We start from the raw sequence: 56,778 nt of genomic DNA on the forward strand, positions 1-56,778 counted from the left end.
GCATTACCTGGCCGGCGCCGCGCCGACCGCGGCCGCGGCGCCCGGCCGTGCCGACGACCTGACCGGCGCGCCACCGGCTTTCATCAGTTGCTCGGAGCTGGACCCGCTGCGCGACGAGGCGCTCGACTATGCGGCGCGGCTGCTGCGCTGCGGTGTGCCCACCGAGCTGCATCTGTTTCCCGGCACCTGCCACGGCTTCGATTCGCTTCTGCCAGAATGGGAGCTCAGCCGGCAGCTGTTCGCACTGCAGGCCGCGGCGGTGCGCCGGGCGTTCACCACCGCCGAGTACCCGGCCGGTCAGGTCAACTGAGGCCCGGCAGTTCGGCGGTCATCTGCACCCGGGTGTCGTCGAAACTGAGATACCCCTTGATCGGCAGGCTCTCCGGCCGCGGATCCTCATAGCTCCACGCCACATCCTCGACCACGGTGTCGCCGATGACCGCGGCCCAGTACGTCGCATGACCCTTGTAGTTGCAGTACGACGAGGTGTCGGTCCGGCGCAGCAGGTCGGTGCGGACCAGTTCGGGCGCGACGTACAGGCGCGGGGCCAGGGACGTCTCGAACACGATCACGGTCTCGGTGGTGTCGACCAGCACGGTGCCCTCGACGGCCACCCGCAGCGCGCGTCGGGTCGGGTGGCAGTCCACCCGGTGGTACGGGTTGGGCGGGTAGTGCACCAACCGCCGTCCCTCCTCGACCCACGCCTCGACCGCATCCCACGGCACCTGGACGTATCCCGGGGCCGCGGGTTCGGGCCGTTGCGGCAGATCGCCCACCACGTCCGCCGGGAAGGCGTACGACAGCGGGCGGTCGCGGCGGTGCACCAGCAGCGCCCGCTCGGTGTCGATCACCGCGCGGCCGTCCCGGACGCCCTGGATGCGGCGCGGATGCGGTTCGACGAAGACCACCTCGTCAGGGATCGGCGGGGTGAACCAGCCGGCGGGATCCGCGCCGAGCGGACCGTGTCCGGCGGTCAGGCTCACGACGGTGCTCCGGTGGCGGTCGTCCCGGCCGGGGATGCGGGGTTGAGCATCGGGTTGCCGTCCTTCCGTGAGGCCTGCGGATCTCGACACCTACGTTACAGTCCCGGCGGCAAATGTAACGGGAATGCACAGCCGGACCCGCCGCGGGCGGGCGAAAACCGCACCGGGCCTTTGCAGATCGAGGCAAAAATGTCACGCTGTGATGTGAGTCGCGCCATAGCGATCGCGGCGGCACGTGATGATCCGCTCACGTGCCCGAGGACCCGAATGGAGCTGCATATGGCGACCCCGTCCCTGCGTGCCGATGACGTGCCTCAACGGGTGCTGCCGGACCCGCAGTCGATCCCGGCCGGGCGGGCGTTGAAGTACCGCCTCGACGTCCTGGCGATCGATTCCGCGGAGGTCGCCGGGACCATCGGCGGCTGGGTGTTCGACCGGGCGATGGCCGGCTGGGAGGTCAACGTCCTACTCGCCGAACCCGATTGCGGTCAACCGCTGCGCATCCTGGGGGCCCGGGCCGGTGTGCTGGCGGGCGGGGCGGATGCGGTGTTCGCCGAAGCGGCGGCCGGGTTGGCGGTCTCGGCGGCCCTGATGGCCGCGCATCCGCATCTGGTCGACGACGTGCGCCGGACCACCCGGGCCGGTCGCACCGAGGTCGTCGTATGGGGCGGCGCCGAGTTGGCCGGCCCCGTCGACCGGGTGCACTACCGGCCGAGCGCGGCGGCCCGGGTCTTCAAACGTCACGCCCTGACCGCCGCCGGGCGGCCGGACGCCGTGATCGGCGATGTGGAAGACATGTTCCGGGGCGGCCACCGGCCGGTGGACTCCGATCTTCTCCCGGTCGATTAGCGGCCACCGAAGGCGAACCCGGACCGGCCGGACGGCGGATCGGCCTACCGGCCGGCCGACGCGGGCCGGATCAGCGCAGCAGGCCGCGGCGACGCAGCCACCAGTCGCGGCCCACGAACAGCAGCACCAGCGCGGCGAAGCCGATCAGGTAGAGGTCCTCGACCCGGCCGTTGTGGTTGCCGTGCAACATCGCCAGCAGGAAGAGCGCGGCGAGCACCCCGCCGAACTGCAGCGCACGCGGGTTCTGCTTGGACCAGCCCCACTCCGCGGACGGCACTTCCTCGACGTCCACGTCGTTGCGTCGTTCGACCTCGGTTGTCGCCACAGCTTCTCCTCACAATGAGTCCCGGCAGCTGGCCTCATTCTGGCATACGACACCTTGTCGTATCCGTCCGGTCCACGCCGCCGACCCGCCGGCCGCACGCCCCGGCGCGGGCCGGGCGGCACGCGGCACAATGGTGCGGTGACTACTTCCGGTGGTGCTGCTGCCGAGGCGCTGCGAGGTCCCTTGCGAGGTGACGAGAAAACCGGCCGGCTGCGGGTGTTGATCCTGGGCAGCACCGGCTCGATCGGCACCCAGGCGCTGGAGGTCATCGCCGCCAATCCGGACCGCTTCGAGGTGGTGGGGCTGGCGGCCGGCGGCGGGAATCCGGAGCTGCTGGCCCGCCAGCGCGCCGAGACCGGGGTGCGCAACATCGCCGTGGCCGATCCGGCGGCCGCCGACCGACTCGACGACGTGACGTTCGCCGGTCCGGACGCGGCCACCCGGCTGGTGCACGCCGCGGCCGAGACCACCGGAGTGGACGTGGTGCTCAACGCGCTGGTCGGTGCGTTGGGCCTGGAACCCACGCTGGCGGCGCTGGACACCGGGGCCCGGCTCGCACTGGCCAACAAGGAGTCGCTGGTGGCAGGCGGTTCGCTGGTGCTCAAGGCCGCCGGGCCCGGGCAGATCGTCCCGGTGGACTCCGAACACTCGGCCATGGCGCAGTGCCTGCGCGGCGGCAGCCCCGACGAGGTCGCCCGGATCGTGCTCACCGCCTCCGGCGGGCCGTTCCGCGGCTGGACCGCCGAACAACTCGAGACCGTCACCCCGGAACAGGCCGGCGCCCACCCGACCTGGTCCATGGGGCCGATGAACACCCTCAACTCGGCGTCACTGGTCAACAAGGGGCTCGAACTCATCGAGACCCATCTGCTGTTCGGCATCGACTACGACCGCATCGACGTCGTCGTGCACCCGCAGTCGATCGTGCACTCGATGGTGACGTTCACCGACGGCTCCACCCTGGCGCAGGCCAGCCCACCCGATATGAAACTGCCCATCGCACTGGCGCTGAGCTGGCCGGACCGGGTGCCCGGCGCGGCGCCGGCCTGCGACTTCAGCACCGCCTCCACCTGGACGTTCGAACCCGTCGACAACGAGGTCTTCCCCGCCGTGGAACTGGCCCGGCAGGCCGGGGAGCGGGGCGGTTGCCTGACCGCGGTGTACAACGCCGCCAACGAGGAGGCCGCCGCGGCGTTCCTGGCCGGGCGGATCCGGTTCCCGGCGATCGTGCGGATCGTGGCCGAGGTGCTGCGCGCTGCCGACGCCTGGGCGGCCGAACCCGCTACCGTGGACGACGTACTCGAAGCGCAGCGCTGGGCCCGCACCGTGGCAAGACACGCGGTGGACCGGTCGCTCGACGGAAAAGGTCTGCTCACCACATGATGTTTGCTATCGGCGTCGCACTGTTCGCGCTGGCCATCCTGGTGTCGGTGGCGTTGCACGAATGCGGTCACATGTGGGTGGCGCGGGCCACCGGGATGAAGGTGCGCCGTTACTTCGTCGGGTTCGGGCCGACCCTGTGGTCGACCCACCGGCCCAACCGGCTGGGATCCACCGAATACGGGATCAAGGCGGTCCCGCTGGGCGGCTTCTGCGACATCGCCGGCATGACCGCGATCGACGAGTTGAAACCCGATGAGCAGCCGTACGCGATGTACCGGCAGAAGACCTGGAAACGGGTCGCGGTGCTGTTCGCCGGGCCGGGGATGAACTTCGTCATCGGGCTGGTGCTCATCTACGCCATCGCGGTGATCTGGGGGCTGCCCACCCTGAATCCGCCGACGACCGCCGTCGTCGGCGAGACCTCTTGTGTGGCAGCCGAAGTCCGTCAAGGCGAGCTGAGCGAGTGCAGCGGACCCGGACCGGCCGCGCTGGCCGGCATCCAGCCCGGCGACGTGATCGTGAAGGTCGGCGACGCCGAGGTCGCCGACTTCACCGAGATGGCCACCGCGGTACGGCAACACCGCGGCCCCACCGAACTGACCGTGCAGCGCACCGTCGACGGCGTGACCACGGAGTTCACCACCGTCGTCGACGTCACGCCCACACAGCGGTTCACCGCCGGCGAGGACGGCGAGCCGGTTCCCGCCGAGGTGGGCGCCATCGGTGTCACCGCCGCACAGTTCGGCCCCACCCAGTACAACGTGCTGTCCGCGGTGCCGGCCACCTTCACGTTCACCGGCGAGCTGGCCGTCGAACTGGGCAAGGCGCTGGCGAAGATCCCGACCAAGGTCGGCGCGCTGGTGGCGTCGATCACCGGTGACGAACGCGATCCGGAGACCCCGATCAGCGTGGTGGGCGCCAGCATCATCGGCGGCGACACCGTCAACCACGGGCTGTGGGTGGCGTTCTGGTTCTTCCTGGCCCAGCTCAACTTCGTGCTCGGCGCGATCAACCTGGTCCCGCTGCTGCCGTTCGACGGCGGGCACATCGCGATCGCCACCTACGAGAAGATCCGCAACATGATCCGCTCGGCCCGCGGCCTGACCGCGGCGGCGCCGGTCAACTATCTCAAGCTGATGCCCGCGACGTACGTAATCTTGGTGGTGGTGGCCGGCTACATGCTGCTGACCGTCACCGCCGACCTGGTCAATCCGATCAGGTTGTTCCAATAGGAGAGAAATGACTTCGATCGGCCTGGGGATGCCCGCAGTCGGGTCCGGGGGACCCGCGCCGGTGCTGGCACCCCGTCGGAAGACCCGGCAGTTGATGGTCTGCGACGTCGGCGTGGGCAGTGATCACCCGATCTCGGTGCAGTCGATGTGCACCACCAAGACCCACGACGTGAACGCGACCCTGCAGCAGATCGCCGAACTCACCGCCGCCGGCTGCGACATCGTCCGGGTGGCCTGCCCCCGGCAGGAGGACGCCGACGCCCTGCCCGCGATCGCCGCGAAGTCCAAGATCCCGGTGATCGCCGACATCCACTTCCAGCCCAAGTACATCTTCGCCGCGATCGACGCCGGTTGCGCGGCGGTGCGGGTCAACCCGGGCAACATCAAGGAGTTCGACGGCCGAGTCAAGGAGGTCGCCAAGGCCGCCGGGGACGCCGGCATCCCGATCCGCATCGGGGTGAACGCCGGATCGCTGGACAAGCGGTTCATGCAGAAGTACGGCAAGGCCACCCCGGAGGCGCTGGTCGAATCGGCGCTGTGGGAGGCGTCGCTGTTCGAGGAGCACGGCTTCGGCGACATCAAGATCAGCGTCAAGCACAGCGATCCCGTGGTGATGGTGCAGGCCTACGAGATGCTCGCCGAACAGTGCGACTATCCGCTGCACCTCGGCGTCACCGAGGCCGGGCCGGCGTTCCAGGGCACCATCAAGTCCGCGGTCGCATTCGGCGCGCTGCTGAGCAGGGGCATCGGGGACACCATCCGGGTGTCGCTGTCGGCGCCACCGGTGGAGGAGGTCAAGGTCGGCGTCCAGATCCTGGAGTCGCTGAACCTGCGGCCGCGCGGCCTGGAGATCGTGTCCTGCCCGTCCTGCGGGCGCGCCCAGGTCGATGTGTACACGCTGGCCAACGAGGTCACCGCGGGGCTGGAGGGCCTCGACGTCCCGCTGCGGGTCGCGGTGATGGGGTGCGTGGTGAACGGCCCGGGCGAGGCCCGCGAGGCCGACCTCGGGGTGGCCTCCGGCAACGGCAAGGGACAGATCTTCGTCAAGGGCGAGGTCATCAAGACCGTGCCGGAATCGCAGATCGTGGAGACCCTCATCGAGGAGGCGATGCGGATCGCCGCCGAGATGGGCTCCGGAGACGGGGAGTCCGGGCCAGAGTCCAGCGGTTCTCCGATTGTCACCGTAAGCTGAACATGACCCTGTGAGCGGGATCACGGTCGCGGGTCCGGCCGGCCGGCGGCAAGCCCCGGCCGTGTGCAGCCCGAGATCCCCCAGCAACCGGGAACCTCGCGGTTCCCCGAAGGAAGTGGCCATGTCGGCTCCGCCGGTGTTTCGTCTCGCCGACGAGCGGCGTGTTTCGCTGGTGCGTGACCCGGTCGCGGTGCGTGCCGTGCTCGACGAGGACCCGGTCGCGTCGTGCATGGTGGCCGCCCGGGTGGCCGAGCACGGCGTCGATCCCGCCGCGATCGGCGGCGAGTTGTGGACCCGACGCCGGGTCGATGAGGCGTTGTGCTTCGCCGGGGCCAACCTCATTCCGCTGCGTGGCCGGCTCGACGATCTGCACGCCTTCGCCGACAAGGCCGTGGGGCAGCCGCGGCGCTGCTCCTCACTGGTCGGCCGGGCCGAACTGGTGCTGCCGATGTGGCAGCGCCTGGAATCCGGCTGGGGGCCGGCCCGCGACGTCCGCGACGAGCAACCGCTGATGGCGCTGAGCACCGAGCCGTGTTGCCCGATCGACCCGGCGGTGCGGCCGGTGCGAATGGAGGAGCTCGACGCCTACCTGGTGGCCGCCATCGACATGTTCATCGGGGAGGTGGGCATCGACCCCCGCCTCGGTGACGGCGGCCGCGGATACCGGCGGCGGGTCGCCGGGCTGATCGCCGCCGGGCGGGCCTGGGCCAGGTTCGAACGCGGTGAGGTGGTGTTCAAGGCCGAGGTCGGTTCGCAGTCCCCGGCGGTCGGCCAGATCCAGGGGGTCTGGGTTCATCCGGACTGGCGTGGCCGTGGGCTGGGCTCCGCCGGGACCGCGACGCTGGCGTCCGCGGTGGTGCGCGGCGGCCGCATCGCCAGCCTGTATGTCAACAGCTTCAACACCGTCGCCCGCGCCACCTACGCGCGGGTCGGTTTCCAGACGGTCGGCACGTTCGCCACCGTGCTGCTGGATTGACGAGATTGATCCGCCCCGGTTTCGCCGGGGACACCCCTGCGGCCGGCAGACGTTCTAGGCTGGCGTCGTGACCGATCAGGATCAGCGGGTGGACCGTCGCGAGATCGCCGACGCGCTGGTGCGGGCCCTGGACCGCCGCCACGAAATCCTCGATGCCATCGTCGATTCCGACGACACCGCCAGTGCGCTCGGCAAGATCCGTGCGATGCTGGACACGTCGCAGGCCGCCGCCGAAGCGGTGCTGCGGCTCTCCTTCGACCGGTTGACCCGGGAGTCTCGCCGCCAGATCGCGCGTGAGCTCGACGATCTGAACTCCCAACTCAGCTTCGTACTGGGGGAGCGCCCGGACTCCTCCGGGGACAATCTGGCGTTGCGGCCGTTCCGGCCCGACCGCGACCGCGAGCTGTTCGCCGCGCGCACCTCGGATGTCGGTGCGGCCGGGGACGGTTCCGGCGCCCCGGCCGGCGACCTGGACGACGAGATCCGCGCCGCGAATCAGCGGATGGAGGCCGAGGAAGCGGTGTGGCTGGTGGCCGAGGTCGGATCGCAACCGGTGGGCATGGTGTTCGGTGAGCTCACCAGCGGTGAGGTCAACGTCCGGATCTGGATCCACCCCGAGCACCGCAAGAAGGGCTACGGCACCGCCGCCCTGCGCAAATCGCGCAGCGAGATGGCCGCCTATTTCCCGGCCGTCCCGCTGGTCGTCCGCGCTCCCGCCGCCCGCGGGTAGCCCGGAGGTCACCCGCCCGGCGCGGATCCGTCACAGATCGGCATCGGTGCGCCTCCCGGCGATCAGCCGTCACACCCATAACAATTGCCTCAATGGCAACATCGACCTCGAAAGTCTCATGGGCCACTCGGGTGCTCGCCGTGCTCGGCGCGGTCGGCACCGCCGTCGCGCTCAGTTCCTGCACCCCCCGGCCCGACGGTCCGGAGCTCGCGGCCGAACGGTTCTTCGCCGCGCTCGCCGAAGGTGACACCGGCGCGGCCGCCGACCTCAGCGACCGCCCGGACCTGGCCCGACAGGGGCTCAACGCGGCGTGGGCCGGTCTGCAGGCCGAGGGGCTGGACGCGCAGGTCGTCGGCTCCCGATACAGCGAGGACACCGGCGCCGTCAGCTACCGCTACACCTGGAAGCTGCCCAAGAACCGGACCTGGACCTACGACGGGCACCTCAACATGGTCCGCAACAACGGACAGTGGCAGGTGCGGTGGACGGCCACCAACCTGCACCCTCGGCTCGGCGAGAACCAGACGTTCGCGCTGCGCGCCGACCCGCCGCCCCGGGCCTCGGTGCACGAGCGCACCGGGACCAGCGTGCTGCGGCCGGGATTCCGCTACCACTACGCGCTGGACGCCCGCGCCGCCGGTGCACAGCTGATGACCACCGCCCACGCCGTCGTCGACGCGCTGCGGCCGTTCAACGACACCCTGGATCCGCAACGACTCGCCGAACAGGCCAGCGCGCAACGCGGCCCGATGAGTCTGATCACCCTGCGCCAGGCCGACCACGATCCGGTGGCCGCCGCGATCGGGGCCCTTCCCGGCGTGGTGATCACACCGCATCCGGATCTGGTGCCCACCGACGAGCGGTTCGCTCCGGCGCTGCTCAGCCGGGTCAAACAGGCGGTGTTCGACGACATCGACGGCACCGCGGGCTGGCGGGTGGTCACCGTCAACCAGAACGGCGTCGAGGTCGACATCCTGCACGAGGTGCCCGGCGAACCGGCGCCGGCGGTGACACTCACCCTCGACCGCCGGGTCCAGGAAGCCGCACAGGGTGCCGTGGACACCACCGGCAAACAGGCGATGATCGTCGCGATCCGGCCGTCGACGGGGGAGATCCTCGCCGTCGCTCAGAACGCCGCCGCCGACGCCGAGGGTCTGCTCGCCACCACCGGGCTGTTCCCGCCCGGCTCGACGTTCAAGATCGTCACCGCCGGCGCGGCGCTCGACCGGGACATGGCCACCCCCAACACCCTGTTGCCCTGCCCCGGCCACATGGACATCGGCCACCGGCGGGTGCCCAACTACGGCGGATTCGATCTGGGCACCGTGCCGCTGTCCCGGGCGTTCGCCAGTTCGTGCAACACCACCTTCGCCGAACTGGCCAGCCGGATGCCGCCGCGCGGACTGTCCACCGCCGCCGCCCAGTACGGGCTCGGCCCCGAATACTCGATCTCCGGGCTGCCCGCGGTGACCGGATCGGTGCCACCCACGGTCATCCTGGCCGAGCGCACCGAGGACGGCTTCGGGCAGGGCAAGGTGCTGGCCAGCCCGTTCGGGATGGCCATGGTCGCCGCGACCGTCGCCGCCGGCAAACCCCCGGTGCCGAGGCTGATCGACGGCCGGCTCACCGAGATCAACGGCGAGATCCCGCCCATCTCACCGGAGATGGTGGAGGGGCTGCGCCCGATGATGCGGCTGGTGGTGACCAACGGCACCGCCGAACACCTGCAGGGCGCAGGCGACGTGCGCGGCAAGACCGGTGAGGCGGAGTTCGCCGGCGGTTCGCACTCCTGGTTCGCCGGCTACCGCGGTGACCTGGCGTTCGCCGCGCTGATCGTCGGTGGTGGCAGCTCGGAGTACGCGGTGCGGATGACCAAGATGATGCTCGACGCACTGCCTCCGGACTACCTGGCGTGAGTAGCCTGTCGGCTATGGCGGGTATCGAACCCACCGCCGAGCCGGCGGAACTGCGGATCTCCGACGCGGACCGCAATGGCACGCTGCGTCGGTTGCACAACGCTGTCGCGTTGGGCCTGATCGACATCGAGGAGTTCGAGGAACGCTCGGCCGCGGTGTCGCAGGCGCGGCTGCGGTCGGACCTCGACGCGTTGGTGGGCGATCTGCCCGGTCCGGGCGCGATCGTCACCACCGCCACCGACCGCGTGGAGCTGCGCGGCATCCTGGGCTCCCTGAAGCGGCAGGGCGAGTGGATCGTGCCGACCCGGCTGGCGCTGGTGCGCCGGTTCGGATCGGTCGACCTCGACCTCACCCGCGCCCGGTTCGCCGGGCCGATCGTGGTGGTCGAACTCGACATGAAGTTCGGTTCGGTCGACGTGCGGCTGCCCGACGGGGCCAGCGCGTCCATCGACGATGTCGAGGTGATCGTCGGCAGCGCCCGGGACCACCGCCGCGACGCACCCGCCGAGGGGCGTCCGCACGTGGTGTTCACCGGCAAGGTCGTGTGGGGGTCGGTGGACATCCGCGGGCCGCGGCGCAAGGGCGTGTTCAGCCGCTTCGACCGCCGCTGACGGCTGACCGCGGCCGGTCAGCGGGGATCCAGCACGGCGAAGCTCAGCGTCGACCGCGCCGCCAGCCGGTCCCGGCCGACATCGGTCACGTCGACCGAGGTGACGATCAACCGCCTGCCGGCCCGCAGGATGGTGGCCTCCGCACGCGCCGGGCCGACCACCACCGGGGCCAGGAAGTGCACGGTCATGTCGGCGGTGGTGACGTCCTGACCGGGGCCGACGTGCCGGCCGGCCAACCGGCCCGCCGCGATGTCGATCAACGTGGCCAGCAGACCGCCCTGCAGCGCACCCCGGACGTTGGTCAGATCCGGCCGGTTGTCCATCTCCATGACCAACCGCTCGTCGTCCTCCACCAGGTCGCGGTAGCCGAGTTGGTTCAGGATGTGCACCCCGTCGCCGGTCGCCGCGGGCGGCTCGCTAAGCATGAAGACAGGCTAACATTCCCGCTCTCCGGAAAAGAGATCGGTGTTCTCCGACTACCCTTGGAACCATGTCCGTTCGCACCGCGCTTCGCCCCGGCGTCATCTCACCGACGCGGCCCGTCCCCAAGTCGATCGAACGTCCGGAGTACGTGTGGAAACCCACCGCGAACGAGGGCAACGAGCCGTGGGTGCAGACGCCCGAGGTGATCGACAAGATGCGGATCGCCGGGCGGATCGCCGCGGGCGCACTCGCCGAGGCCGGAAAGGCCGTCGAACCCGGCGTGACCACCGACGAACTCGACCGGATCGTCCACGAGTACCTGATCGACCACGGCGCGTACCCGTCCACACTCGGCTACAAGGGCTTCCCGAAGTCGTGCTGCACCTCGCTCAACGAGGTGATCTGCCACGGTATCCCGGACTCCACCGTCATCGAGGACGGCGACATCGTCAACATCGACGTCACCGCCTACATCCACGGTGTGCACGGCGACACCAACGCCACCTTCCTGGCCGGTGACGTCTCCGAGGAGCATCGGCTGCTGGTGGAGCGCACCCGCGAGGCGATGATGCGGGCGATCAAGGCGGTCAAGCCCGGCCGCGCGCTGTCGGTCGTCGGCCGCGTCATCGAGTCGTACGCGAACCGGTTCGGCTACAACGTCGTCCGCGACTTCACCGGCCACGGCATCGGCACCACGTTCCACAACGGCCTGGTGGTGCTGCACTACGACGAACCGTCGGTCACCACCGTGATGGAACCCGGCATGACCTTCACCATCGAGCCGATGATCAACCTCGGATCGCTGGAGTACGAGATCTGGGACGACGGCTGGACCGTCGTCACCAAGGACCGCAAGTGGACCGCGCAGTTCGAGCACACGCTGGTGGTGACCGAGGACGGCGCCGAGATCCTGACCCAGCTGTGACACCGGATTCGCCCGCGACATGACCGGGGGCGCCCTGCTGGTCGCCGGCACGACATCGGACGCCGGGAAGTCGGTGCTCGTCGCCGGGCTGTGCCGGTTGTTGGCGCGCAAGGGGATTCGCGTCGCCCCGTTCAAGGCGCAGAACATGTCCAACAACTCGGCGGTGACCGTGGAGGGTGGCGAGATCGGCCGCGCCCAGGCGATGCAGGCGCGCGCCGCCGGGCTGGAGCCCAGCGTGCGATTCAACCCGATCCTGCTCAAACCCGGCGGGGACCGCACCTCGCAGCTGGTGGTGCGCGGAGAAGTCAGCGGATCGGTGGCGGCCGGGGACTACATCCGGCACCGCGACCGGCTCCGCGCCGTCGTCGCCGAGGAATTGACCGCGCTGCGAACCGAATTCGACGTGGTGCTGTGCGAGGGTGCCGGGTCGCCCGCCGAGATCAACCTGCGCGCCACCGATCTGGCCAACCTGGGCCTGGCCCGCGCCGCCGATCTGCCGATCGTGCTGATCGGCGACATCGACCGCGGCGGGCTGCTGGCCCACTTCTTCGGCACGGTGGCCGTTCTGGAACCCGCCGACCAGCGGCTGATCGCCGGATTCGTGGTCAACAAGTTCCGCGGCGACCCGGCGCTGCTCACCCCGGGACTCGACGAACTGCACCGGCGCACCGGCCGGCCCACCTACGGGATCATCCCGTTCTCCGACGATCTGTGGCTCGACGCCGAGGACTCGGTGTCGGTGGTGTCCGGGCGGGTGGTCGGCACACCGCAGCCGCCACGCGGTGAGCAGAGCCTGACCGTCGCCGCGGTCCGGCTGCCGCGCATCTCCAACTCCACCGATGTCGAGGCACTGGCCTGTGAACCGGGGGTGGTGGTGCGCTGGGTCGCCGATCCGACCGAACTCACCGACGCCGACGCGGTGGTGCTGCCGGGCAGCAAAGCGACGGTGGCGGATCTGACCTGGCTGCGGGACCGCGGGTTGGCCGACGCGATCGTCGCGCACGCCGCGGCGGGCCGGGCGGTGCTGGGCGTCTGCGGCGGTTTCCAGATGCTGTGCCGGCGCATCGACGACCGCGTCGAATCCGGCGTCGGCCGGGTCGACGGTCTCGGCCTGCTCGACGCCGACATCGAGTTCGCCGCCGACAAGACCCTGCGCCGCTGGGAGCGGCCCCTGCGCGGCTACGAGATCCACCACGGGCAGGTGACCCGGTCCGCCGCCGACGACTGGCACGGTGTCGGGTTGCGGCGTGGCGCGGTGTGCGGCACCCACTGGCACGGCCTGCTCGACAACGACGAGCTCCGCCGGCAATGGCTGTCCGAGGCAGCGGTCGCCGCCGGACGGCACGGGTTCGTCGTCGCCGACGACATCGACGTCGGCGCGCGCCGGGACCGTCAGCTGGATCAGATCGCCGATCTGCTCACCGCCCATCTGGACCTCGACGCGCTGTTCGCTCTGCTCGAGGACGGTCCGCCGCCGCGACCCGTGCTGCGCACCGACGTGATCTGAGTAGGCTGCTGGCATGGTCGGACTGCGGGTCGGGGCACTGTTGCCGGTGCTGGCCCTGGTGGCCGGCTGCGCCGTTTCGGTCACCGGGACGGCGGTCTGGCCGGGCGACATCATCGAACGTGTCATCCTCACCCAGAACGACTTTCCGCCCGGTGTGAAATACGAGCGTCGGGAGAAGCCCGATGCCGCATCACCCGCCCGACCGAACCCGTACACCATGCGGTCGGTGCCCGAAGGCTGTGCCGACGGGATGACCGCGGTGGTCCGGGAGGCGGCGGCCGCCGGTCTGGGCCGGGACTCGGACTATTCGGTGTGGTATCAGAACGCCCGGTTCTCGATCGGGGTGCACACCCGCCCGCTGGACCTGGAGCGGGTGGCCGAGGTGGCGGAGCGCTGCGCCCGGTACCGGGCGTTCTTCGGCGCGGAGAACTCCGACGGGCTGGACATCACCACCACCCCGATCGACAGTCCACGCCCCGGGGGACTGGCCTACCGCCAGACACTGGGCTCCAGCAACCCGGTCTACATGTACTTCGAGAACGTCGGCTCGATGTCGGTCTCCGCGATGATGCTGCCGTTGGGTGACGACCGCGTCTCGGTCTCGGCGGAACTGCCGCAGACCTTCCTGGAGGTGGCCGCCCGGCAGGCCGAACGCGTCGGATCGTCCTGACGCCCGGGTAAGCGGCAAATCCCGCCCGCAGCGCCGGACGCGACTGTAGGTTGGCCGAATGCCGGGCAGCATGATGACGGTCGACGGGTTTCCCGTCGCGGTGACCGCCGCCGGACCCGAACAGGGGTCGGCGGTGGTCGTGCTCGGCGCGGCTGATCGCCGGCCCGCCGCCTACGAGGTGGTGTGCCGGCGGCTGCACACCGCATCCCTGCGCACCGTCGTGATCGGCGCCGACCCACGGCTGACCCCCAAGACGGTGGTCGGGGTGATGGATGAGCTCGGTCTGCGGTGGGCGGTGGTGGTCGGCGACCGCAGCGGCGGCGAACTCGCCTGGGAGCTGGCCGCCACCCGGTTGGATCGGTTCACGGCGCTGGTCGTGGTGGACCGCCCACATCCCCGGGTCGCCGATCCGGGTGGGGTCATCCGCGACGAACACTGCCCGCCGGTCGAGATGAACACCACCATGCTGGTCAGCACACCCGCGGCGCGGTCGGCGGCGCTGGCCAGCCAGCGCTACGTCTACGGCGACTTCCGGGTCGTGGAGCTGCTCGACGGGCGCAACGCGCAGCAGTCCACCGCGCAGCTGACAACCGAGATCGTGATGCGCACCAGCACCTGGTAGGCGCCCGGGGGTTTGATGTGTCGGCGTGCGGCCTTCGCGCTGGCGCGCTCAGTCCGGCGCCTGGGGTTTGATGTGTCGGCGTGCGGCCTTCGCGCTGGCGCGCTCAGTCCGGCGCCTGGGGTTTGATGTGTCGGCGTGCGGCCTTCGCGCTGGCGCGCTCAGTCCGGCGCCTGGGGTTTGATGTGTCGGCGTGCGGCCTTCGCGCTGGCGCGCTCAGTCCGGCGCCTCCGAAGGCGTCCAGGCTTGGGGCAATCCCGGCTGCCCCGGGAACAGGAAGTCCACGAACGCGGCCGCGGTCGGCTGGGGCTCGTGATTGGCCAGCCCCGGTCGTTCATTGGCCTCGATGAACACGTAGTCGTCGCGGGTCACATCGGGCACGAGCAGATCGATGCCGGTGACCGGGATGCCGATCGCCTCGGCGGCCTTGACCGCCACCCGGCACAGCTCCGGATGCACCTTGGCGGTCACATCGTGAATCGTTCCGCCCTGATGCAGGTTGGCGGTCCGGCGCACCCGCAGCCGCTCACCCTCGGGCAACACATCGTCCAACGAGTAGCCCGCGTCGTGCACGATCGACTTGGTGATCGCATCGAGCGGGATCTTCGACTCCCCGCCGGTCGCCGCCGCGCGCCGCCGGCTCTGCGCCTCGATCAGCTCCTGGATGGTGTGCTGACCGGTGCCGATCACCTCGGCCGGTTTGCGCAGCGCCGCGGCCACCACCTTGCCGTCGATCACCACCAGCCGTAGATCATCGCCCGGATAGCACTCCTCGATGAGCACCTCGGGATGCTGTTCGCGGGCCCGGGCCAACGCCTCGTCGAGCTCCTCGTGGGTCTGCACCCCGACGGTGATGCCGATACCCTGCTCACCGCGGGTGGGTTTGACGACGACCTTGCCGACCTCGTCCAAGAACGCGTGGTCGGCATCGTCGAAGGAGGCCAACCGGCCCCGCGGCACCTTGATACCCGCTTCGGAGACGATCCGGCGGGTGAGCCGCTTGTCGTCGCAGCGGGCCATCGCCACCGCGGAGGTGAACTCCGACAACGACTCCCGGGTCACCACCGACCGGCCGCCGTGGGTCAGACGCATCTCACCGGTCTCGGCGTCGAGCACCTCGACCCGGATTCCGCGCCGCATCGCCTCATCGGCGATGATCCGGGCGTACGGGTTGAGGTCGTCGACGGTCTCCGGCGGATGGGTGAACAGCGGTTCGTTGATCGCGTTCTTGCGTTTCACCGCCAGCACCGGAACCCGCTGGAAGCCCAGCTTCTCGTACAGGTTGATGGCGGCGGTGTTGTCGTGTGCCACCGACAGATCCATGTAGGCGCGGCCCCGGTCGCGGAAGATCGCCGCCAGTGCACGGGTCAGCGCCGCACCGATACCGGGCAGCCCCGCCGTCGGGTCCACCGCCAGCGTCCACAGGCTCGAACCGTCCTCCGGGTCGGAGAACAACCGCTTGTGGTCGACCCCGGTGACCGTGCCGACCACCGAACCGTCGTCGTCGCGCACCGCGATGAGGTACTCCACCGCCTCGGCGTTCAGGTGGTTGTCCCAGATGACGTCGATCGGCGCCGGCACCATCCCACACCGCACGTAGACGCGGTTCATCTCATCGGCCTCTTCGCGGGCCCGCGGCCGACGGACCGTGATACCGGGCGGCGACGGTTCGGCGATCTCGTCGTGTTCGTGGAACCGCAACCGGTAGGTGTGGCTCGGATCGATGAACAGTTCGGTGGGGGCCAGCGAGACCAGCACGTGGGCCTCGCGGGCGTAGATGCAGATGTCGCGCCGTCCCGAACGTTCCTGGCGCATCACCTCGGCCAGGTCATCGGGATCGGCGAAGGTCTGGCCGAAGACCAAACGGCCCCAACCCAGTTCAAGCACCACATTCTCGGCCATGACGTCCACCAGATGCTGTGGGGACGCGTCGTGCAGGCTCAGGGTGATGGCTTCGGTGTGATCGGTGGAATCGGGGGATTCAGATTTGGTCATGCCGCAACTCCGGTGATGCCGTGCTTCTGCAGCCACATCTCCAACAGCGCGATCTGCCACAACTCGTTGCCGCGCAACGGTGTCAGCCGGCCGTTGGGGTCGGCGAGCAGGCGGTCCACCGCCTCCGGACGGAACAGTCCGCGCTCCTTGGCCTCCGGCGCATAGAGCGCGTCGCGGACCATGTCCAGGTACGGGCCCTCCAGATGGGTCAGCGCCGGAACCGGGAAGTATCCCTTGGGGCGGTCGATCACCGCCGCGGGAATGACCCGGCGGGCGGCCTCCTTCAGCACCCCCTTGCCACCTTGGGCGGTCTTGAGTTCCGGCGGGCAGGTGGCGGCCAGCTCGACGAGTTCGTGATCGAGGAACGGCACCCGGCCCTCCAGCCCCCACGCCATCGTCATGTTGTCCACCCGCTTCACCGGGTCCTCCACCAGCATCACGGTGGTGTCCAGGCGCAGCGCCCGGTCCACCCCGGTCTCCGCGCCGGGCCGGGCGAAGTGTTCGGTGACGAACCGACCGCTCGGATCCCCGTCGGTGCGGTACTCATGGGTGAGCAGCGCGGCCACCGCGGCCGAATCCCGGTCGAAGAACGCCGCCCGGTACTTGGCCACCGCCCCGTCCAGATCGGCGGCCGAGGGGTCCGCCATCGGCGGATACCAGTGGTAACCGGCGAACACCTCGTCGGCGCCCTGACCGGACTGGACCACCTTGACGTGTCTGGCCACTTCCTGGCTGAGCAGATAGAACGCGACGCAGTCGTGGCTGACCATCGGCTCGCTCATCGCGCCGATCGCGCCGTCCAGGGCGGGCAGCATCCGGTCGGTGCCGATGCGGATCTGATGGTGGTCGGTGTCGAAATGGCGGGCGACGACGTCGGAGTACCTGAACTCGTCTCCGGCCACGCCGCCGACCGATTCGAAGCCGATCGAGAACGTCTTCAACCCGGTCTGGCCGGCTTCGGCGAGCAGCCCGACGATCAGGCTGGAGTCGACCCCGCCGGACAACAGACAGCCCACCGGGACGTCGGCCACCAGCCGCCGCTCGACCGCGGTGCGCAGCGACTGCAGTACCGCGTCCTCCCAGTCCCGGGCGGTCCAGTCGGCACGGTCGGCGCGGCGGCTGAAGTCGGGTTCCCAATAGGTGCTGGTGATGACCCGGCCGTCGGGTTCGATCGCCACCAGCGAGGCCGGTGGCACCTTGGACACGCCGCGCAGGATGGTCAACGGCGCCGGTACCACGGAGTGGAAGGTCAGGTAGTGGTGCAGGGCGGTCGGATCGATCCGGGTGTCGACCTCGCCGCCGGCCAACAGGGCGGGCAGGGACGAGGCGAACCGGATCCGGTGCCGGTCCTGGCTGAGATACAGCGGCTTGATGCCGAGGCGGTCCCGGCCCAGCAGCACGCGGCCGCTGTCCCGTTCGGCGATCGCGAACGCGAACATGCCCTTGAGTTGGTCGACGAACCGGTCTCCCCAGTGGTGGTAGGCCTTGAGCAGCACCTCGGTGTCACTGGTGGAGAAGAACCGGTACCCGTGACCGGACAACTCCCGCCGCAGTTCCCGATAGTTGTAGATGCAGCCGTTCCAGCAGATAGCCAGACCCAACTCGGAGTCGATCATGGGCTGGCCGCCGGCCTCGGACAGGTCGATGATCTTCAGACGGCGATGACCGAGGGCGACCCGGCCCTGTGACCACGCACCGGCGGAGTCAGGCCCGCGGGGCGACATGGTGTCCGCCATCCGCGACACCGCCGCGATGTCGGGTGTTCGGCCGTCGAGTCGGACTTCCCCGGTGGCTCCGCACACATGTTTGACCCTACCTGAAGGGGCCGTCCCGGACGGTTCTGATCACGCGACCAGCGGATATCGGCTGTTGACCGCTGTCAACACCGTCGGGTGACTTCGGCCGGCCTCGGCCGCTGCGAGGTCCCGAGCGACTAGATTTGGGCCGTGGACGTCTCCGGTGATCAACTGGCGCTCGAGCACGCCTCGGCGGCGCTCGCGGACGTCGACACGACCGAGTGGAGCCGGCGGTTCGACCTGCTGTCCGATCCGCACCGGCTCGAGATCCTGCTGGTGTTGCACCGGGCGCCGGGCATCCGGGTGGGTGATCTGGCGGCCGCGTTGGGGCGGTCGGAGAACGCGGTGTCCCAGGCGCTTCGGGTGCTGCGACAGCAGGGCTGGGTGCGGTCCACCCGGATCGGGCGGACGGTCAGTTACCGGCTCGACGACGACATCGTGCACGACCTGCTGCATTGGATCGGCGCGCGCCACGGCTGACAACCGGCGGTCGACACCGACCTGAAAAGCGGTGCTAGTGCCGTTTGGCGGGCGGCCACGGGGGTTCCCCGCACAACGCCAGCAACGCGTTCTCCACCACCTCCGGCAGCGCCGGGTGGATCCAGTACTGGCCGCGGGCCATGTCCCGGGCCGGCAGCCCGAAACTCATGGCCTGGATCAGCGGTTGGATCAACGAGGCGGCCTGATGGCCCATGATGTGCGCGCCGGCGATCAATCCGGTGCTGTCGTCGACGATCACCTTGACGAAGCCGGTGGTGTCCTCCATCGCCCAGCCGTAGGCCACATCGCTGTAGTCCTGGATCTTCACCTTGATGGGCAGACCCCTGGAGCGGGCCTCGTTCTCGGTCAGACCGACGGAGGCGATCTGCGGGTCGGTGAACACCGCCGACGGCACGTACCGGTGGTCGGAGGCGGCCAGCGCCGCGGTGTCGTCCCAGTCCTGCAGCAGATTGTGTTTGACGACGCGGGCCTCGTGGTTGGCGACGTGCTTGAGCTGATGGTCCGAGGACACATCGCCGAGCGCATAGATGCCCCGCGCCGTGGTGCGCTGGTATTCGTCGACCACCACCTGACCGTGCTCGCGCACCTGCACACCGGCCAGCTCGGCGTCGAGCAGGTCACCGTTGGGCACCCGGCCGGTGGCCACCAGCAGCACGTCACCGCGCAACGTCGAACCGTCGTCGCACCGCACCTCCACCCCGCCGTCGAGGGCGCGGGCGTCGACCACCTCCCGCTGACCGTGGATCTCCCATTTCTTGGCGGCGAGGTCGGTGAACCGCGTGGTGATGTCGTCGTCGTGTCCGCGCAACAGGGTGTTGCCCCGGATGATGATCGACACCCGGCTGCCCAGCGCCGAGAACACGTGGGCGAACTCCGCGGCGACGAACCCGCCGCCCACGATGATCAGATGCTCCGGGATCGCGGCGATCCGCATGATGGTGTCGCTGGTGTGGTAGGGCACGCCGCATGCCGCGATCGCCTCGGGAACCACCGCCCGCGATCCGGCGGCGATCACCACCTGATCGGCGGAGAACTCCTCGCCGGCCTCGGTGCGCAGCACATACCGCCCGTCGCCGAGCGGCTCACCGAACCGGGTGTGGGTGTCGAACACCTCGACGTTGGGGGAGGACCGCCGGTAGTTCTCGCCGCTGGCCGCGATCGGGTCGATGCGGCCGAACACCCTCGACACGATGTCCGGCCACCGCACCGCCCGCAGCTCGGCATCCACACCGAATCTGCTTGCATCCCTTACGGTCTGGGCCACATCGGCGGTGTAGACGAACATCTTGGTCGGAATGCATCCGACGTTGAGACAGGTGCCGCCGAACACCGCCTTCTCGCAGATCGCCACCTTCTTGTCCGCGTAGCGTTCGTCGAGCAGGCTGTTGCCCGACCCGGTGCCGATGATCGCGATGTCGAAATGTCTCATGCGGATTCACCCCGTTCGGGTCGCACCTGGGGCACCGGCTCCGATCGGAGTGTGCCCGGGACGGGCTGCGACGCGTACCAGTCCAGCCAGCAGTCCAACTCGCGGTAGGCGGTGCGGCGCGGTTCGGGCAGCGACAGGAACACGTCGTGTTTGGCGTCGACGATCGGGATCACCGTGGTGCGGTTGCCGATGCAGCCGGCCCACCGCGCGATCTGGGTGACGTCGAGAACGGCGTCCCCGCGCTGGAGCCGGTCCGGTTCGGCGTCCTCGGGCACACTGTGATCCGACCGCAGGATCAGGTTGGGCACCCCGACGTCCAGACCCCGGTGCAGGCGGGCGTGCCCGCGCCGGACGGCGTAGAGCCACCCGGCGGTGATCGGGAAGCCGCCGATCGGTTTCCACCGTAGGTCGTAGTCGAACTCGCCGGCGTAGTCGCGGTGCAGGGTGGTGCCGTACCCGCCCTCGGCCGGCGGCCGGACCACGTGCAGTTTGCGCCACCGTGCCAGCGCGCCGATCGCCGCGGTGGTGACCGGCGCGCGCAGGATCGGCCGCCCCGGCAGATCCAGGAACGGGCTGTTGAGCACCAGCCCGCCGATCCGATGCCGAAGGGGGCTGCGGCGCCGGCGCAGCCGGTCCAACCACAGCGACACGATCAGACCGCCGGCGGAATGCCCGCAGATCAGCACCCGCGCACCGGGGTTGTCGTCGGCGATGACCGCGAGCGCGGCGTTGAGGTCGGCGTCGTAGCGGGCCAGGTCGGTGGTGAAGTGCGGGGTCTGGCCCGGCCGCCGGGACCGTCCGCACTTGTGCAGGTCGAGCGCGTAGAACACGAACCCGCGGGTGGCGAAGTGGTCGGCGAGCTCGGTGTGGAAGAAGTAGTCGGTGTAGCCGTGCACCAGCAACACCGCCTCGGCGGCCGCCCTGGTCGTCGCCCGCCTCGGGTCGGGGGTGGTCGGGTCGGGGGTGGTCGCGTCCGGGGTGGTCGGGGCCGGGGTGGTCGGGACCCCGCGCCGGACCAGTGTCGCGACCAGGTCACCCTCGCCGTCGGGGTCGGGTCCCAGGTGCAGAGTTCGTTGCCAGTAGCCCGGCAGCACATCGGACACCCAGCCAGTCACCCCGCCACCTTAAACCGCGCGCCACACCGGCGCGCGTGACGGAGAACACCCTGGCCCGGTCGGCGGATTGAACCCGACGGGCGCGGGATAACCTTGGGGTCGGTAAGCCGTGACGAGCGGGCCGCGCGACCACGAAGGACCAACGGGTGTCGGATTCCAAAGTAGTCACCACAGACGTCGTACTGGTGGGCGCTGGCATCATGAGCGCCACCCTGGGAGCGTTGCTGCGGCTGGTGGAGCCGAACTGGTCGATCACGTTGATCGAACGGCTCGACGGCGCCGCTGCCGAGAGCAGCGACCCGTGGAACAACGCGGGCACCGGGCATTCGGCGCTGTGTGAGCTGAACTACACCCCGCAACGGCCGGACGGTTCCATCGACACCACCAAGGCCATCCACGTCAACGAGCAGTTCCAGGTCTCCCGGCAGTTCTGGGCGTACGCGGTGGAGAACGGGGTGCTGCCTGACGTGCGCAGCTTCCTCAACCCGATCCCGCACGTCAGCTTCGTGCAGGGCGCCGAGAACATCGACTACCTGCGGCGCCGCTACGAGGCGCTGGTGACCAACCCGCTGTTCGCCTCGATGGAGTTCATCGACGATCACGACGAGTTCAGCCGACGCCTGCCGCTGATGGCCTACCAGCGTGACTTCTCCGAGCCGGTCGCGCTGAACTGGACGCAGGACGGCACCGACGTCGACTTCGGCTCGCTGTCCCGCCAGCTGATCGCCTACGTCGCCGAACACGGGATGACCACGATGTTCGGTCATGAGGTGCGCGATCTGGTCAAGCAGCGCGACGGCGGCTGGCTGGTCAAGGTGGTCAACCGGCGCACCGGCGCGAGACGGCGGATCAAGGCGAAGTTCGTGTTCGTCGGCGCCGGCGGCGGGGCACTGCCGCTGCTGCAGAAGGCCGGGATCCCGGAGGTCAAGGGCTTCGGCGGGTTCCCGGTCGGCGGGCAGTTCCTGCGCACCAACGATCCGGCGCTGACCGCGGCGCACAAGGCCAAGGTGTACGGACTGCCGCCGCTCGGTGCGCCGCCGATGTCGGTGCCGCACCTCGATGCCCGGGTGATCAACCGCAAATCCTGGCTGCTGTTCGGCCCGTTCGCCGGCTGGTCCCCGAAGTTCCTCAAACACGGCAAGATCACCGATCTGCCGTTCTCGGTGAAGCCCAACAACCTCGCATCGATGATCGGGGTCGGCCTCACCGAGATGGGGCTGCTGAAGTACCTGATCGGGCAGCTGCTGATGAGCGAGGCCGACCGCGTCGAGGCGTTGCGCGAATTCGCGCCCAGCGCACGCGACTCCGACTGGGAACTCGACATCGCCGGGCAGCGGGTGCAGGTCATCCGCCGCAAGGGCCGCGGCGGTGTGCTGGAGTTCGGCACCACGGTGCTCTCGGCGGCCGACGGGTCGATCGCCGGCCTGCTGGGCGCCTCGCCGGGCGCCTCCACCGCGGTGCCGGCGATGATCGAAGTGATGGAACGGTGTTTCTCCGACCGGTACCAGTCCTGGCTGCCCAAGCTCAAGGAGATGGTGCCGTCGCTGGGTGTCGAGCTGTCCAAGGAGCCCGCGCTGTTCCGCGAGGTGTGGGCGCACGGCACCAAGGTGCTCAAACTCGATCAGCCGGCCAGCGGATTGCCCTCCAGCTCAACCGAGCCCGCCGGCACCGAACACACCCCGACAGCGGCGACCGGTTGACCGCGACGGCAGTCAGGACGGCCACCTTGCACCGGGCCCGGGCGGTATACCTCGACGCAGCAACATCTTCCGCGCTGCTGAAGCCGCAGGCCGAGGTGGCCGTCGCGCCACGGACCCGCTCCGGAATCGGCCGACGAGAGCTCATCTCCGACACCCGGCACGGATTCGCCCGTGCCGGTGATCCATTCATCAAAGGCGGGACCGTCGACGTCCCGGTGTTCACATGAGGGCGCAGTGATAACGACGACCTATCCGTTCAGTGCGATCGTGGGCCACGACCGGTTGCGGCTGGCGCTGCTGTTGTGCGCGGTGCGGCCGGAGATCGGCGGGGTGCTGATCCGCGGGGAGAAGGGCACCGCCAAGTCGACGGCGGTGCGCGGGCTGGCCCACATCCTGCACGCCGTGGACGGGGCGTCGCTGGTGGAGCTGCCGATCGGGGCGACCGAGGACCGCGTCGTCGGTTCGCTGGATCTGCAGAAGGTGCTGCGCGACGGCGAACACGCGTTCTCGCCCGGGCTGCTGGCCCGCGCGCACGGCGGTGTGCTCTACGTCGACGAGGTCAACCTGTTGCACGACCATCTCGTCGACGTGTTGCTCGACGCCGCGGCGATGGGCCGGGTGCATGTGGAGCGCGACGGCGTGTCGCACAGCCACGAGGCCCGGTTCGTGTTGATCGGCACGATGAACCCGGAGGAGGGCGAGCTGCGCCCGCAGCTGCTCGACCGGTTCGGGCTCACCGTCGACGTGGTGGCGTCCCGCGACATCGACGTGCGCACCGAGGTGGTGCGGCAGCGCATGGCGTTCGAGGCCGATCCGGAGGGCTTCGCCGCGCGGTATCGCGACGCCGACGCCGGCCTGGCCCGCCGGGTGGCCGCCGCCCGTGCGCTGGTGTCCTCGGTTGAGTTGCCGGACAAGGAATTACGTCGTATCGCCGCGTTGTGTGCGGCGTTCGACGTGGACGGTATGCGGGCCGATCTGGTGGTCGCGCGCACCGCGGTCGCCCATGCCGCGTGGCGGGCCGCCGAGAACGGCGCCCCCGGGAACGGGGCCGGGCTGGCCGTCACCGGGGAGGACATCCGGGTGGCGGCCGAACTGGCGCTGCCGCACCGGCGCCGGCGTGACCCGTTCGACGATCCGGGCCTGGACCCCGAGCGGCTCGACGAGGCGATGGCGCAGGCCGACCAGACCGATCCCGATCCGGATCCGGATCCGGGGCCCGACTCCGGCCCGGGTCCCGACTCCGACCCCGATCCGGACCCGCCCGGCGGCGGGGGCGCCGGGTCCGGCGCCGACGACGGCCCACCCCGGCAGGGTTCGGCGCCGGCGCCCGCGTCGCGGCCGAGCGGCACACCGTCGGCGCTGTTCAAGACCCGGACGCTGGTGGTGCCCGGGGTGGGCGAGGGAGCGCCGGGACGGCGGTCGCGGGCCCGCAACCGCACCGGCACCGTGGTGTCGGCGACCACCGAATCGGACACCGGCCACGGCGTCCACCTCTTCGGCACCCTGCTGGCCGCCGCCGGCCGGGCCACCCGCTCGGGGCCGCCGCGGGTGCGGCCGCAGGATGTGCGGCGCGCGGTTCGCGAAGGCCGGGAAGGCAATCTGGTGATCTTCGTGGTGGACGCATCCGGGTCGATGGCCGCCCGCGACCGGATGTCGGCGGTCACCGGGGCCACGCTGTCGCTGCTGCGAGACGCCTATCAGCGTCGTGACAAGGTCGCGGTGATCACCTTCCGGCAACAGGACGCCCGCGTGCTGCTGCCTCCCACCTCGTCGGTGTACATCGCCAGCCGGCGGCTGGCCGGATTCGACACCGGCGGGAAAACGCCGCTGGCACAAGGGCTGTTGGCGGCCCGCGACATGGTGGTGCGGGAGAAGGCCCGCGACCGGGCGCGGCGCAGCCTGGTGGTGGTGCTCACCGACGGCCGGGCCACCGGTGGGCCGGATCCGCTCGGGCGGGCCCGCGCCGCGGCGGCCGCACTGGTGGCCGAGGACGCCGCCGCGGTGGTCGTCGACTGTGAAACATCGTTCGTCCGACTGGGTCTCGCCGAACAGCTGGCCGGGCAACTCGGTGCGCCGTGTGTGCGGCTGGCGCAGTTGCGCGCCGACGACCTGACCCGGCTGGTCGCCGCCTCGTCCGATCGCAACGCCGCATAGTCCGATCGCAAGGGCCGCACAGGAGGATTTGATGCCGCAGGGACAACCGACCACCGTCCCCGACGACGGTCTGACCACCCGCGCCCGGCGCAATCTGCCGGTGCTGGCCGTGCACACCGGGCCGGGCAAGGGCAAGTCCACCGCCGCTTTCGGGATGGCGTTGCGCGCCTGGAACCAGGGCTTCGACATCGGGGTGTTCCAGTTCGTCAAGAGCGCCAAGTGGAAAGTGGGGGAGGAGGCCGCGTTCCGTCGGCTGGGCGCCCTGCACACCGAACACGGTGTCGGCGGTCCGGTGGAGTGGCACAAGATGGGCGCCGGCTGGTCCTGGGCGCGAAAACAGGGCACCGAACAGGACCACGCCGCGGCCGCCGCCGACGGCTGGGCCGAGATCAAACGCCGGTTGGCCGCCGAACGGCACGACTTCTACGTGCTCGACGAGTTCACGTATCCGTTGAAGTGGGGCTGGATTCCGGTCGACGAGGTGATCGAGGTGCTCACCGCCCGGCCCGGCACCCAGCATGTGGTGATCACCGGCCGCGACGCACCGGCCGCGCTGATCGAAGCCGCCGATCTGGTCACCGAGATGACCAAGATCAAGCATCCGATGGACGCCGGCCGCAAGGGCCAGAAGGGCATCGAGTGGTGAGGGGCGCACGGTGACGCGCGCGGGCGCCGGGTGTGCGCGAGATACCGGGATCTGCGGCATGTCGGCGGGCACACCGGGCCCCGGCCTGCGGGGAGCGTGCTCGCCGCCGGACTCGCGGCCGAGGAGGTGAGAGTCCCCGCCGTCGTGATCGCCGCCCCGGCCTCGGGCAGCGGCAAGACCACGATCGCGACCGGGCTGATGGGCGCGCTGCGGGCCGCCGGGCACCGGGTGGCGCCGTTCAAGGTGGGCCCGGACTTCATCGACCCCGGCTACCACGCGCTCGCCACCGGCCGGCCGGGCCGCAACCTGGACCCGGTGCTCCTCGGCGCCGACCTGATCGGGCCGCTGTACCGGCACGGCACCGCGGGAGCCGACATCGCCGTCGTCGAAGGGGTGATGGGGCTGTTCGACGGCCGCCTCGCCGGCCCCGACGCCGTCGCGCCCGCCGCCGCACCCGCGCCGGGATCCACCGCCGAGGTCGCCGGGCTGCTCGGGGCGCCGGTGGTGTTGGTGGTCGACGCGCGCGGTCAGAGCCACAGCATCGCCGCCCTGTTGCACGGGTTCGTCACCTTCGACCCGGCGACCCGGCTGGCCGGGGTGATCCTCAACCGGGTCGGGTCGGCCCGCCACGAACAGGCGCTGCGCACCGCCTGCGACCAGGCCGGGGTCCCGGTCCTCGGCGCCGTGCCCCGCACCGACGAACTGGCCGTCCCGTCCCGGCATCTGGGTCTGATCACCGCCGTGGAACACGGCTGGCACGCCCGCGCCGCCGTCGCGGCGATGACCGATCTGGTGGGCCGCCACGTCGACCTGGCCGCGGTGGTCGCCATCGCCGGCGCGCGCGTCACCGCCGAACCGTGGACTCCGCACCAGGTGGCGCCCACCGGCGCCGGGGCGCGGGTCGCGCTGGCCGCCGGCAAGGCGTTCAGCTTCGGCTATCCCGAATACGCCGAGCTGCTGCGGGCCACCGGCGCCGAGGTGGTCGAATTCGACCCGCTCACCGACGAACTGCCCGAACGCACCGCGGCGCTGGTGCTGCCCGGCGGGTTCCCCGAACAGTTCACCACCGAACTGGCCGCCAACACCGCGGCCCGCGAACAGATCCGGGCCGCGGCCGCCGCCGGGATCCCGATCCACGCCGAATGCGCCGGGCTGCTGTATCTGCTCGACGAACTCGACGGCCACCCGATGTGCGGGGTGCTGGCCGGGTCGGCCCGCTTCACCGAACGGCTGGTGCTGGGTTACCGGGATGCGGTCGCGGTCACCGACTCCCCGCTGCACCGGGCGGGCGAGCGGGTCGTCGGCCACGAATTCCACCGCACCGCGGTCACGTTCGCCGAGCGGTACCCGCCGGTCTGGGCGTTCCGCGGCGCCGACGGATCGGCCGGTCACGACGGTGCGGTGCACCGCGGTGTGCAGGCCGGATATCTGCACGTCCACCCGGCGGCCCATCCCCACGCGGTGAGCCGTTTCGTGGCCGCCGGCACGGCGGGCCGTGCGTGAATTCCCGCGGCAACATCTAAGCTCGCTGAGTGAGCGAGAACGCCTACCTCGCCGGATTGTTGCTGTCCGGCAAGAAGGTCATTGTCGTCGGGGGCGGTGGTGTCGCCCAGCGCCGGTTGCCGCTGCTGATCGCCAGCGGTGCGGACGTCCACGTCATCGCCCGCTCCGCCACCCCCGCGGTGGAGGCGCTGAGCCGCCAGCAGCCGGGAATCACCCTGGAACTCCGGGAATTCCGCGACGGAGATCTCGAGGGCGCCTGGTATGTGATCGCGGCCACCGACGATCCGGACGTCAACGCCTCCGTGGTCGCCGAGGCGGACCGGCGGCGCATCTTCTGTGTGCGCGCCGACGTCGCCCGGGAGGGCTCGGCGGTCACCCCGGCGACCTTCGAGTACGAGGGTCTGTCGGTGGGGGTGCTGGCCGGCGGCGAGCACCGCCGCTCGGCGGCGATCCGCTCGGCGATCCGGGAGGCGCTGCAGCAGGGCGTGATCACCGCCGAGGCCGGCGCCGATCCGATGTCGGGCGCGATACCGGGCGGGGTGGCGCTGGTCGGCGGCGGGCCCGGCGATCCGGAGCTGATCACGGTGCGGGGCCGGCGGCTGCTGGCGCAGGCCGACGTGGTGGTGGCCGACCGGCTGGCGCCGCAGGAGCTGCTCGCCGAGCTGCCGCCGCACGTGGAGGTGATCGACGCCGCCAAGATCCCGTACGGACGGGCGATGGCCCAGGAGGCCATCAACGCCACGCTCATCGACCGGGCCCGCGCCGGCAAGTTCGTGGTCCGGCTCAAGGGCGGTGATCCGTTCGTGTTCGCCCGCGGCTACGAAGAGGTGATCGCCTGCGCCGAAGCGGGTATCCCGGTGACCGTCGTGCCAGGGATCACCAGTGCCATCGGGGTGCCGGCGCTGGCCGGGGTGCCGGTCACGCACCGGGCGGTCAACCATGAGTTCGTGGTGGTCAGCGGCCATGTTGCCCCGGGGGAGCCCGAATCGTTAACGAATTGGGACGCGCTGGCCAAGCTGTCCGGGACGATCGTGCTGCTGATGGCCGTCGAACGCATCGAGGTGTTCGCCAAGGCGCTGCTCGAAGGCGGGCGACCAGCGGATACGCCGGTGCTGGTGGTTCAGCACGGCACCACCGCGGCGCAGCGGACACTGCGGGCCACCCTGCGCGACGCCCCCGAACGGATGCGCGCCGAAGGCATTCGACCACCGGCGATCATCGTGATCGGCGCCGTGGCGGGCTTCGACGGTTTAAAGAATTCCTAAGAGTACTGTAAGGTAACGCGCTATGCCGGCTCTCAACGACGCGGACCGCGCAGCGATGCGCCGTGACGCGGAAGGCGGGGCACGACGTGCTCTCCCAGTCCAGGTAAGTCCGCCGGATATGGAGGGGGCCAACAAGTTGCCGACCTGGTTGCCGTCGCGGCGGTTCATCGCCGCGGTGTTCGCGATCGGCGGTATGCAGTTGTTGGCCACGATGGACAGCACCATCGCGATCGTCGCCCTGCCCCGAATCCAAGACGAACTGAACCTGACCGACGCCGGCCGCAGCTGGGTGATCACCGCCTACGTCCTGACGTTCGGCGGGCTCATGCTGTTGGGCGGTCGGCTCGGTGACACCATCGGCCGCAAGCGCACCTTCATCGTCGGCGTCACGCTGTTCACCATCGCCTCGGTGCTGTGCGGTATCGCCTGGGACGAGGCGACCCTGGTGATCGCCCGGCTGCTGCAGGGCGTCGGCGCGGCGATCGCCTCACCGACCGGGCTGGCGCTGGTCGCCACCACGTTCCCGAAGGGGCCGGCGCGTAACGCCGCCACCGCGGTGTTCGCCGCGATGACCGGTGTCGGCTCGGTGATGGGCCTGGTGGTCGGCGGTGCGCTCACCGAGGTGTCCTGGCGGCTGGCCTTCCTGGTGAACGTGCCGATCGGCCTGCTGGTCATCTATCTGGCGCGCCGCACGCTGCGCGAGACCCACCGCGAACGGCTCAAGCTGGACGCGGCCGGCGCCATCCTGGCCACGCTCGGCTGTACCGCGGCGGTGTTCGCGTTCTCGATGGGTCCGGAGCGCGGCTGGGCGTCGGTGATCACCATCGCGACCGGGGCGGCCGCGCTGGTGTTCCTGCTGGCGTTCCTCTACGTCGAGCGCACCGCGGACAACCCGGTGGTGCCGTTCTCGCTGTTCCGGGACCGCAACCGGGTGGCCACCTTCGGCGCGATCTTCCTGGCCGGCGGCGTGATGTTCACGTTGACCGTGCTGATCGGGCTCTACGTGCAGGACATCATGGGCTACAGTCCGCTGCGCGCCGGGATCGGGTTCATCCCGTTCGTGATCGCGCTGGGCATCGGGCTGGCGGCCTCGTCGCAGCTGGTGCGGTTGTTCCCGCCGCGAGTGCTGGTGTTCGGCGGCGGTGTGCTGGTGCTGGGGGCGATGCTGTACGGCTCCACGCTGCACGCGGACATCCCGTACTTCCCCAACCTGGTGGTGCCGATCGTGGTCGGCGGCATCGGTATCGGTGTGATCGTGGTGCCGCTGACCGTCTCGGCGATCGCCGGCGTGGGATTCGACCAGATCGGGCCGGTGTCGGCGATCGCGCTGATGCTGCAGAACCTGGGCGGCCCGCTGGTGCTGGCGGTGGTCCAGGCCGTCATCACCTCGCGCACGCTGTATCTGGGCGGCACCACCGGACCGGTGCAGAACATGGACACCGCGCAGCTGCATGCGCTGGACCAGGGCTACACCTACGGGCTGCTGTGGGTGGCCGCGGTGGCGGTGCTGGTCGGCGGCGCGGCGCTGTTCATCGGCTACACCGCGAAGCAGGTGGCGCACGCGCAGGAGGTCAAGGACGCGATCGACGCCGGCGAGTTGTGATTTCGGCGTGCCAACGTTCGCTCAGCGACCGTAAACACGCCGAAATCACCCGGTACGCACTCGGTAAGGTGGTCGCCTGTGATCACCCGAATGTCCGAGCTCTTCCTGCGCACACTGCGTGACGACCCGGCTGACGCCGAGGTGCCCAGCCACAAGCTGCTGATCCGGGCAGGCTATATCCGCCCGGTCGGACCGGGGTTGTACAGCTGGCTGCCGCTCGGATTGCGCGTCCTGCGCAACATCGAGGAGATCGTGCGGCAGGAGATGGTCGCGATCGGCGGGCAGGAGATCCTGTTCCCGGCCCTGTTGCCACGCGGACCGTATGAGACGACGAACCGGTGGAGCGAGTACGGCGACACCCTGTTCCGGCTCAAGGACCGCCGCGACAACGACTATCTGCTGGGGCCGACGCACGAGGAACTCTTCACCCTGACGGTGAAGGGCGAGTACAGCTCCTACAAGGACTTCCCGCTGCTGCTGTTCCAGATCCAGACCAAGTACCGCGACGAGGCCCGGCCCCGGGCCGGCATCCTGCGGGGCCGTGAGTTCGTCATGAAGGACTCGTACTCCTTCGACGTCGACGACGCCGGCCTGAAGGCCGTCTACCAGGCCCACCGAGACGCCTACCAGCGGATTTTCGACCGGCTGGGGGTGCGTTACGTCATCGTCTCGGCGGTGTCGGGGGCGATGGGCGGCAGCGCGTCGGAGGAGTTCCTCGCCGAGAGCGAGGTCGGCGAGGACACCTTCGTGCGGTGCCCGGAGTCCGGATACGCGGCCAACGTCGAGGCGGTGGTGACGCCGGCGCCCGAGCCCCGGCCGATCGACGGGCTGCCCGAACCCAAGGTGTACGACACCCCCGACACGGCCACCATCGCCACGCTGGTGGACTGGGCCAACCGCGCCGACCTGCCGGGCTTCGAGGGCCGGGAGGTCACCGCCGCCGACACGCTGAAGAACGTCGTGCTCAAGGTGCGGGAACCCGGCGGTGACTGGGAACTGCTGGCCATCGGGCTGCCCGGGGACCGGGAGGTCGACGACAAGCGGCTCGGCGCCGCGCTCGATCCCGCCGAGTACGAATTCCTCGACGACGCCGACTTCGCCCGCCACCCGTTCCTGGCCAAGGGGTATATCGGGCCGAAGGCGTTGCAGGCCAACGGTGTCCGCTACCTCGTCGATCCGCGGGTGGTGACCGGGACATCCTGGATCACCGGCGCCGACGAACCCGGCAGGCATGTGGTCGGCCTGGTCGCCGGCCGCGATTTCACCCCGGACGGCACCATCGAGGCCGCCGAGGTCCGCGACGGTGACCCGTCCCCGGACGGTGCGGGCACGCTGGTCAGCGCGCGCGGCATCGAGATCGGCCACATCTTCCAGCTGGGCCGCAAGTACACCGACGCGTTCAACGTCGATGTGCTCGGCGAGGACGGCAAACCGGTGCGGCTGACCATGGGGTCCTACGGCATCGGGGTGTCCCGGCTGGTCGCGGTGATCGCCGAACAGCACCACGACGAGTTGGGGCTGCGCTGGCCGTCGTCGGTGGCGCCGTTCGATGTGCACGTCGTGATCGCCAACAAGGACAGCGCGGCCCGCGCCGGCGCCGAACAGCTGGCCGCCGACCTGGACCGGTTGGGGCTGCAGGTGCTGCTCGACGACCGGACCGCCTCGCCGGGCGTGAAGTTCAAGGACGCCGAACTGCTGGGCATGCCGTGGATCGTGGTGGTCGGGCGCGGCTGGGCCAACGGGGTGGTGGAGGTCCGCAACCGGTTCACCGGCGAGACCCGGGAGGTCGCGGTGGCCGACCGGTCCGGTGATGCCGCCGCCGAGATCGGCGATCTGGTGCGCGCCTGACCGTGTCGGCGCGGTGGTTCGGCCCCCAGCTACTCGTTGCCGCCCGGGAACGCGGTGGTGACCGGCCACTGGTCCAGCGCCTGCCGCCACCGCGCGGCCAGCACCGCGCACCGGGTCAGCGCCTCCACCGCGAACGCCCGGTCGGCGGTGTCGGTGGCCTGTTCGAGCACCGCCCGCCAGGCCCGCGCGGCGTCGGACTCCATCCGCACCGCCAACTCCAGGGCGGCCTCGGGGCTGTCCACGTCGATCGGCACCTGGTAGCCGGGTGCGGGGAGCGGGACCGCGGCCGACCGGTCCTCGAGCAGGGCGATCGCCGCTTCCCGGCGCTGCCGGTGCTCGGCCATCGCCTCGGCCACCAGATAGTTGATCTCGGGCGCCGACCGCGCCGACACCAACCCGTAGCCGTAGATGATGCCGTGCAGGGTGGCCACCGCGTCGAACAGCGCACCGTCGGCGGGGTCGGCCGGCCGGTCCGGATCGACGCTGGGTCCCGCGAGACCGGACGTGGTGGGAGCGGTGGTGGTCGACCCGGGCGCGATGGGCCCGGGCGTGGTGGGGCCGGGTGTGGTGGGGCCGGGTGTGGTCATGATGTCTGCTCCGGTGCGCCGAGGACCACCACGGCCGCCGCGGTGCACGCCGCCGCGATCGATCCGAGCAGCCCGGCACGGTATCCGGACAGCTCGGCGGCCAGCCGCGCCGCCGACTCGGCGGACCGTTGCAGCGCCCCGGCGACCTCGGTGGCGTCGGGTGGCCGCCTGCGCTCGGCGGTGCGGGGCCCGGTCCCCGGCCTCGACGGCTGCGCCGTCCCCGGGCCCGGGGTGGCCGCCGGGGTGGCCGTCGAGGTGGCCGCCGCCTCCGGCCCGATCATCCGCACGATCTCATCGGACAGCGCGTCGGCGTGCGCGGCGCGCTCGGCCGCGATGGTGTGCAGCGGCCGGCGCTGCTCGGGTGGAGCCGCGTCGGCCGCATCGGCGGCCAGCCGGCTGTCGGCGCGGGCCCGGTGCAACTGATCGATCACCTCATCGATCTCGGGTGGCGGGGGAGGTGAACCACAGGCGGTGGCGGACGCGCCCAGCAGGGCCAGCGCCGCGGTCCCCACCAACAGACGTCGTCTGCTGACCATCAGCGGAGCGCTCGGCACGGGCAACATCCTGCCATCACCGGTCCGGCCCCCGGTTTCAGGCGTGCCCACTGTCACCTGGCGTATCGTGGGAAGGCGCTATGCGGTGCACAGTCGGGTGCACCCAGGGAAGGCGTGTGGACAATTCAAGATGAGGAGCTCGCCGTGGCACCGGACCCGAAGCGGCGGTCTGCGCGGTTACCGTCGAAGCAGCAGGTGATCGAGCTGCTCGGGGGTGAGTTCGCGCGTGCCGGCTACGACGTGGAGGACGTCGTGATCCACGCCGACGCGCGCCCGCCACGCATCATCGTGGTCGCGGACAGCGACGACGGCCCCGACCTGGATGCCATCGCCGAGCTGTCGCGGCTCGCCTCCGAACTGCTCGACCGCATCGACCCGGATCCGGGCGGGGGCGCCCGGTATCTCCTGGAGGTGACCACGCCCGGAGTGGACCGGCCGTTGGTGCACGCGAAGCACTATCGACGCGCCCGGGGCCGCAAGGTCGAGGTGACGTTGACGGACGGGTCGCGGCTGACCGGCCGGCTCGGGGAGTTGGTCGACGACACGGTGCGGCTCGTCGTGCAGGAGGGCGGCCGGAGCAGGGACGCGAAGGGCGGCCGGGGCCGGTACGCGGTGCGCGAACTTCCGCTGAGCGGCATCGCCAAGGCCGTCGTACAGGTGGAGTTCTCGCCTCCGGATCGGCGCGAGCTGGAGCTGGCGGGTCAGTCTTCGAAGGAGGGCGGGGCATGAACATCGACATGGCGGCGTTGCACGCCATCGAGGTCGACCGGGGTATCCCGGTCGACGAACTGCTCGAGACGATCAAGTCGGCGCTGCTGACCGCCTACCGCCACACCGAAGGCCACGAGCCGGACGCCCGCATCGAGATCGACCGCAGGACCGGCGCGGTGCAGGTCATCGCCCGGCAGACGGACGCCGACGGCAACGTCATCCACGAATGGGATGACACACCCGAGGGTTTCGGCCGGATCGCGGCCACCACCGCCCGTCAGGTCATGCTGCAGCGGTTCCGCGATGCGGAGAACGAGCGCATCTACGGCGAGTTCTCCGCCCGCGAGGGCGACATCGTCGCCGGCGTGGTGCAGCGGGACGCCCGGGAGAACGCCCGTGGCAACGTGGTGGTGCGACTCGGCACCGAGACCAAGGGGTCCGACGGCACCATCCGGCCCGCCGAACAGGTGCCCGGCGAGTCCTATCAGCACGGCGACCGGCTGCGCTGCTACGTGATCGGGGTGACCCGCGGGTTGCGCGAACCCCGCATCGAGCTGTCCCGCACCCACCCGAACCTGGTCCGCAAGCTGTTCGCGCTGGAGGTGCCGGAGATCGCCGAGGGCTCGGTGGAGATCGTGGCGGTGGCCCGGGAGGCCGGGCACCGGTCCAAGATCGCGGTCCGGTCGAAGGTGCCCGGGCTCAACGCCAAGGGCGCCTGCATCGGCCCGATGGGTCAGCGGGTGCGCAACGTGATGAGCGAACTGTCCGGCGAGAAGATCGACATCATCGACTGGGACGAGGACCCGGCGAAGTTCGTGGCCAATGCGCTGTCACCGGCCAAGGTGGTGTCGGTGTCGATCATCGACGAGGCGGCCCGGGCCGCCCGGGTGGTGGTGCCCGACTTCCAGCTGTCGCTGGCGATCGGCAAGGAGGGGCAGAACGCCCGGCTGGCCGCCCGGCTCACCGGCTGGCGCATCGACATCCGCAGCGATGCCGCACCCGGCGACACGCCGGAGCCGAACCCGGGCGCGGCCCGCGGCGCGGTGCACGAGAGCTAGCCGGTTGGAGCGCGTCTTGGGATACGGCTGGGGGCACGGTTCGGGATACCGCATCGGTGCAGGACACCCGCTCGGCAGCCGTTTCATTTCGACCGGCCCCTGGCGGTAGACTCGGCCGTGATCCAGCGTGAGAAGTCGGCTGCTGTGCATCGAAGCCCGGACGGACCGGTGCGGACGTGCATCGGATGCCGACAGCGAGAGTTGGCCGTCGGACTGTCTCGAATGGTCGCTGTGGTCGACGGGAACGGCGGATACGCCGTAGTCGTTGACAGAACAGGTAACCTGCCGGGGCGGGGTGCGTGGCTGCACCCCAACGAGCAGTGCCTGGAGGCTGCGCGTCGACGACGAGCTTTCGCCCGAGCGCTGCGGATCCCCGGTTCACCGGACATAACCGCGGTGATCGAGCACGTCGCTGCGGCGACTGGTTCGCCACCCGGCGAGAAGGACAGGTAGCGAAGAACATGAGCACACCGTGAAGTCCCGATGACCATGTGTCATAGCTAACCCGAGGCGCGGCGCCTACCACCGCTGACGCCTCTAGACAGGAGATGTAGTGGCAAAGGCTCGCGTACACGAGTTGGCAAAGGAACTCGGTGTCACCAGCAAGGAACTGCTGGCGACCCTGAAGGAGCAGGGCGAGTTCGTCAAATCGGCGTCCTCCACGGTGGAGGCCCCGGTCGCGCGTAGGTTGCGCGAAACCTACGGCGCGAAACCCACCCCGGACAAGAAGACCGCCGCCAAGGGTGCAGCGAAGGGTCCCGACAAGGGTGTGGCCAAGGCCGCGCCGGCGGCCCCCGCGAAGGCGGCCACCCCTGGGCCGAGTCCGGCGGCAGCGGCGAAGGCGGCCGCGCCGAAACCGGCGCCCCCGACCCCCGGCCCCGCGCCCAAACCGGCCGCGCCGGCACAACCTGCCGCGTCGGCCCAGCCCCCGGCTGCGGAGTCGGCGCCCGCGGCGCCGCCCCGGCCGACCCCTGGCCCGCGCCCGGGTCCGACACCCGGAGCGCCCAAGCCGGCGCCGCGCACCCCGCGGGTCGGTAACAATCCGTTCTCCACGTCGCAGCCGGCCGACCGGCCGATCCCGCGCCCGGGGCCCCGTCCCGGGCCGCGGCCGGGCGCCGCGCCGCGTCCCGGCGTGACGCCGGGCAACATGCCGCCGCGGCCGGGTATTCCGCGGCCGGGCCAGATCCCGCGTCCCGGGCCCCGTCCGGGCGCCGGTGGCCGGGGTGGACCCGGTGGCGGTGGCCGCCCGGGTGGCGGCGGTGGTGGTTACCGCGGTGGCGGTGCGCCGCCCGCCGGCGGGTTCCGCGGTCGTCCCGGCGGCGGTCGCCCCGGACAGCGCGGCGGCGCGGCGGGTGCGTTCGGCCGTCCCGGTGGCGCGCCGAAGCGTGGCCGCAAGTCGAAACGGCAGAAGCGGCAAGAGTACGACTCGATGCAGGCGCCGGTCGTCGGCGGCGTGCGGTTGCCCAAGGGCAACGGTGAGACCATCCGGTTGGCCCGCGGTGCGTCGCTGGCCGATTTCGCCGAGAAGATCGACGCCAACCCGGCGGCGCTGGTGCAGGCGCTGTTCCACCTCGGTGAGATGGTGACCGCCACCCAGTCCGTCAGCGACGACATCCTCGAACTGCTCGGCAGCGAGATGAACTACAAGGTTCAGGTCGTCAGCCCCGAGGACGAGGACCGCGAACTGCTCGAATCCTTCGACCTCAGCTACGGCGAGGACGAGGGCGACGAGACCGACCTGGTGAGCCGTCCGCCGGTGGTGACCGTGATGGGTCACGTCGACCACGGTAAGACCCGGTTGCTCGACACCATCCGGAAGGCGAACGTCGGCGAGGGTGAGGCCGGTGGCATCACCCAGCACATCGGCGCCTACCAGGTCACCGTGGAGCACGAGGGTCAGGAACGGCCGATCACCTTCATCGACACCCCGGGTCACGAGGCGTTCACCGCGATGCGTGCCCGTGGTGCGCAGGCCACCGACATCGCGATCCTGGTGGTCGCGGCCGACGACGGTGTGATGCCGCAGACGGTGGAGGCGATCAACCACGCGCAGGCCGCCGACGTGCCGATCGTGGTGGCGGTCAACAAGATCGACAAGGAGGGCGCCGACCCGGCCAAGATCCGCGGTCAGCTCACCGAGTACGGCCTGGTGCCCGAGGAGTACGGCGGCGACACCATGTTCGTCGACATCTCCGCCAAGCAGGGCACCAACATCGACCAGCTGCTCGAGGCGGTGCTGCTCACCGCCGACGCCGCCCTGGACCTGCGGGCCAACCCGAACATGGAGGCCCAGGGTGTGGCGATCGAGGCGCACCTGGACCGTGGTCGCGGTCCGGTGGCCACCGTGCTGGTGCAGCGCGGCACGCTGCGGGTGGGCGACTCGATCGTGGCCGGCGACGCCTACGGCCGGGTGCGCCGCATGGTCGACGAGCACGGCGAGGACGTCGAGGAGGCGGGCCCGTCGCGGCCGGTGCAGGTCCTGGGCTTCACCTCGGTGCCCGGTGCCGGTGACAACTTCCTGGTCGTCGACGAGGACCGCATCGCCCGGCAGATCGCCGACCGGCGCAGTGCGCGCAAGCGCAACGCGATGGCGGCGCGCAGCCGCAAGCGGATCAGCCTGGAGGACCTGGACTCGGCGCTGAAGGAAACCAGTCAGCTGAACCTGATCCTCAAGGGCGACAACGCCGGTACGGTCGAAGCCCTCGAGGAGGCCCTGATGGGCATCGAGGTGGACGACGAGGTGCAGCTGCGCGTCATCGACCGCGGTGTCGGTGGCATCACCGAGACCAACGTCAACCTGGCGTCGGCGTCGGACGCGATCATCCTCGGGTTCAACGTGCGTGCCGAGGGCAAGGCGACCGAGCTGGCCAACCGCGAGGGCGTGGAGATCCGCTACTACTCGGTGATCTACCAGGCCATCGAGGACATCGAGAAGGCCCTCAAGGGTATGCTCAAGCCGGTCTACGAGGAACGCCAGCTGGGCCGTGCCGAGGTGCGGGCGCTGTTCCGGTCGTCGAAGGTCGGGGTCATCGCCGGGTGCATGGTGCAGTCCGGGGTCATCCGGCGGAACGCCAAGGTGCGGTTGCTGCGCGACAACGTCGTGGTCGCCGAGAACCTCACGGTGCAGTCGCTGCGCCGCGAGAAGGACGACGTCACCGAGGTCCGCGAGGGCTTCGAATGTGGTCTCACCCTCGGCTACTCCGATCTGCGCGAGGGCGACGTCATCGAGGCGTACGAGCTGGTCGAGAAGGAACGCGACTGACCATGGCCGACAAGCGCTTGCGCGAGGAGAACCATGGCTGACCCCGCACGGGCGAAGCGGCTGGCCAAACGGATCGCGGCGATCGTGGCGACGGCGATCGAGTACGAGATCAAGGATCCTCGGCTCAAGGGCATCACCGTCACCGACGCCAAGGTGACCGGTGACCTGCGCGACGCCACGCTGTACTACACGGTGATGGGCCGCACCCTCGACGAGGAACCGGACTACGACGGTGCCGCCGCGGCGCTGGAGAAGGCCAAGGGGGTGCTGCGCAGCAAGGTCGGCGCGGGCACCGGGGTGCGCTACACCCCGACGCTGACGTTCGTCCGTGACACGGTGCCCGACGCGGCGCACCGCATGGAGGAACTGTTGGCGCGCGCCCGCGCCGCCGACGCCGATCTCGCCCGGGTTCGTCAGAACGCCAAACCCGCCGGGGACCCCGACCCGTACCGTATGGACGGGGGGACCGGGGAGCCCGGCGCGAGCCGGTCCGGGCCCGACGCCGACGACGCCGAGGAATCCGGTGACCACCACCGACGCGACAGATGACCGACCGGTAGGAGTCCGGGTCGGGGCCGCGGAGGCGGCCGCAGAACTGTCGGCGGCACAGTCGGTCAGCGTGGTCTGCCATGTGCACCCGGACGCCGACACCATCGGCGCCGGGTTGGCGCTGGCGCAGGTGCTGGACCGGATCGGGATCGCCGTCGAGGTGGGGTTCGCCGCCCCGGCGGAGTTGCCGGAGTCGCTGCAGTCCCTGCCGGGCGGTCGGCTGTTGGTGCCCCCGCACCGGCTGCGCCGCGACGCCGACCTGGTGGTCACTGTCGACATCCCCAGCGTGCACCGGCTCGGCGAGCTGCGCACCATGGTCGACCCCGGCAGGCGGGTGCTGGTCATCGACCATCACGCGTCCAATGAGCTGTTCGGGACCGTCAACTACGTCGACGAGACGGCGGACTCGACCACGTTGCTGGTCGCCGAACTGCTCGACGCCTGGGATCAGCCGATCGACACCGCGGTGGCGCACTGCCTGTACGCCGGGCTGATCACCGACACCGGATCGTTCCGGTGGGCCAGCCCGCGGGCCCACCGGTTGGCCGCCCGGTTGGTCGAACTGGGAGTGGACAACGCCGCGGTGAGCCGCCGTCTGCTCGACACCCACCCGTTCTCCTGGCTGCCGATGCTGTCGCGGGTGCTGGCGTCCGCCCGGCTGCTGGAAGGCGTGGGAGACGGTCATGGCCTGGTATATGCCGTTGTGCCCCACGAAGAGTGGGCGAAGGCGCGGCCCGAGGAAGTGGAGAGCATCGTCGATATCGTGCGCACCACTGAGGAGGCCGACGTCGCGGCGGTGTTCAAGGAGGTCGAGCCGCGGCAGTGGTCGGTGTCGATGCGGTCCAAGAGCCTCGATCTGGTGGCGGTGGCGAGCGGATTCGGTGGCGGTGGGCACCGTCAGGCGGCCGGGTACTCCACCGCGGGTTCGGTCGACGACGTGGTGCAGGCGCTGATCGCCGCCCTCGGCTGACCCGTCGACGAGATCCGCGAGGACATCCGGAGAAGATGGAGCCGTCGGTTTGACCGAACCGGAAGCCGACCTGCCGGTCACCCCTGCGTCCGCACGCCGGATCTTCGGCCTGGCCCTGCCCGCGCTCGGGGTGCTCGCCGCCGAACCCCTCTATCTGTTGTTCGACGTCGCGATCGTGGGTCGGCTCGGTGCGCTGAGCCTGGCCGGCCTGGCGATCGGCGGGCTGGTGTTGGCGGTGGTCAGCACCCAGCTGACGTTTTTGTCCTACGGCACCACCGCCCGGTCGGCGCGGCAGTACGGCGCCGGCGACCGCGCCGCCGCGGTCGGTGAGGGCGTGCAGGCCACCTGGCTCGCCCTGGGTCTCGGGACGGTGATCGTGCTCATCGTCCAATCGGTCGCGGTGCCGCTGGTGTCGGTGATCTCCGGCGATGCCGCCATCACCGCCGAGGCGGTGCCGTGGCTGCGGATCGCGATCCTGGGCGCTCCGGCCATCCTGGTGTCGCTGGCCGGCAACGGCTGGATGCGCGGGGTGCAGAACACCGTGCGGCCGTTGCGGTACGTGGTGGCCGGGTTCGGCGTGTCGGCGCTGCTGTGTCCGCTGCTGGTGTACGGATGGCTGGGGCTGCCGCGGCTGGAGCTGGCCGGCTCGGCGGTGGCCAACGCGATCGGCCAATGGCTGGCTGCGCTGCTGTTCGTGCGGGCACTGGTCGTCGAACGGGTGCCACTGCGGATCCAGCCGCGGCTGATGCGGGCCCAACTGGTGATGGGACGTGATCTGTTGCTGCGCAGCATGGCCTTTCAGGCCTGCTTCATCTCCGCCGGTGCGGTCGCGGCCCGGTTCGGCGCCGCGGCGGTGGCCGCCCACCAGGTGGTGCTGCAGCTGTGGAACTTCCTGGCGCTGGTACTGGACTCGCTGGCCATCGCCGCGCAATCGCTGGTCGGCGCCGCGTTGGGCGCCGGTCAACTGGGGCACGCCAGATCGGTGGCCTGGCGGGTGACGGTGTTCTCCACCGCGGCGGCCGCCGTGCTGGCCACCGTGTTCGCCGTCGGCGCCGACGTGTTCCCGATGGTGTTCACCGACGACCATGCGGTGCTCGACGAGATCGACGTGCCGTGGTGGTTCCTCGTCGCCCAATTACCGGTCGCCGGAGTGGTTTTCGCGCTCGACGGGGTGCTACTGGGTGCGGGTGACGCCAAGTTCATGCGCAACGCCACCCTGTTCAGCGCGTTGGTCGGTTTTCTGCCGTTGATCTGGTTGGCCCTGGCGTTCGGCTGTGGGCTGCTGGGCATCTGGTCGGGACTGAGCACCTTCATGGTGTTGCGGTTGGTGCTGGTGGGCTGGCGCGCGCTGTCCGGTCGCTGGCTCGTGCCGGGCACGGCCTAGCGCCGGATCCGGGCGACAGCCGAGGAATCGGTAGCGCTTCGGATACCGGGGCCGCTGGTGGTGCGGTCGGTCGGCCGACCCGGTGAACACCCGCAGCAGCGCCCGCTGCGGCCGCACCCGGCGGGCGGCCGGGGCGGCCGGGGTGGCCGCGGCCGCGGTGGCGAACAACATCTCCTGCTCGGTGACGAGCACCGGGGTGCACCCGGCGCACTGCTGGACGGTGTCGTCTCCGGCCGGCGCGAGGTCCGGAGGCGTTCCGGGAAGCAGGGTGCCGGGTGGTGGGGTGCCGGGTGGTGGGGTGGTAGTCGTGTCGTGTGCCATCGCGATCACCTCCCGAATCACGTCTTGACTGCATCCTGCGGTGCGGGCGGCGGTCCGATATCAGTGGTGCGGTACTGATATTCGCGGCTGCGCCGAACGCGATGATGGTTCAGTCGATGCGGCGCGGGGACCGAGGTGCGCGGCGTGGATCGGACGGGCGTGGCGACCGGGGGAGCAGCGCCGCGAGTTCGTCGCGGCTGCTGGTTCCGGTCTTGAGCATCGACTTGTAGATGTGGTTCTCGACGGTGCGGACCGACAGCGTGAGCGTGTCGGCGATCTCCCGGTTGGTCAGCCCGGCGCCGAGCAGCAGCACGATCTCGCGCTCCCGGTCGGTCAACGGCAGATCCTCGGCGGCCCGGCGCAGCGCCGGGGTGTGGGCGCCACCGCACCGCTCGGCAAGCCCCTGCGCGTGGGCCGAACAGGCCAGGGCAGACCCGCGGAGACCGCGTCGGCGGTGGGCGATCGCCGCGTGAGCGGCCGCGTCGGCCGCCGCCACCATATCGCCCATATCTTCGAATTCGTCTGCTATCGAACGTAATCCGCTTCCGTCTCCGGTGTGCAGCGCGTCGGCGAACCGGGCCGCCACAGCGACGCGGGGTCCGTCGACCCGGTCTTCGAGCTGGTGTAACCGGGGTCCGCAGGTCCGGTCCCCGAACTGGACGGCGGTCTGCAGACACAGCAGTTCGACCGCGAATCGTCCAGCGGTCCGGGCGGATTCGGCCTCCGCCCGCAGTCGCTGGATGGATGTGCTGACCGCACCCTGGGCGGCACGCAGCCAGGCCAGGGCGATGGTGCGCTCATGGTCGAGATATCGCCAACTGGGAAACTCCCGCTCATCGAGGGTCGCGAGAGCGGTTGCGGCGGCTGCGGTGTGGCCGAGAACGGCCAGCGCGGTGGCGTACGGATGCTGATAACGGTACCCGAACCCGTAGAAGCCGCCCGCGGTGTCGGCGGAGAACAGCACCGACACCACGTCCCGGAGCCACGCGACGGCGTCATCGAGCCGCCCCGCGGCCAGTGCGGCGCGTCCGGCGACCCCGCGGGCCAGCAGCGCGGTGCCGCCCGGCAGATCGCCGACCTGGCGGTCCAGCACGGTCGCGGTGTCGACGGCCGCAGCTATCCGGCCGGCGAGAATCAGCGCGGTGACATGGGCGTCGGTGAGGGTGAACCGGGTGTACGCCGCGTCGGAGAAGCGTGCGGTGAGGCGATAGCCGGTGTCGGCCGCGGCCACCGCCTCGGCGGTGCGGCCGGCCTCCCCGGCGGCGAGGGTGAGTGCCCAGGCCGTCTCGGCGCCGATGATCCCGGGCAGTTCGTCCACCACCACGGCCCCCGCATGGCGGAACACCTCATCGGGCTGTCCCATCGCGGCGGCGTGCACGGCGCAGAACGCGTCCAGGTGGGCCCGTTGGTCCGCGGGCATCCCGGCCGCCGCCTGCCCGATCAGTCGTTTCGCACCCTCCGGATCCGACAACGCCCACAGCATGTTGCTCGCCCGCATGAACGCCAGCCTGGTGTGATCGGCGACGTCGATCGCGGCGAGCACCGTCTCGGCCTGGTCGCCGCGGCCCAGCCAGGTCAGGGCGCGGGCGTGCACGATCGCCGCCTCCACGGTGGCGCCGGCCCGCACGGCCGCCCCGGACAACCGCTCGGCCAGCGGCAGATCACCGATCCGTGCCGCGCCGCGGGCGGCCCGGACGAAAAGGTCGACGTCGGGGCGGCGGTCGGAGTCGAGCAGCAACGTGGTCCGCCGCACCACCTGGGCGAGGTCATCGGCGTCGGCGGCCTGCGCGAGTTCGTCGGCGACGAGGCCGCGCAACCGCCGCAACCGGGTGACGGCGGCGCGACGGCGCCGGACCTCGCCGTAGAGCGGATGGGCCAGCCGGACGAGCGCCCGGTCGCCGTCCTCGATGGCGATCAGGCCGCGCACATCGGCCTCCTCGACGGCCGCGGGGTCGGTCAGCCGGGTGAGCAGTCCGAGGTCGACCGGCTCGCCGACGGCGAGGATGTCGACGACGTCGCCCACCGGTTCGGCCAGCAGGCCGATCCGCTCCTCGATCAGCGCGATCAGCCCCGGGGCACCACCGGATCGCCGTACCACCGCCAGTAACCGTGCGGCGCGGCCAGCCGCGCCGCGGCCACCTCCTGCTCGACGATATTGCGCAGGTACAACGGGTTACCCTGAGTCAGCTGCCAAATACGGTGCACCGCATGTGGATCCACTGGACCACCGACTGCGCTGGACACCAGCGCGGCCATCTCCGCCTTGGACAGCGGCTGCAGGTCGAGCCGTTCGAATTGTCCGCTCTTCCACAGTTCCCGGACGCCGTCGGCGATCGGGACGCCGTCGCGGACGGTGAGCACGACCTTGGCGAGGCGCTGCTGGATGAGCTGCAGGACCACGAAGGTCGACAGATCGTCGAGCAGCGGGGCGTCGTCGACACCGACCACGGTGGTGGAACCGGCCGGGGCCGCCATCTCGGCGACCACCCGGCCGACCACCTCCAGGCTGTGGTGGGCGTCGGGTTCGGCCCAGGCGGCCAACGCGCCCAACGGCAGTCGGCGTGCCGAGGCGGTGGCGGCCACCCAGCGGATCTGACAACCGGAGGCCGCGAGCCGCGACAACGCGGCCCGGGCGATGCGGCTCTTGCCGACCCCGGCGTCGCCGAAGATCACCACGCCGTCGCAAGCCGGGTCGCTGACGGCGGTCTGGATCAGTCGCAGCTCCTTGGAGTGGCCGGTCAGCGGCCACGACAACCGCACTCGCCCAGTCTATGGGCGGCGGCCGTCCGAACGACACCCGGACGGGCCGCGCCGGTCACGGAATGCTTTCTGATGCAAGCGTTCTGCGAGGCGGTCAGCGCACCTGGGCGCGGCCGCGTTCGATCACCGACGCCCGGCTGGCGGCGATGTCGTCGCCGGTGGTCGACGCCATCCACCGGCGGGCCGCTTCGGCCTCCATCCACAGCTGGCCGTTGGTCTGGGACTCGTCGATGCGGTGGTAGGACGCCAGCAGGGCGCGCACCGCGCGTTGGTTGTTGCCGACGATCGACGCCGCCACCCGCCGGGCGGCCTCCATCAGCCGGTCATGCGGCACCACCTCGGTGACCAGGCCGGCGCGCAGGGCGTCGTCGGCGGACAGATAGTCGCCGGTCAGGCTCATCCGCCGGGCCAGCCCCACGCCGACCTTCTGCGGCAGCCGCACCGACATCCCCCAGGTGGGCATCAACCCGACCCGGGCATGGGTGTCGGCGAACCGGGCGTTCTCGGAGGCGATCAGGATGTCGCAGTACAGTGCCAGCTCCAGACCGCCGGTCACCGCGGCGCCGTTGATCGCCCCGATGACCGGTTTGGTCATCGGCGGCCACTTCGGGGAGATGTCCGGCAGTTCGGTGGTGTCACCGAGTTCCTTGAGGTCCAGACCCGCACAGAACACCGGATCGGCGCCGGTCACGATGACCACGTCGACCGCGTCGTCGGCGTCGGCGTCGGCCAGCGCGCCGAAGAATCGCTGCCGCAGCTCCGCGGACAGGGCGTTGCGGGCCCGGGGGCGGTTCAGGGTCAGGGTGCGGATCCGGTCGGAGGTGTCGATGAGCAGGACATCGTCGGTACTGGTCATGACGATCACGCTAGCCCGAGCGTGTTCGGCGGCATCGGCGAGTCCCGGCCGGCGGACCTATCGTGGAGGAATGTGCCGGAACATCACCGAACTGCGGGGGCTCGAACCCGCCGCGACGGCGGAGGAGATCGAGGCCGCCGCGCGTCAGTACGTCCGTAAGGTCAGCGGGATCACCCGTCCGGCCGGCGCCAATGTCGAGGTGTTCGAGACGGCGGTGGCCGAGGTGGCGGCGACGACGACCCGGCTGCTCGCGGACCTGACCCCGCGCCGGCAGCCGCCCAGGACGGTGCCGCCGCTGCGGCGCCCGGAGGTGCGGGCCCGCGTGGCCGCCCAGACCCGGACCTCCACGCCCCGGACCCCCACGCCCCGGAACTGATGACGCCGGGTCTCGAGAGGACGCCCGGGCTCAAGGAGTGGGGTGCGGCGATCCACGGTCTGCTCGACGGCCGCCAGACCGTGCTGCTGCGCAAGGGCGGAATCCACGAGAAGCGGTTCGCGGTCGACGCCGAGCAGTTTGTGCTGTTCCCCACGGTGGTGCACAGTCACGCGGAGCGCGTCCGGCCCGAACACCGTGACCTGCTCGACGCCGCCGCCGGGGACAGCACCGAGGACCGGGTGATCCTGCGGGCCGGGGCGAAAGTCGTTGCCGCCGTGGAAGTCAGCTGCCCAGAACGGCTCACCGAGATCGAGCACCGACACATCTGGACCGCGGCGTCGGTCCAGGCCGACCGGCTCGACTTCCGGCCCAGACACCGGTTGACGGTGCTGGTGGTGCAGGCGTTTCCGCTGGACCGGCCGGTGCCGTTGCAGCGCCGTCCCGACTACGTCGGGTGCACCAGCTGGGTGGACCTCCCGGTGCGGCCGCAGTGGGGTGAGCCGGTGCACGACCACGCCCATCTGGTCGACATCGCCGAGCAGATCCGCAGGTCAGTGACCTGACGGGAACCCGGACCCGGGATCGGGCGGTTCGGTGTCGGCCGGCAGCAGCACCCGTGTCCCGGGATGGACGGTGTGTGTGGCGGGAGTCATCCGGCGACCGGACACCGGCGGTTCCCCGGTGCCGAGGTTGCGGGTGAACCGCGGATGCGATCCACCGGCGATCAGCACCCGGATGCGGTGGCCGGCCCGGAACGTGTGCCCGACGGCGTCCAGCTCCAGCCGCACGGTGCCGATGCTGCCGGCCTCGCGGTGGCAGCGCCGGAACCCGTCGCTGACGTTGACCGAGCGGCCCCGCCGGTCCACCTCACTGATCCGCACGAACAGATCGTGGTGCGGGTTGTCGCAGGAGTGCACCAGTTCGGCCACCGGCACACCGAGTAGACGCAGCGCATGCGGTAGCGGCTGGCTGGTGAAGCTCAGCACGTCGGGGCGCCGGGCCAACCGGTCGTCGCGGCGACGGCCGCCGGCCGGGGACAGCAGCCGGCCGCCCACGGTCGGGGTGGGATCGGCCGGGTCGAAGGTGAAGGACCATCCGGGCGCCGCGGCGCCGGTGTCCGGGGCCGTGGTGCCGAGGCACGCTTCGGTGCGCGGATGCCGGCCGGGCCGCAGATACCAGCTCTGCGCCGGCAGTTCGGGCGGCCAGTCGGGCAGGTCGTACCAGCCGCGGCGGCGGACGTGGACCCGCACCGGGGGACGGGACGCGGTGCGGGTGCCGGCCAGGTGGGTGTCCAGCCAGGCCAGCGACTCCCGCAACACCCGGGGAGCGGCCCGGGTCAGGATGTGGCCGTGCGTCCACGGCCCGATGGTCATGGCGACCGGCACACCGCGGTCCCGCAACCGGGTGTACTGCTGCAGGGTCTGGTCGAGGAACAGATCCTGCCACCCGCCGATCAACAGCACCGGGCGGTCCATCCGGTCCAGGGCGCGGGTCAGCCGCATCGGCGCCCAGAACGGGTCGTCGGGATCGGGGTGCTCCAACCAGCTCTCGTACCACCGCGCGCCGGTCCCCAGCAGGGCGCGGCCCGCCGCGCCCAGCGGCACACCGTCCGCGGCGCGGGCGACCGCCCGGCGCGACATCAGCTGCCGGAGCAGCGCCCGCAGCCGGCGTGGATCCTCCTGGTGGGCCATCAGGTGGCTCCAGCCCAGGAAGTCGTTGAGGGTGAACGCCCCGGTGCCCCAGGAGCTGGCCCAGAAGTCGTGCGGGCCGACCAGGACGACCGCGGCCGCGCACTGCGGTGGCGGGTCGGTCAACAGCGCCCACTGGGTGAACCCCAGATACGACAACCCGATCGTGGCGAACGAACCGGTGAACCACGGCTGCTCGCACAGCCACGCGGCGGTGTCGGCGCCGTCGGCGACCTCATGCACCATCGGCGTGAACTCGCCGCCGGAGCCGAAGGTGCCCCGCACGCTCTGCAGCAGCACGTGATAGCCGCGGGCCGCGTAGAACGAGCCGAACAGCGTCGAGAAGGGTGCGCCGCGGCCGTACGGCCCGCGCACCAGCAGGGTGCCGGCGGGCGTCTCGGTGTCCGGCGCATAGTGGTCGGCGAGCAGTTCCACCCCGTCGCGCATCGGGACGCGCACCCCGCGGTGCACGGTGTGGCCGGTGCCCAGCGGTGGCAATCTCAGCGGCGGCAGTCCCAGCAGCCGACTCCGGACCGCCCGCATGCCAGCCACCGAGATCTGCAGAGGTCTCTAGAGGATGTAATACGGGGACAGTTCATGGGCCCGCTGCAGATTGGTCTGCAGGCAGTCCACATCGGGGTGGGAGTAGATCGGAGAGTAGAACAGCGACTGCTGGATCACGCCGTAGCTGGTCTTGAACACCACCATGCAGGTGATCCACCAGCGGTTGTTCCAGTCGGTCGGTTTCATCACCCAGAACTGGGCGGCGCGATGGCCGTTGATGTCGAGTTGCACCGCGTCCGGCGGCAGTGACTCCTCGAAGGTGCGCCAGACGATCGTCTCGACGGCCATCTGGTAGTTGCCGGCATCGAACCGGCAGCGGACCCCCTCCTCGGGGGTGGGCGGGGTGAACGCCAGGCCGATGCGCTGGATCACGTCCAACGGGATGTCGCGGCAGGCGTCGAACGGGTCGGGGTCCACGGTCTCCACCACCGGCCACTTGATGGTGGTTGACACGTTCGTCATCGGCAGCTCGGCGACATCGACCCGCGGGGCCGCCGCGGGATTGTCGTGCCAGACCACCACGACCGCCGCCACCAGCGCAGCCACTGCCGACAGCAGACGCAATCCGGCGAACATCACCCTCCCTCGGTTCGGCGTGGCGATCCGGCCACTGCGGGGAGTGTACAAGTTCGGCATCCGGCCCCGGAGGTCGAACAGGAACACGTTCTAGTTTCGGGACGGGCGGCCGGTCCGGCCGCGCAAGTAGGGTGGTCGGTTGTGATGGGCCAGGACCAGGACAGGTCGCGACGACCGGTGTTGTGGGCGATCAGTGATCTGCACACCGGCCACACCGGTAACCGCCCGGTGACCGAGTCGCTGTATCCGTCGACCCCGGACGATTGGTTGATCGTGGCCGGCGACGTCGCCGAACGCACCGATGAGATCCGCTGGGCGCTCGATGTGCTGCGCAAGCGGTTCGCGAAGGTGATCTGGGTGCCGGGAAACCACGAACTGTGGACGACGTCGAGGGATCCGGTGCAGGTGTTCGGCCGGTCCCGCTACGACTACCTGGTCGAGATGTGCGACAAGATGGGCATCATCACGCCCGAGCACTCCTATCCGGTGTGGACCGAGGAGGGCGGTCCGGCCACCATCGTGCCGATGTTCCTGCTGTACGACTACAGCTTCCTGCCCGCCGGGGCGGCCACCAAGGAGGAGGGCCTGGCGATGGCCCGGGAGAACAACGTGGTGGCCACCGATGAGTTCCTGTTGTCGTCCGAGCCCTACGCGACCCGGGACGCGTGGTGCCGTGAACGGGTCGCCGAAACCCGCAAGCGGCTCGAACAACTGGACTGGATGACCCCGACGGTACTGGTCAACCACTTCCCGCTGGTCCGCGAACCGTGCGATGCGCTGTTCTACCCGGAGTTCTCGCTGTGGTGCGGCACCACGGCGACCGCGGACTGGCACACCCGCTACAACGCGGTCTGCTCGGTGTACGGCCACCTGCACATTCCCCGGACCACCTGGTACGACGGGGTGCGCTTCGAGGAGGTGTCGGTCGGCTATCCGCGCGAGTGGCGGCGGCGCAAGCCCTACCGGTGGCTGCGGCAGGTGCTGCCGGACCCGCAGTACGCGCCCGGGTACCTCAACGAGTTCGGCGGGCATTTCGTCATCACCGCCGAGATGCGGGCCAACGCCCAGCGGGTGCAGGAACGCATCCAGGCCAGGAGGGCCCGCCGGTGAGGGTGACCACGCTGCTCGGCCGACTGGTCCCGGCCACGGTGGCCGCCGCGGAACTGTACGACGACCCGCCGGGCGTCGCCCCGCTGCCGGAGGAGGAGCCGCTGATCGCACGGTCGGTGGACAAGCGGCGCAACGAGTTCGTCACGGTGCGGCACTGCGCGCGCCTGGCGCTCGGTGAGCTCGGCGTTCCGGCGGTGCCGATCCTCAAGGGCGAGAAGGGCGAACCACGCTGGCCCGACGGCGTGGTGGGCAGCCTGACCCACTGTGCCGGCTACCGCGGCGCGGCCGTCGCCCGCAGCGGTGAGGTGCGCTCGGTGGGGATCGACGCCGAACCACATGATGTGCTGCCGCGCGGGGTGCTCGACGCGGTCAGCCTGCCGGCCGAACGGCGGGAGATCTCGGCGCTGCCGGACGGGCTGCACTGGGACCGGATTCTGTTCTGCGCCAAGGAGGCGACGTACAAGGCATGGTTTCCGTTGACCCGGCGCTGGCTGGGCTTCGAGGATGCGCACATCACCTTCGAGGTCGAGGAGGTCTCGGCGGAGGGTGCGTCCGGCACCTTCCGGTCCCGGATCCTGATCGATCCGCGGGCGCTGTCCGGCCCGCCGCTGCGCACCCTGCCGGGACGGTGGTCGGTCCGCAACGGCCTGGCCGTGACGGCCATCGTGTTGTGAGGGCCGGGGTGAGGACCCAGGTGGTGAGAATCGGGTGAAGACGCCGCCACCGGCCGGCCTGGTCGTCGTCGACAAACCGGGCGGCCTGACCAGCCACGATGTCGTCGGCCGCTGTCGGCGGCTGTTCGGCACCCGCAAGGTCGGACATGCCGGCACCCTGGACCCGATGGCCACCGGGGTGCTCGTCATCGGCATCGAACGGGCCACCAAGATCCTCGGGCTGCTCGCCGCGGGGGACAAGTCGTATTCCGCCACCATCCGGCTCGGCCAGTCGACAAGCACCGACGACGCCGAAGGTGAGCTGCTGCAGACGGTTTCGGCAATCCACCTCACAGACGCGGAGATCGAGGCCGCGGTGGGCGCGCTGCGCGGGGACATCGAGCAGGTGCCGTCGGCGGTGAGCGCGGTCAAGATCGGCGGACAGCGGGCCTACAAACTCGCGCGGGAGGGACGCCGGGTCGAGCTGGCGCCGCGGCCGGTGCGGATCGACCGGTTCGAGGTGCTGGCGATCCGCCACCACGAGACGACGCCGGGGGACGGTGTGGTGGATGTCGACGTGGAGGTGGACTGTTCGACCGGCACCTACATCCGCGCCCTGGCCCGCGACGTCGGCGCCGCGCTCGGCGTCGGCGGCCATCTGACCGTGTTGCGGCGCACCCGGGTCGGCCGGTTCGGGCTGGATGAGGCCCGCACCCTCGACGAACTCGCCGAGCGGCCGCAGCTGAGCTACACCCTGGATGAGGCCTGCCTGTTGGCGTTCCCGCGCCGCGATCTGACCGCCGCCGAGGCCGAGGCGGCCGGCCACGGCCGCGCGTTACCGCCCGCCGGCATCGACGGGGTGTATGCGGCCACCGCGCCCGACGGCCGGGTGATCGCGCTGCTGCGCGACGGTGAGCGCCGGACCACGTCGGTGGTGGTGCTGCGTCCGGCGACGCTGTAGTCCCACCGGGTGTGCCCGGCTCGGTGCATCCGAAAGCTTGTCGCCGGTGACCGGTGGTCTGCGAACATGGATCCATGACAGATATCCCGCGGCCCGGCTCCACTCCGATCTCGACCATCACCGGCGACCCGGTGGTGCGGGTGCCCGCCGACGCCACCGTCGCCGATGTGGCCCGAGCGATCGCCAACGGCGGTGTCGGTGTGGTGGTGATCGGCGAGGAGGCGCGTCCGACCGCGCTGGTGAGCGAGCGCGATGTGGTGCGGGTGGTCGCCGAGGGCAGGGATCCCGCGGCGGTCCCGGCGACCGAGGTGGCGACCACCAAACTGGTGTGGTGCAGCGCCGACACCACCGTCGACGAGGCTGCGATGCGGATGATGGAGCACTACATCCGGCACATCCTGGTGGAACACGACGGGACACTGATCGGCGTGACCTCGGCCCGCGACCTGCTCGGCGTCTACGCCGCCGCCCCGGACGAGGACTGAGCCGCGACCGGCGGGACTGATCCCGCTGCTCGCGGGATGCGTTGCGGCGCTGGAATATTCCCGTCCTTCCGCGCGTTGTCACCGATTGATGACGTGAATCGCAGGAGGGAGGGAGGTCGACATGCGCCGCTGGACGAACTGGTTCAGGACGGCCGGTCTGCTCGGTCTGCTGACCGCCTTGGTCCTGTTGGTCGGTCAGTGGGTGGGCGGTGGGACCGGTCTGGTCTACGCCGCGGTCGTCGCAGTCGCGCTGAACGCGGCGATCTACTACTTCAGCGACACCATCGCGTTGCGGTCGATGCGCGCCCGCCCGTTGAGCAGAGCCGAGGCGCCCCGACTCCACGGGCTGGTGGCCCACCTCGCCGATCAGGCCGGGCAACCGATGCCGAGGCTCTACATCAGCCCGATCCGGCAACCCAACGCGTTCGCCACCGGACGTCATCCGCGCCACGCCGCGGTGTGTGTGACCGAAGGCCTGCTGGACATCCTCGATCTCCGGGAACTGCGGGCGGTGCTCGGCCATGAGCTCGCGCACGTGTACAACCGCGACATCCTGACGTCGACGGTGGCCGCCGCGCTGGCGGGCATCCTCACGATGCTGGCCGATCTGGCGTGGTTCATGCCGCTGGGCGGCGCGGACGAGGAGGACGGCGGCGGGCTGCTGGGCCGGCTGTTCACGCTGCTGTTCGCGCCGTTGGCGGCGGTGTTGATCCAGCTCGCGATCAGCCGCAGCCGCGAGTACGCCGCCGACGCGGACGGCGCCGCGCTCACCGGGGATCCGCGCGCGCTGGCCGGCGCGCTGCGCAAGATCCACGCCGCCACGCAGCGGATGCCGCTGCCGGCCGACGGGCAGCGGGCCAGCATCGCGCATCTGATGATCGCCAACCCGTTGCGCGACGGCGGCCTCGCCTCGCTGTTCGCCACGCATCCGCCGATGGCGCAGCGCATCGCCCGGCTGGAACGGATGGCGCAGCACGGTGCGGGCACCGACTGGGTCTACCGGTGACCCCGGCGCGACCGCACCCGAGATCGGCCCGCCGCATGTCGGCGGGCCGATTCGCATCAAAACTCGTGAGCCGGTGACTCTCAGCGCCGGAACAGGGCCGACACCACCCACAGCACCGCGGACAGCAGCAGCGAGATCAGCAGCATCGAGGTGATCGGCACATAGACGCGCACATTGTCGGTGCGGATCCTGATGTCACCGGGCAGGTTTCCCAGCCAGCCGAGTGCACCGCTCCAGGCCAGCAGCCCCACCACGATCAGCAACACACCCCCGCCGACCAGCCACGGTCCCCAGTCTCTGGTCATCGTGTCCCTCGTCGTGCGCTGCGCTCAGCCGGCGCTGGTGACCCAGATGGCCTCGGCGGCCGGGTGCCCCAGGTCGACGGTGACGTCGGGCTCGCCGCGGTCGGGGGCGGTGACCGCCACCGAGATCATCCCGGCGAAATCCCGTCGCGCCACCACCCGCAGCCGGGAGTCCAGGCTGATCCCGACGGTGTCGAAGTAGCGCAGCATCTCCGGGTCGGCGTCGGAGATCCGCGCCACCATCCCGACGTCGCCCTCCGGGCAGGCCGACAGCTGGCGGGCCGGCGGTGTGGGCACCTGCCCGTCCGCCCGTGGAATCGGGTCGCCGTGCGGATCCCGGGTCGGGTAGCCGAGTTTGGCGTCGATCCGGTCCAGCATCAGGTCGGACACCGCGTGTTCGAGCACCTCGGCCTCGTCGTGGACCTCATCCCAGCTGTAGCCGAGTTCCTGGACCAGGAAGGTCTCCAGCAGTCGGTGCCGCCGCACCATGGCCAGTGCGGCGCGCCGGCCGGCTTCGGTCAGCGTCACCGCCCCGTACTTCTCGTGGTCGACCAGCCCCTGATCGGCAAGGCGGCGGATCGCTTCCGAGGCGGTGCTGGGCGAGACCCCCAGCCGCTCGGCGAGCAGTTTGGTACTGACTTTCTCCAAGGACCACTCCTGGGCGGTCCAGATGACTTTCAGATAGTCCTGGGCAACCGCCGTCAGGTCGCGAGGACTACCGACGGGACTCACGGTATCGAGTTTAGGCAATCATCACCTCAACCGGGGGATGTAGCGCGCCCGCCGAGAGCGGGGGCCGTAGGCTTTTCATGTGCAACGCTGGCGTGGCCAAGAGGAGATTCCCACCGACTGGGGGCGGTGCGTCCTGACCATCGGGGTGTTCGACGGCGTGCATCGCGGTCACACCGAACTGATCGGTCAGGCGGTGAAGTCGGGCCGCGCCCGCGGGGTGCCCACGGTGGTGATGACCTTCGACCCGCATCCGATGGAGGTGGTGTTCCCGGGCAGCCATCCCGCCATGCTGACGACATTGACCCGGCGGGCCGAGCTCATCGAGGAACTCGGTGTCGACGTGTTCCTGGTGATGCCGTTCACCGCCGACTTCATGAAGCTGACCCCCGAGCGCTACGTCCACGAACTGCTGGTGGAGCGTCTGCACGTGGTCGAGGTGGTGGTCGGGGAGAACTTCACCTTCGGCAAGAAGGCCGCCGGCAACGTCGAGATGCTGCGGCAGGCGGGGGAGCGGTTCGGGTTCGCGGTGACCGCCATGTCGCTGGTCTCCGAGCAGACCGACGGGCAGCGTGTGACGTACTCGTCGACCTACATCCGGTCCTGTGTGGACGCCGGTGACGTGGTGGCCGCCGCGGAGGCACTGGGCCGGCCGCACCGGGTCGAGGGGGTGGTGGTCCGCGGCGACGGGCGGGGCCGGGGACTGGGTTTCCCGACCGCCAACGTGGCACCGCCGATGTACTCGGCGATCCCGGCCGACGGTGTGTACGCGGCCTGGTTCACGGTGCTGGGGCACGGCCCGGTGACCGGCACCGTCATCCCCGGGGAGCGGTATCGGGCCGCGGTGTCCATCGGGACCAACCCGACGTTCTCCGGGCGCACCCGCACCGTCGAGGCGTTCGTCCTCGACACCGAGGCCGACCTGTACGGCCAGCATGTCGCGCTGGATTTCGTGGCCCGCATCCGCGGGCAGGAGAAGTTCGACTCGGTCGACGATCTGATCGCGGCGATGCGCCGCGACACCGAGCAGGCCAGGGAGATCCTGTCGCGCTGACCCGCCGCGCTGGATGCCGGCCCGGCCTGAATCCGGTCGGCGCCGGATTCGGTCCGGCGGGTCAGCGCTGCTAGACTTTCCGGCGATCGGCACCCGCTGCAGTTCGCGGTGGCGGTGCCTTCTTCATTCAGTCATTCGCGGACCGATGTGATGGAGTAATTCGTGGCACTCACTGCCGAACAGAAGAAGGAAATCCTGCGCGAGTACGGGCTGCACGAGACCGACACCGGTTCTCCGGAGGCCCAGGTCGCGCTGCTGACCCGTCGTATCAGCGATCTCACCGAGCACCTGAAGGTGCACAAGCACGACCACCACTCGCGGCGCGGTCTGCTGCTGCTGGTCGGTCGTCGCCGCCGGCTGCTCAAGTACGTCGCACAGGTCGACGTCGAGCGGTACCGGTCGCTGATCGAGCGTCTCGGCCTGCGGCGCTGACGCGCAGCAGAGCAGCAGATGCGGACGCCGCCCCGGGACAGCCCCGTCGCGGCCGGTTCGGCCATCCTGGCGATCGTGGCTGTGGTCGGGGCTGTCTCCGGCTGCGCGTCCGCTGACCTCCAGGTCGGTGACTGCCTGCGGATGGGCGGCCCCCCGGACAATCCGGACGCCGCCGAGGTGCCGTGCGGAACCCCGGAGTCAACGCACAAGATCGCCGCGATCGTCCAGGACGAGGCCGAGTGCCCGGCCGACGTCGACTCGTACTACTCGATGCGCAGCACGTTCGACGACGCCACCACCACCGTGTGCCTGGACATCGACTGGGTCGTCGGCGGTTGCATGAGCATCGACCCGACCGATGAGGCGGACCCCGTCCGCGCCGACTGCGCCGACCCCGCCGCGCCGCATCTGCAGCGGGTCACCGAGATCCTCGACGACGTCGCCGACGTGGACCAGTGCGTCAGCGGCACCGGCTACGCCTACGAGGACCGCCAGTTCACGGTCTGCGTGGAACACGTCGAGGTTTGACGGCAGGGTTTGATATTGATTCCGGCCATGTAGCATGAATGTGTTCACCAGCCCTGGCTGGTCGAACACCGGGTACGACACCGCAGGGTGCGGGCGTCGTCCCCCGCGCGTCATATCAGGCCCGCCTGATCGGGCGGTCTTCGGTAGTGGCTGCCGGACCTCCTCGCCGCCAGGGATACCCATAGCGTATGCATGGTTGTCCCCGGACCAAGGGGAATTCTCCGGCCGCTTCGATCGACGGCCGTAGCCGCATCAAGGCTGGTGGTTCGGACTCCCGACGGAGTCAATCGGCATAACTGAGCGTGACGGCGCGGAACAGCTGAAAAAGAACCAACAGAGAGGCCATACGGACGCCATGTCTGTAGTTGAAATTGACGAAGGCGTGTTCGAGTCGACCGCCGTCATCGACAACGGGAGCTTCGGCACCCGCACCATTCGTTTCGAGACCGGCCGGATGGCCCGGCAGGCCGCCGGCTCGGCCGTCGCGTATCTCGACGACGAGACCATGCTGCTGAGCGCGACCACCGCCAGCAAGACCCCCAAGGAACAGTTCGACTTCTTCCCGCTGACGGTCGACGTCGAGGAGCGGATGTACGCCGCCGGACGGATCCCGGGCTCGTTCTTCCGCCGGGAAGGCCGGCCGTCCACCGACGCGATCCTGACCTGCCGGCTCATCGACCGGCCGCTGCGGCCGTCCTTCGTCGAGGGGCTGCGCAACGAGATCCAGATCGTGGTCACCGTGCTGAGCCTGGATCCGGCCGACATGTACGACGTGCTGGCGATCAACGCCGCGTCGATGTCCACGCAGCTCGCAGGGCTGCCATTCTCCGGGCCGATCGGCGGTGTGCGGGTCGGGCTGGTCGACGGAACCTGGGTCGCGTTCCCCACCGTCGAACAACTGGAGCGTGCGGTGTTCGACATGGTCGTGGCCGGCCGCACCCTCGAGGACGGCGACGTCGCGATCATGATGGTCGAGGCCGAGGCGACCGAGCACGTCATCGAGCTCGTCGAGGGCGGCGCGCAGGCGCCGACCGAGGCCGTGGTGGCCGAGGGTCTGGAAGCGGCCAAGCCGTTCATCAAGGTGCTCTGCGCCGCCCAGCAGGAGCTCGCCGACCGGGCCGCCAAGCCGACGGGTGAGTATCCGCTGTTCCCCGACTACGGCGACGACGTCTACTACTCGGTGTCGGCCGTGGCCACCGACGCGCTGTCGGAGGCGCTGACCATCTCCGGCAAGAATGAGCGCAACGACCGCATCGACGAGATCAAGGTCGAGGTGCTCGAACGGCTGGCCGAGCAGTACGAGGGCCGGGAGAAGGAGATCGGCGCCGCGTTCCGGGCGTTGACCAAGAAACTGGTCCGCCAGCGCATCCTCACCGACCACTTCCGCATCGACGGCCGGGGCGTCA

56 protein-coding genes (2 of these 56 only partly in view) are annotated in these 56,778 nt (G+C 70.5%); 40 read left to right on the forward strand and 16 right to left on the reverse strand.

The genetic code is table 11. The annotated features are described in order from the left end of the window. A protein-coding gene (locus tag CKW28_RS08270) for an alpha/beta hydrolase (protein WP_003927181.1) crosses the window boundary here: on the forward strand, positions 1-310 show its end. The gene continues 650 nt to the left of window position 1, outside the view; only the last 310 of its 960 coding nucleotides appear in the window; its start codon lies off the left edge, out of view; the stop codon is at positions 308-310. Here the strand turns inward: CKW28_RS08270 and CKW28_RS08275 are convergent. Further along, complete coding sequence (locus CKW28_RS08275) at positions 303-983, reverse strand: DUF427 domain-containing protein (RefSeq protein WP_003927180.1); 681 nt, start codon at positions 981-983, stop codon at positions 303-305. The two genes, CKW28_RS08270 and CKW28_RS08275, sit on opposite strands and share 8 nt — an antisense overlap. Before the next feature lie 279 nt (positions 984-1,262). Between CKW28_RS08275 and CKW28_RS24295 the strand changes: the two genes are divergently transcribed. Beyond that, positions 1,263-1,832 carry a hypothetical protein gene (locus CKW28_RS24295; RefSeq protein WP_131588066.1) on the forward strand — a complete coding sequence of 190 codons (570 nt, stop codon included), beginning with the start codon at positions 1,263-1,265 and terminating at the stop codon, positions 1,830-1,832. Positions 1,833-1,902: 70 nt separating this feature from the next. Here CKW28_RS24295 and CKW28_RS08285 read toward each other — a convergent pair whose 3' ends face one another. Next, the gene (locus CKW28_RS08285; protein ID WP_003927178.1) at positions 1,903-2,157 is read right to left on the reverse strand and encodes a DUF2631 domain-containing protein; all 255 of its coding nucleotides are present in this window, start codon (positions 2,155-2,157) and stop codon (positions 1,903-1,905) included. Between the two features lie 171 nt (positions 2,158-2,328). On the opposite strand from CKW28_RS08285, the gene dxr reads away from it, so the two are divergent. The 7 genes from dxr to CKW28_RS08320 all read left to right on the forward strand — a co-directional run bounded on the left by dxr (position 2,329) and on the right by CKW28_RS08320 (position 10,197). Next, a complete protein-coding gene (gene dxr / locus CKW28_RS08290) occupies positions 2,329-3,540 on the forward strand; it encodes a 1-deoxy-D-xylulose-5-phosphate reductoisomerase (RefSeq protein WP_435405821.1) in 1,212 nt (403 codons plus the stop codon). Next, positions 3,537-4,772, forward strand: coding sequence for a M50 family metallopeptidase (locus CKW28_RS08295; RefSeq protein ID WP_003927176.1), 1,236 nt, complete (start codon positions 3,537-3,539; stop codon positions 4,770-4,772). The genes dxr and CKW28_RS08295 overlap by 4 nt, the downstream gene beginning before the upstream one ends. A 7-nt stretch (positions 4,773-4,779) precedes the next feature. Further along, a complete protein-coding gene (gene ispG / locus CKW28_RS08300; RefSeq protein ID WP_003927175.1) occupies positions 4,780-5,964 on the forward strand; it encodes a flavodoxin-dependent (E)-4-hydroxy-3-methylbut-2-enyl-diphosphate synthase in 1,185 nt (394 codons plus the stop codon). Between the two features lie 121 nt (positions 5,965-6,085). Beyond that, entirely contained in the window at positions 6,086-6,940 is an 855-nt protein-coding gene (locus tag CKW28_RS08305) for a GNAT family N-acetyltransferase (RefSeq protein ID WP_003927174.1), read from the forward strand. Between the two features lie 67 nt (positions 6,941-7,007). After that, positions 7,008-7,670, forward strand: coding sequence for a GNAT family N-acetyltransferase (locus tag CKW28_RS08310; protein WP_003927173.1), 663 nt, complete (start codon positions 7,008-7,010; stop codon positions 7,668-7,670). A 92-nt stretch (positions 7,671-7,762) separates the two neighbouring features. Next, positions 7,763-9,586 (forward strand): penicillin-binding transpeptidase domain-containing protein, encoded by a 1,824-nt coding sequence (locus CKW28_RS08315; RefSeq protein WP_040547410.1) that lies wholly within the window; start codon positions 7,763-7,765, stop codon positions 9,584-9,586. Positions 9,587-9,600: 14 nt separating this feature from the next. Further along, the gene (locus CKW28_RS08320; RefSeq protein ID WP_003927171.1) at positions 9,601-10,197 is read left to right on the forward strand and encodes a DUF1707 SHOCT-like domain-containing protein; all 597 of its coding nucleotides are present in this window, start codon (positions 9,601-9,603) and stop codon (positions 10,195-10,197) included. A 17-nt stretch (positions 10,198-10,214) separates the two neighbouring features. Here CKW28_RS08320 and CKW28_RS08325 read toward each other — a convergent pair whose 3' ends face one another. After that, entirely contained in the window at positions 10,215-10,622 is a 408-nt protein-coding gene (locus CKW28_RS08325; RefSeq protein ID WP_040547409.1) for a PaaI family thioesterase, read from the reverse strand. A 65-nt stretch (positions 10,623-10,687) separates the two neighbouring features. Between CKW28_RS08325 and map the strand changes: the two genes are divergently transcribed. Genes map through CKW28_RS08345 form a run of 4 tightly spaced genes read left to right on the forward strand, consistent with a single transcriptional unit; the run spans position 10,688 to position 14,344 of the window. Continuing rightward, the gene (gene map / locus CKW28_RS08330) at positions 10,688-11,545 is read left to right on the forward strand and encodes a type I methionyl aminopeptidase (protein ID WP_003927169.1); all 858 of its coding nucleotides are present in this window, start codon (positions 10,688-10,690) and stop codon (positions 11,543-11,545) included. A 19-nt stretch (positions 11,546-11,564) separates the two neighbouring features. Next, complete coding sequence (locus CKW28_RS08335; RefSeq protein WP_003927168.1) at positions 11,565-13,052, forward strand: cobyric acid synthase; 1,488 nt, start codon at positions 11,565-11,567, stop codon at positions 13,050-13,052. Positions 13,053-13,065: 13 nt separating this feature from the next. Further along, on the forward strand, positions 13,066-13,722 hold the full coding sequence (locus CKW28_RS08340; protein WP_003927167.1) for a hypothetical protein: 657 nt from the start codon (positions 13,066-13,068) through the stop codon (positions 13,720-13,722). Positions 13,723-13,780: 58 nt separating this feature from the next. Then, a complete protein-coding gene (locus CKW28_RS08345; protein WP_003927166.1) occupies positions 13,781-14,344 on the forward strand; it encodes an alpha/beta fold hydrolase in 564 nt (187 codons plus the stop codon). 213 nt (positions 14,345-14,557) lie between these two features. Here CKW28_RS08345 and ngg read toward each other — a convergent pair whose 3' ends face one another. Next, positions 14,558-16,336: an N-acetylglutaminylglutamine synthetase gene (gene ngg, locus CKW28_RS08350; RefSeq protein ID WP_003927165.1), complete on the reverse strand. Its 1,779-nt coding sequence runs from the start codon at positions 16,334-16,336 to the stop codon at positions 14,558-14,560. After that, positions 16,333-18,138: an N-acetylglutaminylglutamine amidotransferase gene (locus tag CKW28_RS08355; protein ID WP_003927164.1), complete on the reverse strand. Its 1,806-nt coding sequence runs from the start codon at positions 18,136-18,138 to the stop codon at positions 16,333-16,335. Before CKW28_RS08355 ends, ngg begins: the two co-directional genes overlap by 4 nt. Positions 18,139-18,282: 144 nt before the next feature. Between CKW28_RS08355 and CKW28_RS08360 the strand changes: the two genes are divergently transcribed. Beyond that, positions 18,283-18,612: an ArsR/SmtB family transcription factor gene (locus tag CKW28_RS08360; RefSeq protein ID WP_003927163.1), complete on the forward strand. Its 330-nt coding sequence runs from the start codon at positions 18,283-18,285 to the stop codon at positions 18,610-18,612. A 34-nt stretch (positions 18,613-18,646) separates the two neighbouring features. Here the strand turns inward: CKW28_RS08360 and mtr are convergent, their stop codons facing one another. Then, entirely contained in the window at positions 18,647-20,062 is a 1,416-nt protein-coding gene (gene mtr, locus CKW28_RS08365) for a mycothione reductase (protein ID WP_003927162.1), read from the reverse strand. Further along, on the reverse strand, positions 20,059-21,177 hold the full coding sequence (locus tag CKW28_RS08370) for an alpha/beta hydrolase (protein ID WP_050812017.1): 1,119 nt from the start codon (positions 21,175-21,177) through the stop codon (positions 20,059-20,061). The genes mtr and CKW28_RS08370 overlap by 4 nt, the downstream gene beginning before the upstream one ends. A 200-nt stretch (positions 21,178-21,377) precedes the next feature. Here CKW28_RS08370 and mqo point away from each other — a divergent pair, with 200 nt between their 5' ends. From mqo to CKW28_RS08410, 7 genes are all read left to right on the forward strand, one after another. Beyond that, positions 21,378-22,877 carry a malate dehydrogenase (quinone) gene (mqo, locus tag CKW28_RS08375; RefSeq protein ID WP_003927160.1) on the forward strand — a complete coding sequence of 500 codons (1,500 nt, stop codon included), beginning with the start codon at positions 21,378-21,380 and terminating at the stop codon, positions 22,875-22,877. A gap of 234 nt (positions 22,878-23,111) precedes the next feature. Beyond that, on the forward strand, positions 23,112-25,031 hold the full coding sequence (locus CKW28_RS08385; protein ID WP_003927158.1) for a VWA domain-containing protein: 1,920 nt from the start codon (positions 23,112-23,114) through the stop codon (positions 25,029-25,031). A gap of 31 nt (positions 25,032-25,062) precedes the next feature. After that, entirely contained in the window at positions 25,063-25,677 is a 615-nt protein-coding gene (cobO, locus tag CKW28_RS08390; RefSeq protein WP_003927157.1) for a cob(I)yrinic acid a,c-diamide adenosyltransferase, read from the forward strand. A 126-nt stretch (positions 25,678-25,803) separates the two neighbouring features. Continuing rightward, positions 25,804-27,180, forward strand: a complete 1,377-nt coding sequence (locus CKW28_RS08395; RefSeq protein ID WP_040547915.1) for a cobyrinic acid a,c-diamide synthase CobB — start codon at positions 25,804-25,806, stop codon at positions 27,178-27,180. 29 nt (positions 27,181-27,209) lie between these two features. After that, a complete protein-coding gene (gene cobA / locus CKW28_RS08400; RefSeq protein ID WP_003927155.1) occupies positions 27,210-28,445 on the forward strand; it encodes a uroporphyrinogen-III C-methyltransferase in 1,236 nt (411 codons plus the stop codon). A gap of 118 nt (positions 28,446-28,563) precedes the next feature. Beyond that, on the forward strand, positions 28,564-30,048 hold the full coding sequence (locus CKW28_RS08405) for an MFS transporter (RefSeq protein WP_003927154.1): 1,485 nt from the start codon (positions 28,564-28,566) through the stop codon (positions 30,046-30,048). A 78-nt stretch (positions 30,049-30,126) separates the two neighbouring features. Continuing rightward, entirely contained in the window at positions 30,127-31,896 is a 1,770-nt protein-coding gene (locus CKW28_RS08410; protein WP_003927153.1) for a proline--tRNA ligase, read from the forward strand. A gap of 29 nt (positions 31,897-31,925) precedes the next feature. Here the strand turns inward: CKW28_RS08410 and CKW28_RS08415 are convergent, their stop codons facing one another. Together CKW28_RS08415 and CKW28_RS08420 are read right to left on the reverse strand one after the other, a co-directional pair. Further along, a complete protein-coding gene (locus tag CKW28_RS08415) occupies positions 31,926-32,483 on the reverse strand; it encodes a ferritin-like domain-containing protein (RefSeq protein WP_003927152.1) in 558 nt (185 codons plus the stop codon). After that, on the reverse strand, positions 32,480-33,046 hold the full coding sequence (locus tag CKW28_RS08420) for a hypothetical protein (RefSeq protein ID WP_003927151.1): 567 nt from the start codon (positions 33,044-33,046) through the stop codon (positions 32,480-32,482). The genes CKW28_RS08415 and CKW28_RS08420 overlap by 4 nt, the downstream gene beginning before the upstream one ends. 135 nt (positions 33,047-33,181) lie before the next feature. Here CKW28_RS08420 and rimP point away from each other — a divergent pair, with 135 nt between their 5' ends. The 8 genes from rimP (at position 33,182) to CKW28_RS23960 (ending at position 41,320) form a co-directional block, all read left to right on the forward strand. Continuing rightward, positions 33,182-33,766 carry a ribosome maturation factor RimP gene (rimP, locus tag CKW28_RS08425; protein WP_003927150.1) on the forward strand — a complete coding sequence of 195 codons (585 nt, stop codon included), beginning with the start codon at positions 33,182-33,184 and terminating at the stop codon, positions 33,764-33,766. Next, on the forward strand, positions 33,763-34,806 hold the full coding sequence (nusA, locus tag CKW28_RS08430) for a transcription termination factor NusA (protein WP_003927149.1): 1,044 nt from the start codon (positions 33,763-33,765) through the stop codon (positions 34,804-34,806). Before rimP ends, nusA begins: the two co-directional genes overlap by 4 nt. Before the next feature lie 222 nt (positions 34,807-35,028). Beyond that, positions 35,029-35,259 carry a YlxR family protein gene (locus CKW28_RS08435; protein ID WP_234785062.1) on the forward strand — a complete coding sequence of 77 codons (231 nt, stop codon included), beginning with the start codon at positions 35,029-35,031 and terminating at the stop codon, positions 35,257-35,259. Positions 35,260-35,359: 100 nt separating this feature from the next. Then, a complete protein-coding gene (gene infB / locus CKW28_RS08440) occupies positions 35,360-38,068 on the forward strand; it encodes a translation initiation factor IF-2 (RefSeq protein ID WP_061252303.1) in 2,709 nt (902 codons plus the stop codon). A 33-nt stretch (positions 38,069-38,101) separates the two neighbouring features. Then, positions 38,102-38,617 (forward strand): 30S ribosome-binding factor RbfA, encoded by a 516-nt coding sequence (gene rbfA, locus CKW28_RS08445; protein ID WP_003924378.1) that lies wholly within the window; start codon positions 38,102-38,104, stop codon positions 38,615-38,617. Next, positions 38,592-39,587 carry a DHH family phosphoesterase gene (locus tag CKW28_RS08450; RefSeq protein WP_003924377.1) on the forward strand — a complete coding sequence of 332 codons (996 nt, stop codon included), beginning with the start codon at positions 38,592-38,594 and terminating at the stop codon, positions 39,585-39,587. Before rbfA ends, CKW28_RS08450 begins: the two co-directional genes overlap by 26 nt. 49 nt (positions 39,588-39,636) lie before the next feature. Further along, positions 39,637-40,971, forward strand: coding sequence for an MATE family efflux transporter (locus CKW28_RS08455; RefSeq protein WP_003924376.1), 1,335 nt, complete (start codon positions 39,637-39,639; stop codon positions 40,969-40,971). Between the two features lie 82 nt (positions 40,972-41,053). Next, on the forward strand, positions 41,054-41,320 hold the full coding sequence (locus CKW28_RS23960; RefSeq protein ID WP_131807472.1) for a hypothetical protein: 267 nt from the start codon (positions 41,054-41,056) through the stop codon (positions 41,318-41,320). An 81-nt stretch (positions 41,321-41,401) separates the two neighbouring features. On the opposite strand, the gene CKW28_RS08460 is transcribed toward CKW28_RS23960, so the two are convergent. The 3 genes from CKW28_RS08460 to CKW28_RS08470 all read right to left on the reverse strand — a co-directional run bounded on the left by CKW28_RS08460 (position 41,402) and on the right by CKW28_RS08470 (position 44,908). Further along, positions 41,402-43,390: a helix-turn-helix transcriptional regulator gene (locus tag CKW28_RS08460; RefSeq protein WP_003924375.1), complete on the reverse strand. Its 1,989-nt coding sequence runs from the start codon at positions 43,388-43,390 to the stop codon at positions 41,402-41,404. Further along, entirely contained in the window at positions 43,357-44,052 is a 696-nt protein-coding gene (locus CKW28_RS24380; protein ID WP_003924374.1) for a hypothetical protein, read from the reverse strand. The genes CKW28_RS08460 and CKW28_RS24380 overlap by 34 nt, the downstream gene beginning before the upstream one ends. A gap of 94 nt (positions 44,053-44,146) precedes the next feature. Continuing rightward, the gene (locus CKW28_RS08470) at positions 44,147-44,908 is read right to left on the reverse strand and encodes an enoyl-CoA hydratase (RefSeq protein ID WP_003924373.1); all 762 of its coding nucleotides are present in this window, start codon (positions 44,906-44,908) and stop codon (positions 44,147-44,149) included. A gap of 70 nt (positions 44,909-44,978) precedes the next feature. On the opposite strand from CKW28_RS08470, the gene CKW28_RS08475 reads away from it, so the two are divergent. Both CKW28_RS08475 and CKW28_RS08480 read left to right on the forward strand, forming a co-directional pair. Beyond that, complete coding sequence (locus tag CKW28_RS08475) at positions 44,979-45,284, forward strand: DUF2277 domain-containing protein (protein WP_003924372.1); 306 nt, start codon at positions 44,979-44,981, stop codon at positions 45,282-45,284. After that, positions 45,284-45,847 (forward strand): DUF1802 family protein, encoded by a 564-nt coding sequence (locus tag CKW28_RS08480; RefSeq protein WP_003924371.1) that lies wholly within the window; start codon positions 45,284-45,286, stop codon positions 45,845-45,847. The genes CKW28_RS08475 and CKW28_RS08480 overlap by 1 nt, the downstream gene beginning before the upstream one ends. Here CKW28_RS08480 and CKW28_RS08485 read toward each other — a convergent pair. After that, a complete protein-coding gene (locus tag CKW28_RS08485; RefSeq protein ID WP_003924370.1) occupies positions 45,836-47,515 on the reverse strand; it encodes a CocE/NonD family hydrolase in 1,680 nt (559 codons plus the stop codon). The two genes, CKW28_RS08480 and CKW28_RS08485, sit on opposite strands and share 12 nt — an antisense overlap. A 27-nt stretch (positions 47,516-47,542) precedes the next feature. Further along, positions 47,543-48,112, reverse strand: coding sequence for a DUF3558 domain-containing protein (locus tag CKW28_RS08490; RefSeq protein ID WP_040546219.1), 570 nt, complete (start codon positions 48,110-48,112; stop codon positions 47,543-47,545). 144 nt (positions 48,113-48,256) lie between these two features. Between CKW28_RS08490 and pptH the strand changes: the two genes are divergently transcribed. The 5 genes from pptH (at position 48,257) to CKW28_RS08515 (ending at position 52,327) form a co-directional block, all read left to right on the forward strand. Next, on the forward strand, positions 48,257-49,222 hold the full coding sequence (pptH, locus tag CKW28_RS08495) for an ACP phosphodiesterase PptH (RefSeq protein ID WP_040546218.1): 966 nt from the start codon (positions 48,257-48,259) through the stop codon (positions 49,220-49,222). Then, positions 49,219-49,896 (forward strand): 4'-phosphopantetheinyl transferase PptT, encoded by a 678-nt coding sequence (pptT, locus tag CKW28_RS08500; protein WP_003924367.1) that lies wholly within the window; start codon positions 49,219-49,221, stop codon positions 49,894-49,896. The genes pptH and pptT overlap by 4 nt, the downstream gene beginning before the upstream one ends. 34 nt (positions 49,897-49,930) lie before the next feature. Further along, positions 49,931-50,836, forward strand: a complete 906-nt coding sequence (truB, locus tag CKW28_RS08505) for a tRNA pseudouridine(55) synthase TruB (protein ID WP_003924366.1) — start codon at positions 49,931-49,933, stop codon at positions 50,834-50,836. A gap of 74 nt (positions 50,837-50,910) precedes the next feature. After that, positions 50,911-51,321 (forward strand): CBS domain-containing protein, encoded by a 411-nt coding sequence (locus CKW28_RS08510; RefSeq protein WP_003924365.1) that lies wholly within the window; start codon positions 50,911-50,913, stop codon positions 51,319-51,321. A 121-nt stretch (positions 51,322-51,442) separates the two neighbouring features. Then, positions 51,443-52,327: a M48 family metalloprotease gene (locus tag CKW28_RS08515; protein ID WP_003924364.1), complete on the forward strand. Its 885-nt coding sequence runs from the start codon at positions 51,443-51,445 to the stop codon at positions 52,325-52,327. An 80-nt stretch (positions 52,328-52,407) separates the two neighbouring features. On the opposite strand, the gene CKW28_RS08520 is transcribed toward CKW28_RS08515, so the two are convergent. After that, complete coding sequence (locus CKW28_RS08520) at positions 52,408-52,632, reverse strand: DUF2905 domain-containing protein (protein ID WP_003924363.1); 225 nt, start codon at positions 52,630-52,632, stop codon at positions 52,408-52,410. 24 nt (positions 52,633-52,656) lie between these two features. After that, a complete protein-coding gene (gene mntR / locus CKW28_RS08525) occupies positions 52,657-53,361 on the reverse strand; it encodes a manganese-binding transcriptional regulator MntR (RefSeq protein ID WP_003924362.1) in 705 nt (234 codons plus the stop codon). 79 nt (positions 53,362-53,440) lie between these two features. Here mntR and CKW28_RS08530 point away from each other — a divergent pair, with 79 nt between their 5' ends. The 4 genes from CKW28_RS08530 to CKW28_RS08545 form a co-directional block, all read left to right on the forward strand. Beyond that, positions 53,441-54,412 (forward strand): bifunctional riboflavin kinase/FAD synthetase, encoded by a 972-nt coding sequence (locus CKW28_RS08530; protein WP_003924361.1) that lies wholly within the window; start codon positions 53,441-53,443, stop codon positions 54,410-54,412. Positions 54,413-54,574: 162 nt separating this feature from the next. Further along, entirely contained in the window at positions 54,575-54,844 is a 270-nt protein-coding gene (rpsO, locus tag CKW28_RS08535) for a 30S ribosomal protein S15 (RefSeq protein ID WP_003924360.1), read from the forward strand. Between the two features lie 18 nt (positions 54,845-54,862). Further along, a complete protein-coding gene (gene lppU / locus CKW28_RS08540) occupies positions 54,863-55,372 on the forward strand; it encodes an LppU family putative lipoprotein (RefSeq protein WP_003924359.1) in 510 nt (169 codons plus the stop codon). A gap of 355 nt (positions 55,373-55,727) precedes the next feature. Next, positions 55,728-56,778 carry the 5' end (the start) of a polyribonucleotide nucleotidyltransferase gene (locus tag CKW28_RS08545; RefSeq protein WP_040546217.1) on the forward strand. It continues 1,205 nt past the right edge of the window, so only the first 1,051 of its 2,256 coding nucleotides appear in the window; its start codon is at positions 55,728-55,730; its stop codon lies beyond the right edge, outside the window.

Origin of the sequence: Mycolicibacterium thermoresistibile (assembly GCF_900187065.1) — a bacterium.
GTDB lineage: Bacteria > Actinomycetota > Actinomycetes > Mycobacteriales > Mycobacteriaceae > Mycobacterium > Mycobacterium thermoresistibile.

Bases quoted from the DNA above. Each gene is read 5' to 3' on its own strand.
- CKW28_RS08420 (WP_003927151.1), bottom strand. From the start codon at position 33,046: ATGTTGCCCGTGCCGAGCGCTCCGCTGATGGTCAGCAGACGACGTCTG.
- pptH (WP_040546218.1), top strand. From the start codon at position 48,257: ATGGGCCAGGACCAGGACAGGTCGCGACGACCGGTGTTGTGGGCGATC.
- cobO (WP_003927157.1), top strand. From the start codon at position 25,063: ATGCCGCAGGGACAACCGACCACCGTCCCCGACGACGGTCTGACCACC.
- mtr (WP_003927162.1), bottom strand. From the start codon at position 20,062: ATGAGACATTTCGACATCGCGATCATCGGCACCGGGTCGGGCAACAGC.
- ngg (WP_003927165.1), bottom strand. From the start codon at position 16,336: ATGACCAAATCTGAATCCCCCGATTCCACCGATCACACCGAAGCCATC.
- lppU (WP_003924359.1), top strand. From the start codon at position 54,863: ATGCGGACGCCGCCCCGGGACAGCCCCGTCGCGGCCGGTTCGGCCATC.
- CKW28_RS08435 (WP_234785062.1), top strand. From the start codon at position 35,029: ATGGTCGCTGTGGTCGACGGGAACGGCGGATACGCCGTAGTCGTTGAC.
- CKW28_RS08325 (WP_040547409.1), bottom strand. From the start codon at position 10,622: ATGCTTAGCGAGCCGCCCGCGGCGACCGGCGACGGGGTGCACATCCTG.
- CKW28_RS08320 (WP_003927171.1), top strand. From the start codon at position 9,601: ATGGCGGGTATCGAACCCACCGCCGAGCCGGCGGAACTGCGGATCTCC.
- CKW28_RS08515 (WP_003924364.1), top strand. From the start codon at position 51,443: ATGCGCCGCTGGACGAACTGGTTCAGGACGGCCGGTCTGCTCGGTCTG.
- CKW28_RS08345 (WP_003927166.1), top strand. From the start codon at position 13,781: ATGCCGGGCAGCATGATGACGGTCGACGGGTTTCCCGTCGCGGTGACC.
- map (WP_003927169.1), top strand. From the start codon at position 10,688: ATGTCCGTTCGCACCGCGCTTCGCCCCGGCGTCATCTCACCGACGCGG.
- CKW28_RS08470 (WP_003924373.1), bottom strand. From the start codon at position 44,908: ATGACCAGTACCGACGATGTCCTGCTCATCGACACCTCCGACCGGATC.
- CKW28_RS08475 (WP_003924372.1), top strand. From the start codon at position 44,979: ATGTGCCGGAACATCACCGAACTGCGGGGGCTCGAACCCGCCGCGACG.
- CKW28_RS08335 (WP_003927168.1), top strand. From the start codon at position 11,565: ATGACCGGGGGCGCCCTGCTGGTCGCCGGCACGACATCGGACGCCGGG.
- CKW28_RS08510 (WP_003924365.1), top strand. From the start codon at position 50,911: ATGACAGATATCCCGCGGCCCGGCTCCACTCCGATCTCGACCATCACC.
- CKW28_RS08305 (WP_003927174.1), top strand. From the start codon at position 6,086: ATGTCGGCTCCGCCGGTGTTTCGTCTCGCCGACGAGCGGCGTGTTTCG.
- CKW28_RS08315 (WP_040547410.1), top strand. From the start codon at position 7,763: ATGGCAACATCGACCTCGAAAGTCTCATGGGCCACTCGGGTGCTCGCC.
- CKW28_RS08480 (WP_003924371.1), top strand. From the start codon at position 45,284: ATGACGCCGGGTCTCGAGAGGACGCCCGGGCTCAAGGAGTGGGGTGCG.
- CKW28_RS08490 (WP_040546219.1), bottom strand. From the start codon at position 48,112: ATGTTCGCCGGATTGCGTCTGCTGTCGGCAGTGGCTGCGCTGGTGGCG.
- CKW28_RS08405 (WP_003927154.1), top strand. From the start codon at position 28,564: ATGGAGGGGGCCAACAAGTTGCCGACCTGGTTGCCGTCGCGGCGGTTC.
- CKW28_RS08295 (WP_003927176.1), top strand. From the start codon at position 3,537: ATGATGTTTGCTATCGGCGTCGCACTGTTCGCGCTGGCCATCCTGGTG.
- CKW28_RS08520 (WP_003924363.1), bottom strand. From the start codon at position 52,632: ATGACCAGAGACTGGGGACCGTGGCTGGTCGGCGGGGGTGTGTTGCTG.
- CKW28_RS24295 (WP_131588066.1), top strand. From the start codon at position 1,263: ATGGCGACCCCGTCCCTGCGTGCCGATGACGTGCCTCAACGGGTGCTG.
- CKW28_RS08485 (WP_003924370.1), bottom strand. From the start codon at position 47,515: ATGCGGGCGGTCCGGAGTCGGCTGCTGGGACTGCCGCCGCTGAGATTG.
- mqo (WP_003927160.1), top strand. From the start codon at position 21,378: ATGAGCGCCACCCTGGGAGCGTTGCTGCGGCTGGTGGAGCCGAACTGG.
- rbfA (WP_003924378.1), top strand. From the start codon at position 38,102: ATGGCTGACCCCGCACGGGCGAAGCGGCTGGCCAAACGGATCGCGGCG.
- CKW28_RS08340 (WP_003927167.1), top strand. From the start codon at position 13,066: ATGGTCGGACTGCGGGTCGGGGCACTGTTGCCGGTGCTGGCCCTGGTG.
- nusA (WP_003927149.1), top strand. From the start codon at position 33,763: ATGAACATCGACATGGCGGCGTTGCACGCCATCGAGGTCGACCGGGGT.
- ispG (WP_003927175.1), top strand. From the start codon at position 4,780: ATGACTTCGATCGGCCTGGGGATGCCCGCAGTCGGGTCCGGGGGACCC.
- CKW28_RS08415 (WP_003927152.1), bottom strand. From the start codon at position 32,483: ATGACCACACCCGGCCCCACCACACCCGGCCCCACCACGCCCGGGCCC.